General features: G+C 66.3%; 57 protein-coding genes (1 of these 57 running past the window's edge). 42 read left to right on the top strand and 15 right to left on the bottom strand.

Annotated features, from left to right (window positions below; genetic code table 11):
• The first annotated feature begins 60 nt into the window (after window positions 1-60).
• The 12 genes from OXM58_05540 to OXM58_05485 all read left to right on the top strand — a co-directional run bounded on the left by OXM58_05540 (window position 61) and on the right by OXM58_05485 (window position 10,174).
• The gene (locus OXM58_05540) at window positions 61-1,194 is read left to right on the top strand and encodes an ABC transporter substrate-binding protein (GenBank protein ID MDE0147815.1); all 1,134 of its coding nucleotides are present in this window, start codon (window positions 61-63) and stop codon (window positions 1,192-1,194) included.
• A 151-nt stretch (window positions 1,195-1,345) separates the two neighbouring features.
• The gene (locus OXM58_05535) at window positions 1,346-2,221 is read left to right on the top strand and encodes a branched-chain amino acid ABC transporter permease (protein ID MDE0147814.1); all 876 of its coding nucleotides are present in this window, start codon (window positions 1,346-1,348) and stop codon (window positions 2,219-2,221) included.
• Between the two features lie 5 nt (window positions 2,222-2,226).
• Window positions 2,227-3,252: a branched-chain amino acid ABC transporter permease gene (locus tag OXM58_05530; GenBank protein ID MDE0147813.1), complete on the top strand. Its 1,026-nt coding sequence runs from the start codon at window positions 2,227-2,229 to the stop codon at window positions 3,250-3,252.
• Between the two features lie 15 nt (window positions 3,253-3,267).
• Window positions 3,268-4,044 carry an ABC transporter ATP-binding protein gene (locus OXM58_05525; GenBank protein MDE0147812.1) on the top strand — a complete coding sequence of 259 codons (777 nt, stop codon included), beginning with the start codon at window positions 3,268-3,270 and terminating at the stop codon, window positions 4,042-4,044.
• A gap of 37 nt (window positions 4,045-4,081) precedes the next feature.
• Window positions 4,082-4,786, top strand: coding sequence for an ABC transporter ATP-binding protein (locus OXM58_05520; protein MDE0147811.1), 705 nt, complete (start codon window positions 4,082-4,084; stop codon window positions 4,784-4,786).
• A gap of 84 nt (window positions 4,787-4,870) precedes the next feature.
• A complete protein-coding gene (locus OXM58_05515; protein ID MDE0147810.1) occupies window positions 4,871-6,235 on the top strand; it encodes an MmgE/PrpD family protein in 1,365 nt (454 codons plus the stop codon).
• Between the two features lie 27 nt (window positions 6,236-6,262).
• Window positions 6,263-7,333, top strand: a complete 1,071-nt coding sequence (locus OXM58_05510) for an NADP-dependent oxidoreductase (protein MDE0147809.1) — start codon at window positions 6,263-6,265, stop codon at window positions 7,331-7,333.
• A 47-nt stretch (window positions 7,334-7,380) separates the two neighbouring features.
• On the top strand, window positions 7,381-8,046 hold the full coding sequence (locus tag OXM58_05505; protein MDE0147808.1) for a flavin reductase family protein: 666 nt from the start codon (window positions 7,381-7,383) through the stop codon (window positions 8,044-8,046).
• Between the two features lie 17 nt (window positions 8,047-8,063).
• The gene (locus OXM58_05500) at window positions 8,064-8,678 is read left to right on the top strand and encodes a cysteine hydrolase (GenBank protein MDE0147807.1); all 615 of its coding nucleotides are present in this window, start codon (window positions 8,064-8,066) and stop codon (window positions 8,676-8,678) included.
• A gap of 35 nt (window positions 8,679-8,713) precedes the next feature.
• Window positions 8,714-9,004 carry a hypothetical protein gene (locus OXM58_05495; GenBank protein MDE0147806.1) on the top strand — a complete coding sequence of 97 codons (291 nt, stop codon included), beginning with the start codon at window positions 8,714-8,716 and terminating at the stop codon, window positions 9,002-9,004.
• Between the two features lie 313 nt (window positions 9,005-9,317).
• Window positions 9,318-9,485, top strand: a complete 168-nt coding sequence (locus OXM58_05490) for a hypothetical protein (protein ID MDE0147805.1) — start codon at window positions 9,318-9,320, stop codon at window positions 9,483-9,485.
• Window positions 9,486-9,745: 260 nt separating this feature from the next.
• Complete coding sequence (locus OXM58_05485) at window positions 9,746-10,174, top strand: heme-binding protein (GenBank protein ID MDE0147804.1); 429 nt, start codon at window positions 9,746-9,748, stop codon at window positions 10,172-10,174.
• A gap of 79 nt (window positions 10,175-10,253) precedes the next feature.
• Here the strand turns inward: OXM58_05485 and OXM58_05480 are convergent, their stop codons facing one another.
• Both OXM58_05480 and OXM58_05475 read right to left on the bottom strand, forming a co-directional pair.
• Window positions 10,254-10,565, bottom strand: a complete 312-nt coding sequence (locus OXM58_05480; GenBank protein ID MDE0147803.1) for a HigA family addiction module antitoxin — start codon at window positions 10,563-10,565, stop codon at window positions 10,254-10,256.
• Window positions 10,566-10,582: 17 nt separating this feature from the next.
• A complete protein-coding gene (locus OXM58_05475) occupies window positions 10,583-10,873 on the bottom strand; it encodes a type II toxin-antitoxin system RelE/ParE family toxin (protein ID MDE0147802.1) in 291 nt (96 codons plus the stop codon).
• 317 nt (window positions 10,874-11,190) lie between these two features.
• Here OXM58_05475 and OXM58_05470 point away from each other — a divergent pair, with 317 nt between their 5' ends.
• The 8 genes from OXM58_05470 to ppk2 all read left to right on the top strand — a co-directional run bounded on the left by OXM58_05470 (window position 11,191) and on the right by ppk2 (window position 19,264).
• On the top strand, window positions 11,191-12,999 hold the full coding sequence (locus OXM58_05470; protein MDE0147801.1) for a hypothetical protein: 1,809 nt from the start codon (window positions 11,191-11,193) through the stop codon (window positions 12,997-12,999).
• A 19-nt stretch (window positions 13,000-13,018) separates the two neighbouring features.
• On the top strand, window positions 13,019-13,318 hold the full coding sequence (locus OXM58_05465) for a YciI family protein (protein MDE0147800.1): 300 nt from the start codon (window positions 13,019-13,021) through the stop codon (window positions 13,316-13,318).
• 51 nt (window positions 13,319-13,369) lie between these two features.
• Window positions 13,370-14,401 carry an aromatic ring-hydroxylating dioxygenase subunit alpha gene (locus tag OXM58_05460; protein MDE0147799.1) on the top strand — a complete coding sequence of 344 codons (1,032 nt, stop codon included), beginning with the start codon at window positions 13,370-13,372 and terminating at the stop codon, window positions 14,399-14,401.
• A 402-nt stretch (window positions 14,402-14,803) separates the two neighbouring features.
• Window positions 14,804-15,760, top strand: coding sequence for a tripartite tricarboxylate transporter substrate binding protein (locus tag OXM58_05455; GenBank protein MDE0147798.1), 957 nt, complete (start codon window positions 14,804-14,806; stop codon window positions 15,758-15,760).
• Between the two features lie 46 nt (window positions 15,761-15,806).
• Window positions 15,807-16,223: a tripartite tricarboxylate transporter TctB family protein gene (locus OXM58_05450; protein MDE0147797.1), complete on the top strand. Its 417-nt coding sequence runs from the start codon at window positions 15,807-15,809 to the stop codon at window positions 16,221-16,223.
• Between the two features lie 9 nt (window positions 16,224-16,232).
• Window positions 16,233-17,741 (top strand): tripartite tricarboxylate transporter permease, encoded by a 1,509-nt coding sequence (locus tag OXM58_05445; GenBank protein ID MDE0147796.1) that lies wholly within the window; start codon window positions 16,233-16,235, stop codon window positions 17,739-17,741.
• Between the two features lie 19 nt (window positions 17,742-17,760).
• Entirely contained in the window at window positions 17,761-18,189 is a 429-nt protein-coding gene (locus OXM58_05440) for a hypothetical protein (GenBank protein MDE0147795.1), read from the top strand.
• A 229-nt stretch (window positions 18,190-18,418) separates the two neighbouring features.
• Window positions 18,419-19,264 (top strand): polyphosphate kinase 2, encoded by an 846-nt coding sequence (ppk2, locus tag OXM58_05435; protein MDE0147794.1) that lies wholly within the window; start codon window positions 18,419-18,421, stop codon window positions 19,262-19,264.
• A 4-nt stretch (window positions 19,265-19,268) separates the two neighbouring features.
• Here the strand turns inward: ppk2 and OXM58_05430 are convergent, their stop codons facing one another.
• Window positions 19,269-21,386, bottom strand: coding sequence for a molybdopterin oxidoreductase family protein (locus OXM58_05430; GenBank protein MDE0147793.1), 2,118 nt, complete (start codon window positions 21,384-21,386; stop codon window positions 19,269-19,271).
• Between the two features lie 231 nt (window positions 21,387-21,617).
• Here OXM58_05430 and OXM58_05425 point away from each other — a divergent pair, with 231 nt between their 5' ends.
• A complete protein-coding gene (locus OXM58_05425; protein ID MDE0147792.1) occupies window positions 21,618-22,514 on the top strand; it encodes an AraC family transcriptional regulator in 897 nt (298 codons plus the stop codon).
• 224 nt (window positions 22,515-22,738) lie between these two features.
• Here the strand turns inward: OXM58_05425 and OXM58_05420 are convergent, their stop codons facing one another.
• From OXM58_05420 to OXM58_05400, 5 genes are all read right to left on the bottom strand, one after another.
• Window positions 22,739-24,217: a hypothetical protein gene (locus tag OXM58_05420; GenBank protein ID MDE0147791.1), complete on the bottom strand. Its 1,479-nt coding sequence runs from the start codon at window positions 24,215-24,217 to the stop codon at window positions 22,739-22,741.
• 9 nt (window positions 24,218-24,226) lie between these two features.
• A complete protein-coding gene (locus tag OXM58_05415) occupies window positions 24,227-24,691 on the bottom strand; it encodes an OsmC family protein (protein MDE0147790.1) in 465 nt (154 codons plus the stop codon).
• A complete protein-coding gene (locus OXM58_05410; GenBank protein ID MDE0147789.1) occupies window positions 24,688-25,266 on the bottom strand; it encodes a MarR family transcriptional regulator in 579 nt (192 codons plus the stop codon). Before OXM58_05410 ends, OXM58_05415 begins: the two co-directional genes overlap by 4 nt.
• Window positions 25,267-25,360: 94 nt before the next feature.
• Window positions 25,361-25,771 carry a hypothetical protein gene (locus OXM58_05405; protein MDE0147788.1) on the bottom strand — a complete coding sequence of 137 codons (411 nt, stop codon included), beginning with the start codon at window positions 25,769-25,771 and terminating at the stop codon, window positions 25,361-25,363.
• Between the two features lie 20 nt (window positions 25,772-25,791).
• Window positions 25,792-26,481 carry a DUF2848 domain-containing protein gene (locus OXM58_05400; protein ID MDE0147787.1) on the bottom strand — a complete coding sequence of 230 codons (690 nt, stop codon included), beginning with the start codon at window positions 26,479-26,481 and terminating at the stop codon, window positions 25,792-25,794.
• Between the two features lie 439 nt (window positions 26,482-26,920).
• Here OXM58_05400 and OXM58_05395 point away from each other — a divergent pair, with 439 nt between their 5' ends.
• Window positions 26,921-29,257: a xanthine dehydrogenase family protein molybdopterin-binding subunit gene (locus OXM58_05395; GenBank protein ID MDE0147786.1), complete on the top strand. Its 2,337-nt coding sequence runs from the start codon at window positions 26,921-26,923 to the stop codon at window positions 29,255-29,257.
• Window positions 29,258-29,275: 18 nt separating this feature from the next.
• Here OXM58_05395 and OXM58_05390 read toward each other — a convergent pair whose 3' ends face one another.
• Both OXM58_05390 and OXM58_05385 read right to left on the bottom strand, forming a co-directional pair.
• Window positions 29,276-30,475 (bottom strand): Fic family protein, encoded by a 1,200-nt coding sequence (locus tag OXM58_05390; protein ID MDE0147785.1) that lies wholly within the window; start codon window positions 30,473-30,475, stop codon window positions 29,276-29,278.
• Window positions 30,476-30,935: 460 nt separating this feature from the next.
• Window positions 30,936-31,586: a GPP34 family phosphoprotein gene (locus OXM58_05385; GenBank protein MDE0147784.1), complete on the bottom strand. Its 651-nt coding sequence runs from the start codon at window positions 31,584-31,586 to the stop codon at window positions 30,936-30,938.
• A 343-nt stretch (window positions 31,587-31,929) separates the two neighbouring features.
• On the opposite strand from OXM58_05385, the gene OXM58_05380 reads away from it, so the two are divergent.
• From OXM58_05380 to OXM58_05315, 14 genes are all read left to right on the top strand, one after another.
• A complete protein-coding gene (locus tag OXM58_05380) occupies window positions 31,930-33,006 on the top strand; it encodes a TauD/TfdA family dioxygenase (protein ID MDE0147783.1) in 1,077 nt (358 codons plus the stop codon).
• A gap of 25 nt (window positions 33,007-33,031) precedes the next feature.
• Window positions 33,032-34,507 (top strand): aldehyde dehydrogenase family protein, encoded by a 1,476-nt coding sequence (locus OXM58_05375; protein MDE0147782.1) that lies wholly within the window; start codon window positions 33,032-33,034, stop codon window positions 34,505-34,507.
• Window positions 34,508-34,511: 4 nt separating this feature from the next.
• On the top strand, window positions 34,512-35,132 hold the full coding sequence (locus OXM58_05370; protein MDE0147781.1) for a BMC domain-containing protein: 621 nt from the start codon (window positions 34,512-34,514) through the stop codon (window positions 35,130-35,132).
• 2 nt (window positions 35,133-35,134) lie between these two features.
• Window positions 35,135-35,995, top strand: a complete 861-nt coding sequence (locus OXM58_05365) for a nuclear transport factor 2 family protein (protein ID MDE0147780.1) — start codon at window positions 35,135-35,137, stop codon at window positions 35,993-35,995.
• Complete coding sequence (locus tag OXM58_05360) at window positions 35,992-36,243, top strand: hypothetical protein (protein ID MDE0147779.1); 252 nt, start codon at window positions 35,992-35,994, stop codon at window positions 36,241-36,243. Before OXM58_05365 ends, OXM58_05360 begins: the two co-directional genes overlap by 4 nt.
• 45 nt (window positions 36,244-36,288) lie before the next feature.
• Window positions 36,289-36,564 carry a BMC domain-containing protein gene (locus OXM58_05355; GenBank protein ID MDE0147778.1) on the top strand — a complete coding sequence of 92 codons (276 nt, stop codon included), beginning with the start codon at window positions 36,289-36,291 and terminating at the stop codon, window positions 36,562-36,564.
• Between the two features lie 64 nt (window positions 36,565-36,628).
• On the top strand, window positions 36,629-37,258 hold the full coding sequence (locus OXM58_05350; GenBank protein MDE0147777.1) for a hypothetical protein: 630 nt from the start codon (window positions 36,629-36,631) through the stop codon (window positions 37,256-37,258).
• Between the two features lie 126 nt (window positions 37,259-37,384).
• A complete protein-coding gene (locus OXM58_05345; GenBank protein MDE0147776.1) occupies window positions 37,385-38,443 on the top strand; it encodes a helix-turn-helix domain-containing protein in 1,059 nt (352 codons plus the stop codon).
• Between the two features lie 83 nt (window positions 38,444-38,526).
• Entirely contained in the window at window positions 38,527-39,525 is a 999-nt protein-coding gene (gene dctP, locus OXM58_05340; GenBank protein ID MDE0147775.1) for a TRAP transporter substrate-binding protein DctP, read from the top strand.
• 16 nt (window positions 39,526-39,541) lie between these two features.
• Window positions 39,542-40,045 carry a TRAP transporter small permease gene (locus OXM58_05335; GenBank protein ID MDE0147774.1) on the top strand — a complete coding sequence of 168 codons (504 nt, stop codon included), beginning with the start codon at window positions 39,542-39,544 and terminating at the stop codon, window positions 40,043-40,045.
• A 4-nt stretch (window positions 40,046-40,049) separates the two neighbouring features.
• On the top strand, window positions 40,050-41,309 hold the full coding sequence (locus tag OXM58_05330) for a TRAP transporter large permease (protein ID MDE0147773.1): 1,260 nt from the start codon (window positions 40,050-40,052) through the stop codon (window positions 41,307-41,309).
• A 234-nt stretch (window positions 41,310-41,543) separates the two neighbouring features.
• Window positions 41,544-42,287 carry a 4'-phosphopantetheinyl transferase superfamily protein gene (locus OXM58_05325; protein MDE0147772.1) on the top strand — a complete coding sequence of 248 codons (744 nt, stop codon included), beginning with the start codon at window positions 41,544-41,546 and terminating at the stop codon, window positions 42,285-42,287.
• 150 nt (window positions 42,288-42,437) lie between these two features.
• Window positions 42,438-44,207, top strand: coding sequence for a purine/pyrimidine permease (locus OXM58_05320; protein MDE0147771.1), 1,770 nt, complete (start codon window positions 42,438-42,440; stop codon window positions 44,205-44,207).
• Window positions 44,208-44,259: 52 nt separating this feature from the next.
• Complete coding sequence (locus OXM58_05315) at window positions 44,260-45,516, top strand: hypothetical protein (GenBank protein ID MDE0147770.1); 1,257 nt, start codon at window positions 44,260-44,262, stop codon at window positions 45,514-45,516.
• A gap of 40 nt (window positions 45,517-45,556) precedes the next feature.
• On the opposite strand, the gene OXM58_05310 is transcribed toward OXM58_05315, so the two are convergent.
• Entirely contained in the window at window positions 45,557-47,704 is a 2,148-nt protein-coding gene (locus tag OXM58_05310) for a DUF294 nucleotidyltransferase-like domain-containing protein (protein MDE0147769.1), read from the bottom strand.
• A gap of 15 nt (window positions 47,705-47,719) precedes the next feature.
• A complete protein-coding gene (locus tag OXM58_05305) occupies window positions 47,720-48,370 on the bottom strand; it encodes a hypothetical protein (GenBank protein ID MDE0147768.1) in 651 nt (216 codons plus the stop codon).
• A 157-nt stretch (window positions 48,371-48,527) separates the two neighbouring features.
• Here OXM58_05305 and OXM58_05300 point away from each other — a divergent pair, with 157 nt between their 5' ends.
• From OXM58_05300 to OXM58_05285, 4 genes are all read left to right on the top strand, one after another.
• Complete coding sequence (locus OXM58_05300; protein ID MDE0147767.1) at window positions 48,528-48,800, top strand: DUF4212 domain-containing protein; 273 nt, start codon at window positions 48,528-48,530, stop codon at window positions 48,798-48,800.
• An 11-nt stretch (window positions 48,801-48,811) separates the two neighbouring features.
• Window positions 48,812-50,620 (top strand): cation acetate symporter, encoded by a 1,809-nt coding sequence (locus OXM58_05295; GenBank protein MDE0147766.1) that lies wholly within the window; start codon window positions 48,812-48,814, stop codon window positions 50,618-50,620.
• A gap of 131 nt (window positions 50,621-50,751) precedes the next feature.
• Entirely contained in the window at window positions 50,752-51,108 is a 357-nt protein-coding gene (locus tag OXM58_05290) for a hypothetical protein (protein MDE0147765.1), read from the top strand.
• A gap of 126 nt (window positions 51,109-51,234) precedes the next feature.
• Window positions 51,235-52,044 (top strand): DUF169 domain-containing protein, encoded by an 810-nt coding sequence (locus tag OXM58_05285; protein MDE0147764.1) that lies wholly within the window; start codon window positions 51,235-51,237, stop codon window positions 52,042-52,044.
• Here the strand turns inward: OXM58_05285 and OXM58_05280 are convergent.
• Entirely contained in the window at window positions 52,035-52,940 is a 906-nt protein-coding gene (locus tag OXM58_05280; protein MDE0147763.1) for a DMT family transporter, read from the bottom strand. The two genes, OXM58_05285 and OXM58_05280, sit on opposite strands and share 10 nt — an antisense overlap.
• A 270-nt stretch (window positions 52,941-53,210) precedes the next feature.
• Between OXM58_05280 and OXM58_05275 the strand changes: the two genes are divergently transcribed.
• Both OXM58_05275 and OXM58_05270 read left to right on the top strand, forming a co-directional pair.
• Window positions 53,211-54,341 (top strand): OmpA family protein, encoded by a 1,131-nt coding sequence (locus tag OXM58_05275; protein ID MDE0147762.1) that lies wholly within the window; start codon window positions 53,211-53,213, stop codon window positions 54,339-54,341.
• A gap of 60 nt (window positions 54,342-54,401) precedes the next feature.
• The gene (locus tag OXM58_05270) at window positions 54,402-54,683 is read left to right on the top strand and encodes a hypothetical protein (protein MDE0147761.1); all 282 of its coding nucleotides are present in this window, start codon (window positions 54,402-54,404) and stop codon (window positions 54,681-54,683) included.
• Between the two features lie 47 nt (window positions 54,684-54,730).
• Here the strand turns inward: OXM58_05270 and thiD are convergent, their stop codons facing one another.
• Both thiD and glmM read right to left on the bottom strand, forming a co-directional pair.
• Entirely contained in the window at window positions 54,731-55,531 is an 801-nt protein-coding gene (gene thiD / locus OXM58_05265; GenBank protein ID MDE0147760.1) for a bifunctional hydroxymethylpyrimidine kinase/phosphomethylpyrimidine kinase, read from the bottom strand.
• Window positions 55,528-56,694: the 3' portion of a phosphoglucosamine mutase gene (glmM, locus tag OXM58_05260; protein ID MDE0147759.1), read on the bottom strand. The gene runs 192 nt beyond the window's last position; the window shows 1,167 of its 1,359 coding nt (coding positions 193-1,359); the start codon falls outside the window, past its right edge — the gene reads right to left on this strand; it ends in the stop codon at window positions 55,528-55,530. Before glmM ends, thiD begins: the two co-directional genes overlap by 4 nt.

The following is a 56,694-nucleotide window of genomic DNA, read 5'->3' as shown; positions in this document are numbered from 1 at the left end:
GGATTCTTGGGGAGAGCCGCGTTGATCGGTCTCTTTGCCGGAGCGCTCCCCGTGGGCGCAATGGCCGAATCCGGGGTGACCGACACGACGATCAAGATCGGCCTGTTCGGACCCCTGACAGGGCCCGCTGCGATCCACGGCCAGCCCGTGAATAACGGTCCCATATCCGTTTACATGGAGCAAAACGAGAAGGGGGGCGTGCACGGCCGCAAGTTTGTGTTCGTCCAGGAAGATTCGGCGTGCGAAGCGACCAAGGCGCTGGCGGCGGTGAAGAAGCTGATTCACCAGGACAAGGTCTTCATGATTCACGGCGGAACCTGCAGCACCGCCGTTTCGGCGACGACCGAGGAGGTCGTCAAGTCGGGCGTGCCCCATCTGTTGATGGCGGCCACCATGGATAAGCTCACGGCGCCGGTGAAGAAAAACATCTTTACGGTCCAGATGACCGGCAGCGCGGACGGCCGCGGCATGGCGCGCTTTGCGGCGTCGATACCGGGCGTGAAAAAGGTGGCGATCGTCGGCCGCAACAACGACTGGGCCGAGACCAAAATCCAGCCCATGCGCCAGTATTTCAAGGAAAAGGGCATCGAAGTGGTCGCCCGCGAGACCCTGGAGGCGAACGCATCGGACGCCACGGCCCAGGCGCTCAAGCTCAAGAAAGTCGATCCGGACGTGATCATACTCGTCAACTATCCAACCGAGTCGGCGACGCTGATCCGCGATGCGTGGAAGTACGGGCTTCGAAGCAAATCGAAGGATTCGCCGGCGGTCATCGTCTCGACGCCGGATCTGCTCGATCTTGTCGAGCGCGTCGGGAACAAGGAAGCGTTGCAGGATCTCTACGGGATCACGGTAATCGCCGGGCCATTCGGCAGCCCCGAGATGAAGAAGTGGGAGGGCATCCGCTACAAGCACTTCCCGAACGACATCAAGAAGTCAGTCGCCTACCAGGGCGTGGCCGGAGCGACAGTGGTCATCGATGCGCTGAAGAGGGTTGGCCGGGACGTGACGCGCGAAAAATTCCTCGCGGCGATGGAAGGCACCAAGGGCCTGAAGGACCATGGCGCTGCATGCTCGATCAGCTTCTCGGCGAGCAGCCATCAGGGCTGCAACGATCCGACGGTCTGGACCCTGACGCCCGCCGGCAAGGTCGTCAACCTCGGTCCCGTTTGGCGCGATCTGAGCAAGAACTGATCGTTTCCGATTAACCCGACTGAAGGCGGGCGGGCGGAGCCGGGCATGAAGTGCCGGCTCCGCCCCGGCGGTCGCCTTGCGTCCGCTTTGGAATAGCGGGCCATCGACGAAGCACGCGACAACCATCCGGCCCTAGCGAAAGCGAAGTCTCATGACGGAGTTCGTCATTCTCGTTACGGCCGGGCTCGCGAATGGAAGCCTCTATGCGCTGGTCGCCCTGGGTCTTGTGCTCATCTACAAGGCCCAGGACATGGTCCAGTTCGGCTTCGGCGAGATCTTCATGGCCGGGGCCTTCATCGGTTACTCCGCCTATTCTTTCCTGGGTCTTTCCTATCCGGCTTCCTTTCTCCTCGCGATCCTCGCCGGGGGGCTCGTCGGACTACTCATCGAGCGGGGCCTGATCCGGCCGATCGCCCACTTTCCGCACATGACGCTCGTGATGGTGACCGTGGGCCTGTCGTTCATGTTGAAGGGAATATTCCGGATTCCCTTTGCGCAGGACGTGTACACGATCCCGCCCATGTTCGGCGGCACCCCCATCATCATCTTCGACTTGGTCTTTGCGTCGCAGAACCTGCTGACGACCGCCACGTCCCTGGTCCTCACGCTGGCGCTCCTGCTTTTGTTTGCCTTCACCGACCTCGGCAAGCAGATGCGGGCGACCGCGGAGAACATGTTCGGCGCCCAGTACAGCGGCATCAACATCGGGCTCGTGTTCGCGACGACCTGGGGTCTGGCCTCCGTGATGGGCGCAGCCGCGGGGATTCTGTCGGCACCGATCACCGCCCTCTTCCCCGACATGGGGACGCGCATCCTGATCAGGGGGTTCGCCGCCGCCGTGCTCGGCGGTTTCGGCAGCGTTCCCGGCGCGATCGTCGGCGGCTATCTGATCGGTGTCATCGAAACCCTGTTCGGATTCTATGTCGCGACCGCACTCATCGATCTATCCGCCTTTCTGGTCATCATGGTGGTGCTCATTTTCTGGCCGAGGGGGCTGTTCGGCACCAAAGAGATCACGCGGGTCTGACACTGATGGAAATTCATCGCCTCTTTGCGAACCGGTTGTTCACGCCGGCTTTGTTTGTGGCGCTGTGTCTGATCAGTACGGCCACCAATCCCTATCTCCAGTACCTCCTGAACCTGATCCTGGTCTATGTGGTCGTCGCCGTTGGCCAGATGATCGTCCTCGGCTTCGCCGGACAGTTCGCATTTGCCAACGCGGCGTTCATGGGCATCGGCGCTTACACCGTCGCCCTGCTGGGGAGTCATTTCGGCATTTCGTACTGGGTGTCGCTCCCGGCCGCGGGCGTGCTGTGCGCGGTCGTCGGCTGTATCGTCGGCCTACCTGCGTTGCGGCTGCGCCGGGTCTATCTCGGGTTGATGACCATGGGGTTTGCGGAACTCTGCTACTGGTTGTTCCTCCATTGGCGGGACCTCACGCTGGGGACCGACGGGGTCAAGGTCGAGGCGCCGACGTTCTTCGGTATCCGGCTCGACACCGACAACGCAGCGTTCTTCGTGATCGTGATCGCCACTTTCGCCATGGTCCTGCTTGCCAAGGCCATACTCGCGTCCCGTTACGGACGGGCTTTCATCGCGATCCGCGAAAACGAACTCGTAGCCCGATGCAACGGCATCAATGTGCCTCTGTACAAGACCCTGGCCTTCACCTTGAGCGGATTCTACGCTGGAATCGGCGGCGGTCTCTTTGCGCTGGCCGTGCGGTTCGTCGCGCCCGACACCTTCAATCTGCTTCAGGTCGTGCTGCACTTTGCCATCGTGATGGTCGGGGGTGTGGGAACGCTCTCTGGTGCGCTACTGGGTGCCCTTTTTCTGACGATGCTTCCGGAAGTGCTGCGTGGCACCCAGGCCGCCCAGGAGATGATGTACGGCGTCCTGCTGGTCGGAGTCATCGTGTTCATGCCCAGGGGCGTTGCCGGCTACCTGATCGAGCGGCGGATTCTGCCGCCCGAGGTCCTCGTCCACGGCTGGCGCGAGGAGGTGCGCGAAAGGGACGGAATTCCCCAGGCGGACGCCAAACCGTCAACGGCCGAATAGCGAAAGGGAAGGTGGGTGGAACCGCTTCTCGAGACCCAGGATCTGACGGTGCGCTTTGGCGGCGTCGTCGCGGTCGAGGACGTTTCCCTGACGGTGCCGCCGGGCGAGATACGAGGAATCATAGGACCGAACGGCGCCGGCAAATCGACCCTCTTCAATGCCCTTTCCGGCGTGGTAAAGGCGGAAGGCCGCATCAATTTCGACGGCAGGGACATCGCGGACGTCCCCGTTCACCAGCGCGCGGGGCTGGGCCTGCGGCGGACGTTCCAGCACGTGCGGCTGATGCAGAACCGCACAGCGCTCGAAAACGTTCTCGTCGGAATGCATCTCGAGATTCCGGCGAATCCGCTGAAGTCGGTCCTCAATCTCGGCGGAGGTGTCTCGCCCGACCGGGCCGCCCGAGACCGCGCCCGGGAGGTGATGAGTTTTCTAGGAATTGACAGTCTGATCCTGCGCGAAACCGGCACGCTGACGATCGCGCAGCAACGGCTGCTCGAGCTGGCAAGGGCACTGGCGCCGGGGCCGAAGCTGCTGATGCTGGACGAACCCTGCGCCGGCTTGAGCGTGCCTGCCGTGCAGACGCTCGACGAAATCCTCCTCCGGCTGAAGGAGGAGTGGAAGTTGACGATTCTGCTCGTCGAGCATGTTGTTTCCCTCGTTATCGACGTTTCGGACAGTATCACGGTGCTCGACAAAGGCCGGGTCATCGCCGAGGGAGCGGGCGACGAGGTGATGAGCAATCCAACGGTGAAGCAGGCTTACCTGGGGACGGAGGAGGTGGACGCTGCTTGACGTTATCGACATCACCGCGGGCTACGGCAGCCTGCAGGTGCTCAACGGGATGCGCCTGGGTGTCGAGAAGGGGCGCGTCACCGCGCTTCTCGGCGGAAACGGCTGCGGCAAGTCGAGCACCCTGAAATGCGTGGTGGGCATGCTCGGGGTCACCGGCGGATCGATCCAATTCGAGGATGAGCCCATCGAAAACCTGAAATCGCACCAGATCTTCGCCCGCGGGATTGCGATGGTTCCCCAGCATCGCGAGTTATTTCCCGGTATGACGACGGCGGAGAACATCCTCATCGGCGGCATGGCCCGCTGCCCGAAGCGGGAGCGCAAGGGTCGGCTCGCGGGAATACTGGAGCACTTCCCGAGGTTACAGGACCGTGTGAGGAGCCGAGCCGGGAATCTGTCCGGCGGTGAGCAGCAGATGCTCGCTACTGCCCGCGCCCTCATGTCGGAACCGAAACTGCTGCTGATGGACGAGCCCACGGCCGGCCTGGCGCCGGTCGTCATCGACGAGATCGCCCAGATCGTCGCGGAGCTCAAGGCCCGCGGCGAGACCATCTTCATCGTCGAGCAGAATGTCCGGGTCGCGCTACGGGTTGCCGACTACGTCTATGTGGCGCGGCAGGGGCAGGTGGTGATGCAGGGCGCCGTCGACGAGTTTCGGGACGACCACCAGCTCTTCCTCGAATACATGGGCCAGGGCAAGGATGCGCTCAAATCCCAGCACGCGCACCGGTCTCACCGGTGAACCTGTCCGCCGATGCGATCGCCTGGATGGCGGCCCGAATTCCCGGTGCCGACCTGATGGGGACCCAACGGAAAGGATGATCTGATGGGCAACGACGGTCTGACCGGCTCGATCAGTCGCGCGATCGCGGATATTCGCTTCCCGGATCTGGGATCGGACGTCGTCACGGCGACGGATCGCGCGATGATGGATTCCATCGGCATCGCCCACATGGGCTATGAGTTCGTGAAAGAACCCTTTCTGCGTTTCGCCAAGCAGGTGGGAGGCGTTCCGGAAGCGACCCTTCTCGGCGATCGCGGTCGCGTCTCGGCCGGGCTCGCGGCGGGGTTCAACTCCACCATGGCCTACAACTCGAACATGATGGAAAGCGGGCCCGGCGACCATCTCTTCGACGCCCTGGCCCATACCGGCATGGCGATGGGCGAACGGCTCGGCTCCAGCGGCCGCGACGTCGTCATGGCCGTCGCCATCGCCTACGAGCTCAACGCGGTGTTCTACAAGTCGGCGCGGGCCGGGGACCGGCACGGCTATGTCAACACCAAGAAGCACACCCCGGTGTGCGTCGCGGTCTGCGCGGGAAAACTACTCGGGTTCGACGCCGATCAGCTTAACAATGCCATCGGCATCGCCTGGATGATCGAGCCGCCCGCCATGGATCTGTCGCTCAAGTTCAATGTCTTCACGGGTTTGGGGTCCATGTACAACCTGACGATCTGCCAACTCGGCACCCAGGCGGCCCTGTTGACCCAAAGCGGCGTGGAAGGCCCACGAGACACCATGGAAAAAGACGGGCTGTACGACCGCGAGAGCCTGGCGGCCTACGCTCCGGCCGAATGCCATCACGTGGCGAACGAACTTCACCTCAAGCCGTGGCTCGGATCGCGCACCAGCACGGGCGCGATCCAACTGGCGCTGGAGATCGTCGAAGAGAACCGGATTCCGGTCGACACCATCGACCAGGTGATCGTTAACGCGCACCGCTTCTATCAGAACTACCCGTTCGGGTGCCTTGAACCCCGTTCCTACTTCGAGGGCCTGTTCAGCGTTCCGTGGATCATTGCCAACGCTTTGCTGGGCCACGAGTCGGGGCCGGCGTGGGTTGTGCCGGAGGCCCTGAATGACGAAAAGCGGCATGTCCTCGCCAGAAAGGTCGTCGTCGGCGAACATCCGGAGGCGGTGGCCATGTGGGCCACAGGCCGGGCGCTCGGCAATCCGGACGTCCCGATCGAGGTCGTGATCAGGTCCGGCGACGGAGAATACCGGAAGTCGATGCTCTACCGGCAGATCCGCGGAAGTCCGGAGAACCCCATGTCCGACGGTGAGCTCGCGGCAAAGTTCCTCAGGCTCGTGGGCCGGGTCCGCGGCAGCGAAGCGGCGCACGCGCTCCTTGATGCCTCGAAGGAGATCAGCGCGGTCGAGGACGTTCGGGAGATCACGGCCCGATATTGATGGCTTCGAAGGCGGACCGCTTTGTCCATGTCCGAGATCTCGCCGCAGAACAACCAGGTGCAGCTCGTTTCCTACCCGCGCGGGCTGCCGCAGGAGAGCGATTTCCGCATCGTTCAGGTGCCTGTCCAGAGACCCCGGGACGGCGAGTTTCTTGTTCGCGGAATTTTCCTGTCTCTCGATCCGTGGCAGCGCCTTCGCATGCGCGATCCGGCGGCGTTCCGTGGCCAGTACGGTACACCTGTGCTTCTGAACTCGGTCGTTCCGGGCGCCGTCGTGGGTGAAGTCGTCGAGACCCGCAATCCGGCGTTTCGGGTGGGGGAGATCGTCGAGGCGAAACTGGGCTGGCAATGCTATGCGGTGACCGACGGCGCCGGCGACCGGAAAAACGATGCTGCGGGCCTCGTCAAGGTGGACCCGCGCCGCGCGCCCCTGTCGACCGCCCTGAGCGTCCTCGGTCGCACCGGTATGACGGCGTATTTCTCGCTCCTGGACATCGGCCGAATTCGTCCGGGCGAGACCGTCCTGGTCTCGACGGCGGCCGGCGCAACCGGGAGCGTCGCCGGGCAGATCGCCAGGATCAAGGGCTGTCGGGCCGTCGGCTTGGTCGGCACCACGGAAAAGATGCGATTCGTCGTCGACGACCTGGGTTTCGACGCCGCGATCAACTACCGGGATGAGGACGGTCTCGACCGCGCGTTGTCGGAGGCCTGTCCCCAGGGTGTCGACGTATATCTGGATTTAGTCGGCGGCGGCCTCGCTGACCGCGTGCTGCAGCACATGAACGATCGGGGCCGCTGGGTGGTGATCGGCCACATCGCCGACTACGACAAGCCCGTCGACGGCCACGTCGGGCTGCGGCCGCAAGGCTATATCCTCGGGCGGCGGTTACGCATGGAGGGGTTCGTCGTCCACGACTACGCGGCCCGGTTTTCGGAAGCGGTTTCCCGAATGAGCACCTGGATGTCGGAGGGCCGCCTGCGATATCGGGAGCATGTCACAGAGGGGCTGGAAAACGCGCCCAGCGCCTTCATCGACATGCTTTGCGGCGGGAACATCGGCAAGACGCTGGTGCGTATCGGACAGGACCCAACTCTGTGACCCGACGTCCCTCGGGCGTTACGATCGAACTAAAAGGACGTTGACCAGTGTACTATGAGACCGCAGCTAACGATCACGGACTCCCCCACGATCCTTTTCTGAGCTGTATTGTCCCGCGGCCCATCGGATGGGTGACCACCTGCGACCGGGAGGGCCGGACGAACCTTGCACCGTTCAGCTTCTTCAATGGCGTGGGCACATGCCCGCCGCAGGTCATGTTCAGCACCGTCGGCGCCCACGCGGAGGGTGGGCTCAAAGACAGTTGCGCCAACGCGGAGACGACCGGCGAGTTCGTCATAAACATGGCAACCTGGGCGCTTCGCGAGGAAATGAACCTGACTTCGGCCTATGTGTCCCGTGACGTCGACGAGGCGGCACTCGCCGGGCTCGACATGGCCCCGTCGCGAGTGGTCGCACCGCCCCGGGTGAAGCGATCTCCCATCCATCTGGAGTGCCGGTATTCGATGAGCGTGCGCCTGCCGGCGACGGACCCGGAGGCTGCGGCCACCGTCGTCTTCGGCACGGTCGTCTGCGTTCACATCCAGGACGAGGTATTGACGGACGGGCGGGTCGACGTCACCAAGATCCGGCCCATTTCCCGACTCGGCTACATGGAGTACGCGGCGATCGAACAGACGTTCACGATGGAGCGGCCGGCCGTCGGCGATAGCCCCGGCCATCACCTTAATCGGGAGCTGATGAAGCGAGCCTAGGCGAACGGGAGACAGAGATGCAAACCATCGGGACCGAACGGACCGCTCTCCTCGTGGTCGACATGCAGAACGCCTTCTGCCACCCGCAAGGCTCGCTCAACCAGATGGGCAAGGACACCGCCATGTGCGAGGCGGCCGTGACGCCTTGCCGTCAACTGGTCGATGCCGCCCACAGGTTGGAGCTGCCTGTCATCTACACCCGCAACGTCTACCGCCCGGACTATTCCGACCGCGGGATCATGCCTCATGAAATTCGGCCAGCACTCAAGAACCTCCGCGCCTGCGTCATCGGCACCTGGGACGCGGAACTCGTCGACGAGCTGGTTCCGGAGGAGCGCGACTACGTCTTCGACAAGAACCGTACCAGCGCCTTCTACAACACAGGCGTTGAGACGGTGCTGCGCAATGAAAACATCAGGACGCTCGTGGTTTGCGGCGTCACCAGCAGCATGTGCGTCGAATCGACGGTCCGCGACGCCGGCCAGCGGGACTATCGCACCTTCGTAGTTGCAGACGCGATCGGCGAGCTGGACCAGGAACGGCACGACGCAGCGCTGGTCACCATGGGGTACATGTTTGCGCATGTGGTGACGGTACAGGATGTGCTCGCGGACTGGGGCATACGGGACTAGCCAGCCGCCGGCGCGCGCCGCGCCGGCATGGTCCGGTGATCCGCCTGCTTCCCTTTGCCGGCGTCGAGGAGCCGGCGGCGGAAAAGGCGGGTGCCGGTGTTTCAACCCCGACGGACGGCGGGATCGGCCCCGAACCGCCCAAACCGGTTGTCGAACCTCCGCCTGCCAAATTGCTGCCGAAACGCTTCTTCGCCACCCTCGCCATTGATCTCGATATGGCCGGTCTGAAAGTCGCGCACACTATGGACGGTTTCTTGGTGGAACTCACCAGAACCAAGGGGCCGGGACTTCGAGTGACCTTGGAACTGGAGAGATCGTCGGCCTAGCAGGGCTATCCCGAAGACGTGGCCGACATCGTCAAAGCCAACGTCCGCGACCTCAAGCTAAAGGACGGATTATTCAGGTTCGAGGAGCGAGCCCCCCACGTTGGGGCAATCACAGCGCCGGTTCCATCCAAAACTGCGGCTCCCCGCGCGAAGGCCGAAAGAGGGCTGTCGTGATACACAGGACCCTTCCGCGTGCCGAGCCGTCGATCGGACACCCCCTGGGGCCCCGCCGTCCCGCCGGTCCCATGCCGCATGTTCGACAACATTGCTCCGGATTGAATCCGGTGAAACCGTATCGGAAAACCGATCCGCGATGCCGTCGAGTAGCGAGATTGCGATTTCGGCGGACGCGGTCGTGTCGATGCGCTTCGGCGCCGTGGGCGGCCAGGCGGGTTGGGAGACGATCTTCAACGATGTCATGGGTGTCGCCGCGCACGATTCGGCATATCTGCGGGCACGGTTCGCAGCTTTTCCGCTATGAGAGCTCACCCAAACGACCATGCAGATTGTAGCGTAAAATTGGGGGTGCGCCCTGCCGATATTCTCTTTAATCAAGAAAAATCAAACGGTTATCAGAGTTGTAGGGCGGAAGCCCTCCGCCAGATTGCTTCTCCGGTCGATCAGAAAATTTGAACCAGGTTCCGGCTTCTGCCGCCGTTTCCGGGAGTTGCCCCCACCTCCCCGCTGGCGCCGTCCGCCCCCCTTCCGCTACACTCGCCGCAACAGACCGGGGAGGGACCCATGACATTGTCGCTCGAACAGGCGCGCACGATCATCCGGACGGCGCTGGAGACGCGGGTCGAGATGGGACTGCGGCCGCTCGCCGTAGCTGTGCTCGACGAGCGCGGCGCGCTGGTCGCCTACGAGCAGGAGGACGGCTCGACCCTGCTGCGCGAGCGGGTCGCCCGCGGCAAGGCGATGGGCGCGCTCGGCATGGGCATGAGCTCGCGCCGGCTCGGCGAGATGGGCAACGAGCGGCCGATGTTCATGCAGGCATTGATCGACGCCTCGGGCGGGCAGCTCGTGCCGGTGCCCGGCGGCGTGGTGGTCAAGACGCCGGACGGCCATCTCTACGGCGCGGTCGGCGTTTCGGGCGACACCTCGGACAAGGACGAGGCGGTCGCCGTCGCCGGCATCGAGGCGGCCGGCCTGGTGGCGAAGGTGGATTAGCGCCGGTCCTCTGCGGAAGGCCGGCATGGCGCGGCCCGAAGCGGGCAATGCTTCTCCCCGCCGGGCGCCCGGCTTGCGCTCAGGCGGCCCGCCCCGCAAACGGAACGACCTCGATGGCGTCTTCCCGCCTGCGGGTCCGCGCGATGTCGAAACTGGTCTGCATCCGCATCAGCGTCTCCATGGACACGCCGAATGCCTTCTCGATCCTGAGCGCCATTTCCGGCGAAAGATTCGCACGCTCGTTGAGCAGCGCGGACAGCGCCGGCCGCGTGACCCCCAGCACCCGCGCGGCGTCGGTCACCGACAGGCCCGAAGCCTCTACGATCTCGCTTTTCACGAACCCGCCCGGATGCGCGGGGTTTTTCATCCGGATGCCCTGCGTCGTATCCATCGGCACCTCCCAATGTCCTAATGATAGTCTTCGTAGTCCAGGTCGACGATCTGCCTTCCCGCCGGGTCGATCCGAAACGTAATGCGCCAGTTCTTCGTGACCGACAGGCTCCACACGCCCTTGCGGTCGCCGGCAAGCCGGTGCGCCCGCCAGCCCGGAACCGTGTACAGTTCCTCCTCCCGCTCCATGTCCTGAAGGAACGAAAGCATCCGTCGCAGCCTCGGTACGACCGCGGGCTGAAGCCCGGCGGCATCGTCCTGCTCGATGAACCGGCGGAGCCCCTTGTGAGAGACGTTGCGAATCTTCATCGCCCTGCTTACCGGGTCGATTCGTTTAGTGTCAAGCGACGCATTACGAACACGCTGCCGAAAGGACCGCTCCGGAACAGCCGTCTTGCCGCCCGCAGCCCGGCCGGACTACTTTCCGGTATGCTGCGCTCCGCCGGCATCGAGGCGGCCGGCCTGGTGGCGAAGGTGGACTGAACGGACTCCCGGGGCTGTGTGGCCGCCCCGGGAACGGCACGACATCCAGGCCACCCCGCGCCCCGGGCAAAAAGGCGAACGGGCAAACGGGATGGCGGGCGGCGGCCTGCGCCGCCTTCCGTTCCGGCGAGAGGGAAAGCGGCATGGCATCCGGAAGTTCCGACCGGGATTCGGCCGATCTCCGCCGCCCCGACGCGAAAATCCCGACGCCGCTCGCCACCGGGCTGGCGCTCCAGATCGCAGCGCTCAACCTGCCCGGCGCGGTGCTGATCGCGACCGTCGTGTTCCAGGCGGCCGGCCAGCCCGAGAAGGTTCTGCTCTGGGCGGTGTTCGCCTCGGTCGCGGCGTGCGGCGCGACGACGATGCTCCAGGCGTTCCGGGCCGGCCGGTTCGGCGCCGGCCATATCCTCGCCATCGGAACGCCCGGGGCCGCGATCGCCGTGAGCGTCGCCGCCCTTGCCGCCGGCGGGCCGGGCCTGCTCGTCACGCTGGTGATCGCCCTGGCGCTCTTCCAGTTCGCCTTCTCGGCCCGGCTTTCGCTGTTCCGCCGCGTCCTGACCCCGACCGTCACCGGGACGGTCATGATGCTGACGCCGGTCACGGTCATGCCGGTCATGTTCCAGCAGCTGGAGAATGTGCCGGCCGGCACGCCGGCGGTCGCGGCGCCGCTCTGCGCGCTGACGACCCTGCTCGTCATTGCCGGCCTGGTGCTGAAGGCACGGCAGGGGCTGCGCCTCTGGGCGCCGGTGATCGGCATCGTCGCCGGCTCGGCCGTCGCCGCGATATTCGGTCTATACGATTTCGGGCGCATCGGCCGGGCTGCGTGGATCGGCATTCCGGCGGTCGAATGGCCGGCCCCGGACCTCGGCTTCGGGCCCGAGTTCTGGACGTTGCTGCCGGGGTTCCTGTTCATCGGCCTGGTCTGCACGATCCAGACGGTCAGCGGCGCCGTCGCGATCCAGCGGGTCTGCTGGGGCGGCTCCCGGGCGGTCGATTTCCGGGCGGTCCAGGGCGCGGTCGCGGCCGACGGGGCCGGCAACCTGCTGTCCGGGTTCGCCGGCACGATGCCACTCGGCTTCCGTCCGATGGGCGCGACGATGGTCGAGATCACGGGGATCGGTTCCCGCCGAATCGGGATTGCGCTCGGCGCGGCGACGATCGCCCTGGCCTTCCTGCCCAAGGCGCTGGCCGCAATCCTGGCGATCCCCGGCCCGGTCGCCGCGGCATTCATCACCGTCACCATGGCGGCGATCTTCGTCATCGGCATGAAGATGGTCGTCCAGGACGGTCTCGATTACCGCAAGGGCCTGGTCGCCGGCGTCGGCTTCTGGATCGGCGCGGGTTTCGAAAGCGGCGCGGTTTTCCCGGAGATGGTATCCGGATTTGCCGGCGGATTCCTGCAGAACGGGATGATCGCCGGCGGCGTCGCGGCGATTGCCATGACCCTGTTCGTCGAGCTGGCCAAACCGCGGCGCAGCCGGCTCGAGCTGGCGTTCGATCGCTCGGCCCTGCAGGAGATCCGCGCCTTCGTCGGCGCGTTCGCGGCGCGCAACGGCTGGGCCGGGGATATGGCGGATCGCCTCGACGCGGCGAGCGAAGAGACCGTGCTGACCCTGCTGGACCGGGACGAGGCCGGGGAAGAAGCCGGGGAGGAAGCCGGCGAAGACGCCGAGCCCCGGCGGCTGCTGCTGACCGCCCACCGGGACGGCGCCGCCGCGGTCCTCGAATTCGTGGCTGCGAAGGGCGAGGAGAACCTGCAGGACCGGATCGCGCTGCTCGGCGAGGCCGGCGCCGCCGATTCGATCGAGCGGGAAGTCTCGCTCCGGCTGCTGCGCCATCTTGCATCCTCGGTCCGGCACCAGCAATATTACGACGCCGATATTTTGACCGTGCGGGTCGATCCGGCCCTCGATCCATCCGGGCCGGACGGCGCGCCGGGACAGTCGCAATAACCTTTTCGGGGAGGTACCCATGTATTTTGCAGTTTTTGCCACGGACAATCCGGGCGTTTCACAGCAGCGGAGCGATCTCCAGCCCGATTTCATCGCCTACCTGCGCGATCACCCGGATCATCCGGACGTGACCGTTCACAACGGCGGCCCGACGCTCGCCGAGGACGGCGAGTCGATCATCGGCCTGCTGCTCACGGTCGAGGCTCCGTCGCGCGAGGCGGTCCGGGCCTTCATGGCGGACAGCCCGTTCGGCAGGGCGGGCGTGATCGCCGACCTGGAAGTCCGGCAGTGGGATTGGATGACCGGGCGGCCCGGATAAGTCATCCCCGCGTCCACCGGGCGCGTTCGGCGGCCGGAGGAAAAGCGCGGGATGTTTCCGAAGAACTGCTGGTACGTCGCCGCCTGGGCCCGTGAGGTCCAGCGGCTGCACCCGATGCGCCGGCTGCTGCTCGGCGAACCGGTGGTGCTGTACCGGGCGTCCGACGGCGCGCCCGTCGCGCTGGAAGACCGCTGCTGCCACCGTCACGCCCAGCTTTCCCGCGGCCGGGTGCGCGGCGACCTGATCGAGTGCGCCTATCACGGCCTGCGCTTCGCGCCCGACGGCGCCTGCGTCCACATCCCGAGCCAGGAGCAGATCCCGCCGTCGGCCCGGGTGCGCAGCTATCCGGTCGCCGAAAAACACCACTGGATCTGGATCTGGCCGGGCGATCCGGCGCTGGCCGACGAGAGCCGGATTCCCGATTTCGGCATCATGGACCATCCGGACTGGACCTGGCGCGGCGAGACCCTGGCGGTCGCCGGCAACGCCCTGCTGGTCGTCGAGAACCTGATGGACCTGAGCCATCTGCTCGCGCTGCACCGGACGACGCTCGCCGACACGGCGATTCCCGAGACCGACATCCCGGTCGAGTACCGCATCGACGGCGACAGGATCGAGGTCGACCGCTGGGCGATGGATACGCCGGTGCCGCCCTATTTCCGGCTGCTCGCCGGTTTCGCGCCGGATGCGCGCGTCGACCGCTGGATGAACACGATCTACACGCCGCCGTCCTTCGTGCGCATCGATATCGGCGCCGCCGAGGCCGGCTCCGGCGCCCGCGAGGGCGACCGCAGCAAGGCCGTGACGACCTGGAACCTCAACGCGGTCACGCCGGAGACCGATAGCAGCGCGCACTATTTCTGGGCCCAGGCGCAGGATTTCGCCGGCGGCGACCCGAGCCTCAGCGAGCTCGATTTCGCCCTGGTCCACAAGGCGTTCGAGGAGGACCTCGCGGTCATCGCCGGCCAACAGGAAAATCTCGACCTCGATCCCGCCGCGCCGCGCCTCGACCTCGCCGCCGACCGCGCCGGCCTCCAGGCCCGCCGCATCGTCGAGCGGATGGCGCGGGAGGAAACCGGATAGCGGCGCGGGCAGTGGCGCGAAGACGCTCGTTTCTCCCCGTCGCTTCGACACTTATCTCCCGTCATTTCGACCGAAGCGGCGCAGCCGCGTAGTGGAGAAATCTTTCAGCTACAGTGCCTTGGACCCGGCTCTGCGGGTGAAGGATTTCTCCGCTTCGCCCCGGACAAGTCCTGGGCTTCGGTCGAAATGACGGATCGGGGCGAGGCGGGCGGCCGACGCTGAAATCCGGACCGGGTCGCTGCCGTATCCCGCGATTCGTTGAAGGCGGAACCGCGATGGGATATGACGCGTCGGGCGCGGGCCTCGACCTGGGAAGGACCGGGCGGCGACCCGGCGGAAGACGTGCCGGGCCAGCGCGCTGCACCGACCGGACAACGCCGGCGGAATCATGGAGGGAATTCAATGCGTAAGTTGACCAGAATTGCGGCTTCGGCCGCCGTGCTCGCCGCGCTTGCCGCTGCCCCGGCGCAGGGCGCCGGCTGGAAACCGGCCGGCCCGGTCACGCTTTCGGTCGCCTTCGGCGCCGGCGGCATCACCGACACGCTCGCCCGACTTCTCGCCGACCAGATGGAGAAGGACACCGGCTGGAACATCGTGGTCAAGAACCGGCCCGGCGGCGGCGGCGTCGCCATGCTTTCCGGCCTGTCCCGCGCCAAGCCGGACGGCCTGAATATCGGCATCGCCGTGAACATGCCGATCGTCATGCAGCTCATCGTCCGGCCGGCCAAAATTCCGTTCCGGATCAAGGATTTCGACTATCTCGGCACGGTGGTCTGGGCCCAGTTGGCGATTGTCGCGCTCAAGGACGCGCCCTACAGCGACATGAAAAGCCTCATCGCGTACGCCAAGAAATCCGGCAAGCCGCTGACCGTCGCCCACGACACCAAGCCGCAATCGATGATCATGAACGCCATCGCGCGGTCCGCGGGTATCAAGGTGAAGATGGTGCCGCACAAGAGCGGCGCCGAACAGATGCAGTCCCTGCTGGGCGGCCATGTCGACCTCGCGTTCGGCGGCGGCGCGCATATCCCGTACTACAATGCCGGCAAGATCACCGTCCTCGCCTCGGGCAACCAGAGGCGTCACGGCTATGCGCCGGACATGAAGACGCTGATCGAGCAGGGCCTGAACTACTATGTCGATCCCTTCTTCTATATTTCCGCGCCGAAAGGCCTGAAGCCCGAAACGCGAGCGGCGTTGGCCAAGGCGATCAAAGCGGCGGTCAATTCGGAGAAGATGACCAAGTTCCTGGCGAACACGATGAAGACCGCGCCGACGGACCTCGGCCCCGCCGACACCGAAAAAATGATGTACGGCACCCGCAAGACCATCAAGATTCTGCTGGAGTCGACCAAGTAACCCGGCCGATGGTCAGCCCGGCCGGCAGCCGGCCCGGCCGGCGCCCATGCCGTCGCTCAACCGCCTGACGGGAGTCGCCTGCGCCCTTGCTGGCCTTTGCCTCCTGCTGGTCGTTATCCCGGACCAGGTGGAAGCGATCGAAGACAGCGGGGTGCAGCCGGCCACCGTCCCCACGGCGGTCGCCTGGGTCCTGATGGCGGCCGGCGCCTTTCATGCGCTGTTTCCGACCGGCGACACGCCCTTCGACGGCCCGGAGGCCCTGCGGGCCGGCCTGTTCCTGGCGATCGTCGGGGGCGGCGTCTACCTGATGTCCGAAATCGGCTTCCTGTATGTTGCGCCCGGTCTCGTGCTGGCGATCATGCTGGCGATGGGCGAGCGGCGCTGGTTCGTCCTGTGGATTGCGGCCCTGCCGGTCGGCATCTGGGCGATTCTCGAGTTCTGGCTCAACCGGCCCCTGCCGTGACGCCGCCGGATGTTTGACATCGCAACCATACTGGCCGGCCTCGGCGACGCCGTTACGCCCGTCAACATCCTGTTCGTGGTCCTCGGCGTTGCCGTCGGCCAGTTCGTCGGCGCGGTGCCCGGCATCGGCCCGGTCATCACCATCGCGCTCGCGATCCCCTTTACCTTCGCGCTCAGCCCGCTGTCCGGCATCGCCTTCCTGGTCGGGATCAACAAGGGCGGCCTGGTCGGCGGGGCGATCCCGGCCATCCTGATCAATACGCCGGGGACGCCAGACGCCGCGGCGACCGCGCTCGACGGCTATCCGCTCGCCCGGCAGGGCCGGCCGCTCAAGGCGGCGAAGATGGCGCTCTATTCGTCGGTCACCGGCGACACGTTCAGCGACATCGTGCTGATCACGGTGTCGCCGCCGCTGGCCGTGATCGCCCTGATGATGGGGCCGATCGAGATCGCCTGCCTGCTCATCTTCGCCTTCGCCGTGATCGCGGGGCTGATCGGCAAGTCCCTGGCGAAAGGGATCGTCGCGGCGGCGCTCGGCCTGCTCTGCGCCGCCATCGGACTGGATCCCGAGCATTCGAGCCCGCGGTTCATCTTCGGCGTGCCGGACCTGTTCGACGGCCTGCCGATCGCGTCGGTCGCCATCGGCATGCTGGCTGCCGCGGAAATCTTCCGCCGGCTTGCCGCCAAGCGGAAGAAGATCACGGCCGCAATCACCTTCGACCGGAACCAGCCGCGCGAGGACAGGCGGGTCAGCTGGGCGGAATACTGGGGCTGCCGCTTCACCATCGCCCGGGGCGCGGTGATCGGCACGCTGCTGGGCGCAGCGCCCGGCATCGGCACGACGGCGGCCTCCTTCATGAGCTATGCCTCGGCCAAGCAGACCAGCCGGGAGCCGGAGACCTTCGGCAAGGGCAACATCCATGGCATCGCAGCGACCGAATCGGCCAATTCCGCCGTCATGGGTGCCAACATGATCCCGATGCTGACGCTCGGCATTCCCGGCAGCGTCTCCGCGGCGCTCATCATCGGCGCCCTGATCATCCACGGCATCCAGCCCGGCCCGCTGCTCTTCGAACAGCAGGCGCGGCTGATCTACGGCCTGTTCGGCGCCATGATCATGGCCAATTTCTGCAATTTCTGGATCGGCCTGATCGGCCTGCGCTTGTGGGCCTTCGTGATCCGGGCGCCGGAATCGGCGATCTTCTCGTCCGCCATCGCGCTGTGCATCGTCGGCGTCTATCTCTCGACCGGCACCCTGTTCGGGGTCGCCGTCATGCTGGTCTTCGCCGCGATCGGCTACGCGATGACGTCGCTGGGCTTTTCGGTCGTGATCTTCATCATCGCCTTTTTTCTCGGCAACCGGTTCGAACTGTCGCTCAACCAGTCGCTGACCCTGATCGACGGGGATTTCTCGGTCATGCTCGACCATCCGGTGGCGATCGCCCTGCTGGTTCTCGCCGTCCTGACCGCCTGGTGGCTGGCACGGAAACGGAAACCGGCGCCCGATGCGCCTGACTGACTATCCGGGGGGTATTGAAATGAAACGAACCTACGACGGCGCCTGCCACTGCGGGAAGGTCCGCTTCGAGGTCACCGCCGACATCGACCATGTCCGGGTCTGCGACTGTTCGATCTGCCGGGTGCGCGGCGCGCTCATCCACCGCATGCCGGCGGAGGCGGTGAAAATCCACACGCCGCTCTCCGAGCTGACCCTGTATCAATGGGGGTCCTATACGGGGCGGGACTATTTCTGCCCGGTCTGCGGGATCCTGCCGTTCCGCCGGACCAGCATGCCGACGCAAGGCGAGGTCGACACGGGGTCGGTCCCGTTCGACGGCTGGGCGGTCAACACCCGCTGCCTCAAGGATTTCGACATCTTCGCCGTGCCGCAGAAGCGGATTTACCGCTCGCTGCCCGATGTCGCCGATATCCTGCCGGACAACCGCAACCTGCCGGAATTGGAGTAAGCCTCCGGCGCGCCGGCGACGAGTCAGTTGCCGATTGTGTAGGGGAGGGTTTGAAACCCTTCCCTACGGGCCGCGGGGAACCTCCGGCCAGCGGGAATGGAAGAGGAAGCGCGCCGCAGAAAGGTGTAGCACCGCCTTCCGGTTTGCTGCATGAGTCGCGGAGATCGAACCGGCCCGTCCAGCTGCGTTTCGGGGCAGCATTTTGGGGACCGCGTTCCGGGAGGAAGACATGGACAAGCCGAAGAAGACGGCCGGGAACGGCGGCGCAGAAGCGCAGGCCCGCCCCCGGAAAATCGGGAACAAGCGCTACGAGCAGGAGCTGTTCCGGCTCCAGCTCGAACTCGTGAAGATGCTCGAATGGATCAAGCACGAGGGGCTCAAGGTCGTGGTCGTCTTCGAGGGGCGGGACGCGGCCGGCAAGGGCGGCGTCATCAAGCGCATCACGCAGCATCTGAGTCCGCGCATCTGCCGGGTCGTCGCCCTGCCCGCGCCGACCGAGCGCGAGCAGACCCAGTGGTACTTCCAGCGCTATGTGCCCCACCTGCCCGCCGCCGGCGAGATGGTCCTGTTCGACCGGAGCTGGTACAACCGGGCCGGCGTCGAGCGGGTGATGGGCTTCTGCACCGAAGAGGAGCATCGGGAGTTCCTGCGCTCCTGCCCGGAATTTGAGCGTATGCTCGTGCGCTCCGGCATCATCCTTATCAAGTACTGGTTCTCCGTCTCCGACGAAGAGCAGGAAAAGCGGTTCCAGAGCCGGCTCGAACAGGATCACAAGCGCTGGAAGCTCAGCCCGATGGACCTGGAGTCGCGGCGCCGGTGGGTCGAGTATTCCAGGGCGAAGGACGAGAATTTCGCGCATACGGATATCAAGCAGGCGCCGTGGTACGTAGTCGATGCCGACGTGAAGAAGCACGCGCGGCTGAACTGCATCAGCCACCTCTTGAGCATGATCCCCTACGAAGACCTGACGCCGGAGCCGATCGAGCTGCCGGAGCGCGCGGAGGCCGGCGCCTATGTCCGGCCGCCCTTCTCCGACCAGACGCTGGTCCCGCCGGTCTACCCCGGCGAAGAGTAGCGCCTCACGCCGCCGCAACCTCGACCAGCGTATCGGAGAAGGTCGGGGCGTTGCCGTAGTCGGCGAAGGCCGGTGGGTTGATCGCGTTCACCGTGTAGCCGTTGCGGCTGCCCTTCACCCAGTAGCCCATGGGCACGACGACGACGCCGGGCCGGGCGTCCTCGCTGACCTCGGCCACGGCGTGGAAATCGCCGCGGTCGTTGAACACCCGGACCTCGCTGCCGCCGGCAATTCCCCGTGCCTCGGCGTCCGCCGGGTGGACGATCACCGTCTGCTCGCCGGCGTGATGCAGTTGCGTGCGCAGGTTGCCGTAGGACGAGTTCAGGAAGGCGTGGCTCTTGGGCGAGACCATGTTGAGGGGATAGCGCCCGGCGAGCGCCGGGTTGGTATCGGCTGACTCGTTCTGGGGCACGAAATCCGGCAGCGGATCGAGGGGTTCGCCGGGCTGATGGGCCAGATAGCCCTGGCGGAACAGCGGCAGCACCATGTTGCCGCCCGCCGCCATGGAAGACTTGAACTCGACCTTACCCGAAGGGGTCGGGAAATTGCCTTCGCGGTGGGGCACGAAATCGTCGGGCGTGCCGACCTTGAGGCGCGCGTAGCCGGTCTTGCGCAGGCCGTCGAGGTCGATGCCTTCGAGCACCGGATTGCTCCAGTCCAGCGCGTCGACGGCCATCTCCTCGTCGCTGCGCTGCCAGTAGGGATCGTCGAAGCCCATGGCGCGGGCGAGGCGCCGGAACAGCTCGGTGTTCGGCACCGCCTCGCCGCGCGGCGCGATCGCCGGCTCGTTGAGCGTCAGATAGAGGTGGCCCCAGGAGAACATGATGTCGAACTGTTCGAGCTGGGTCGTTGCCGGCAGGACGATATCGGCATAGCGCGCGGTATCGGTGATGAAATGCTCGCTGACCACGGTGAACAGGTCTTCGCGCGCCAGGCCGCGCAGCACCTTGTCCTGCTCCGGCGCGACCACCGCGGGGTTGGAATTGTAGACGAACAGCGAACTGATCTTCCGGTCCATCTCGCCGGTCAGCGCCGGGCCGAGGCGCCACTGGTTGAGCACCGGCGTGCCTTCGGGAATGAGATCGGGCCGGCTGATATCGTCCCACTTCATCGGGAAGGCCCAGATCGGCATGTGCAGGATGCCGCCGCCGCAGTGGCGCCACGAGCCGACCAGCCCGGGCAGGCACGACAGGGCGCGCACGGCGTTGCCGCCCGACGCGTTGCGCTCGATGGCGACGCCCATGCGGATGACCGACGGCTGCACGGTGGCGAACTCGCGGGCGAGCGTCCGGATGTCGTCTTCGGCGATACCGGTGATCGCGGCGACCCGGTCCGGCGGGAAGCCGGCCGCGCGGGTTTTCAGCTCCTCGTAGCCGACCGTGTATTTCGCGACATAATCGTGGTCGACCAGGTCCTCGGCGATGATGACGTTGATCATGCCGAGCGCCAGGGCGGCATCCGTGCCCGGTTTGATCGGCAGGTGCCAGTCGGCCTGCTTGGCGGTCCGCGTGGCCACGGGATCGATGACCACGACCTTGGCGCCGCGGCGCTGCGCCTCGGCGATGAACGGCCAGTGGTGCAAATTGTTGCTGATCGTGTTGATCGCCCACAGGACGATGTAGCGGGAGTGGACGAAGCTTTCCGGGTCGACCGCGGCGGTCGGGCCGCAGGTCATGAAGAAGGCGGTGATGGCGGCGGAATCGCAGAAGGTACGCTCGGACACCGTCGCGCCCAGCTTGTTGAAAAAGGCGTCGCCGACATTCAGCCCGTTCAGGATGCCCTCGGTCCCGAGATAGCTGTAGGGCAGGATGGCGGCCGGCCCGTCGGCGGCGACGATCTCCTTCCAGCGGCCGGAGATTTCGTCCAGCGCCTCGTCCCAGCTTATCCGCTCGAATTTCCCGTCGCCCTTGGCGCCGGTGCGGCGCAGCGGGGTGAGCACCCGGTTCTCGCTGTAGACCCGGTTCTCGTAGTCGTTGACCTTGACGCACAGGCCGCCCTGGGTGAACGGGTGGTCCGGGTTGCCGCGGACGTTGACGACCTCGCCGTCGCTGACCGTGGTCAGCATCGCGCAGGTGTCGGGGCAATCGTGCGGACAGGCGCTGAATACCGTCTTTTCGGCCATCGGACTTCTCCATAACCCGGGCGCGAAACGAATGTTTCGCAACAATGCAAACGCCGGATGCTATCGCGCCGCGGCGCCTGCCGGCATTACGGCGCTTTGCTGTCCCGTTACATCGTCTTGCTCATTTTCCGCTGCACATCGGCAATTTTCTTGACCGGCTTTTCGGGGCGGTGCCAAGCTTTGCCGCGAACCTGTGCGTCATCGCATCGAACCGCTGCGAGAGGGGGCGGCGTGGTTGGATTGGCCGGACACGGCCGGGCGAAATACACCACCGGAACGCTGCTCGGATCGAGCCGCGACCGGGGATGGGGCGGGCTGCTCGCCGAACGCTGGAGCCATTCGGAAGGCGATCTCGGCGAGGTCCGGCCGCGCGAGACCGAAATCGTCGTCATGCTGGAAGGCGCCGTTCATGTCCGGCGGCGCGGCGATGGCCGGCTGCAGCACCACGATGCGGTGCCCGGCACGGTCTGGCTGTGCCCGGCCGGGATTCGCGAAGACATGATCCGCATCTATGGCGATATCCCGGAGACCGTTCACATGTACCTGCCGGCGTCGCCGCTGGCCGCGACGGCGCTTCGGGAGCTCGATCTCGACCCCGACAATGTCGGACTGCACTATGACGGCGGTTTTCGCGATCCCCTGATCGAGCATATTGCGCGGGCGGTCCAGACGGAGATGGTCGATCCGGCGCCGGGCGGAAAGATGCTGGCCGAGACCCTGGCCGCCGCGCTGGGCGTTCAGATCCTGCGGCATCATTCGAACCTGGAGCCGTCCGCGGTTACGCTGCCCAGCGTCCGTGGCGCGCTCGATCCGCGGCGCCTCCGGCGCGTCGTCGAATTTGTCGAGGCCCATCTCCGCGAAGACCTGACGATCGAGGCGCTCGCGGGCGTGGCCTGCCTCAGCCCGTTCCATTTCGCCCGCGCCTTCAAGGCCGCGACCGGCTCGGCGCCGCGGCGCTACGTCATTGACCGCCGTATCGGGCGCGCCAGGGCGCTGCTGGCCGAGAGCCGGATGCCGCTCGCCGATATCGCGGAAATCTGCGGGTTTTCCTCCCAGCCGCACTTCACCTACTGGTTCAAGCGCCTCGTCGGCACCACGCCGGGGGCGTATCGGGAGGGGTGCGGGTAGGCCGCTCTCGCCGGTCGTTGGATCGGCCGACGTAGTTCAAACACCCTGATCCGTCATATCGACCGGAGCCGTCCACCGGGCGGCGGAGTGGAGATATCTTTCAGCTACCGTGTTCCGGACCGGGCGCCGCGGGTGGAAGATTTCTCCGCTGCGCGGCTGCGCCGCTCCGGTCGAAATGACGGATTGGGAGACCGCGGTCGGCCGGAACGGCGGGTCGGCGGCGCCTATTCGGCAGCTTCGGCCACCGCCGCCTCCGGCACCTCGTAGCTGTCCATCAGCCGGTCGACGACGGCGCCGAAGTCGTCCCAGGGCGCTTCGCGGTAGTTGTGGTTGCGGATGATGAAGGAGGCGCCGGCGTAGAATTTCTCGTATTGCTGCTGGCGCCCGGCGAATTCGCTGCCCACCATGTCCCACACCAGCTTGAACAGCTTCATCCGGTCGAGCGCCGGCAGCTGCGGGGTTTGCCAGAAGGTCTCGAACTGTTCGCGGATCTCCGGGTTGTTCATCACGGTGGCGCTCGCCGGCATCTGGAACACGCCGCCGCCGGACAGCTCGCGCAGCTGGTCGATGATCGCGGAGTATCCCTCCGTGCACCAGTTGAGCGCGGCATACATCATCCGCCGGTTGAAGGTGACGTAGCCGTCCGGCCATTGCTCGGCTGCCTCGATCTGGCCGTGGATCATGCCGGAGAGGGTGGCCTCCAGCGCCACCATGCGGCCCAGCACTTCGAGGACCGCCGGCACCTCGATCGCCCCGGTCGCCTGCGCCACCTTCGAGCACAGGCCGACGATCAGCTCCATCTTCGACCAGTAGCGCACGTTGGACTGGTGGTTGCCGTAGCAGTGCGCCGGCGTCTCGATATAGATGCTGCGCGCCTTGATGGCGTCGTCCATGACGAACACCTTCTCCCACGGCACGAAGACGTTTTCGCACATCACCATGGAATCGGTTTCGTCGAAGCGCCAGGCGAGCGGGCCGTCGAACTCGTTGGAGGTGTTGAGGTTGAGCGGCTGGCGCGACCACAGGGTCAGCCCCGGCGCGCCCACCGGCACGGCGCAGGTCACCGCCTGCTTGACCTGGCTGGGCGCGAGCGGCAGCAGGTTGCCGATCCAGATGTCGTCGCAGAACACCGCGCTGGTCGCCAGCATCTTCATGCCGCTGATCACGATGCCGTCGTCGCGCTCGTCGATTACCGAGAGCGTCGGCACCGGCAGGTTCTGGCGCGTGTAGAATTCCGGGTTGCGCGCCGCCTGGGGCGGCAGCACGGCATAGGTCGCGTAGACATCGTTCCGGCGGCAGTGCTCGTAATAGGCGACCAGGTTGGCGCCGAATTTCCAGTCTTCGGTATCGAAGGCCGACGGCAGGGTCGACATGCCGGTGACGAAGCCGGAGACGTGGTCGGGCGAACGGCCGAACATGCCGTAGGTCATGTCGGCGATGCCCTTGTGGCATTTCAGGCGCTTGCGCAGGTCGTCCTTCGATTTCGCGCGCAGATACCAGGTCGAATAGCGCTCGCCGCCTTCCTCGAAGGAGTAGGTGTCGAGATTTTCCGGCGCCCGCTTGGCGTCGTACATGTCGGCGACGGTCTGCGCCGCCGCGGCAAAGGCCGGATGAGTCGTGACATCGTCGACCTTCTCGCCGCCGAGATAGACCGTCCGGCCGTCGCGCAGCCCCTCCAGATGCTCCCTGCCGGTCTTCAGCATGTCGGCCTCCTAAGTCTTTGTGACGTGCCAGGTTTCGTTGAGTTGCGTGCCCGATTGGCGAAGCACCGTCGATAGCGGACAGAATTTCCCGAGATCGGTCTTCAGCCGCTCGACCAGCGCGTCGCCGCCGCCGGTCGTGAGACGAATCTCGACATCGACCTGAGGAAACGGCACCCGCACCGCCTCTTCCATCATCACTCCGCGCCGGTCGAACCGGGCGGCGACATCGACCGACAGATCGTCGATCCCGAGGCCGATCGCGCCGGCGATCCGGTGCGAAACCACGTTGATGCAGCCGGCTAGCGCGACCATCAGCGTCTCGGTCGGGGTCGCTCCACGGTTGGTGCCGCCGCGCGCTGCTGGTTCATCGACGATGACGTTCAGATCGCGCACGCTCACCTCGGTGCGCGTATGGGTGGCCGCCCTGGCAGACAGCTTCTGCGTGACAACGGATTTCGGTGTAACGGCGATCATGGATGTTTTCCCTCCTCTTCAGCCGCCTTGCGGAAATTCTCGTGTAGCGCGACCTCGTGCTGCGCCCGCGCCGTAGTTCGGGCAAAGCGGTGCAGGAAGCCATGCAGCTGGCCGAATTCCTCGCGCGAGAACCCGTCGAACAGAATATCGTTGATGCGCTGGCGCAACGGCGCCAGCCGGTCGAGCGCCGCCATGCCCGCAGGCGTCAACGTGATCAGCACACGCCGCCGGTCTTGGGGATTCGGGCGCTTCGCGATCAGGCCCTTGGCGATCAGCTTGCCCACCTCGACGGTGACGTGGGAGGCGGCGACGCCCAGATGATCGGCAATGCTCCGGATGCCGATGCCGCCGCGAGCGTGCCCGCGGGCGATCGCCATCAGAATGAAATATTGCGGGCCGCTTGCGCCGATCTCCCTCCCGAAGGCCTCGCGCACCGATTGGAACCCGTTCGCAGTCATGAACAGCGTATAGATCGCCTCGCGAAACCGGTCGTCGGCCAGCCCGTTCGGGCTGTCGTCCAGCAGTTCGGGCCGGCTCACACTCAGCGGCGGCGCGTATCGGTTGGCGAAATCCATGCAGATCAGCAATTTGGTAGGTTACTTAATTATGTAGCATAGTAAAATTTATAGTGTCCACCCCTTTGCCGCTGAACCCCCAATTCGGAAATTCCTACAGTTGCAGATCGCCGTCGAAGGGGCTGGTTTCGTCGTAATAGTGGATTTCGTAGAGCAGGCAGCCGCCCTCGCTCTTGAACGGGCCGTGGTAGATGCCGGGCGGCCGGCAAGCGTAGGTCGGCGCCAGAAAATTCTCGCCGCCCTCACCCTTCTCGTCGTTGCCGACCGTCAGATCGCCATGGACCAGATACACCTCTTCCCAGTGATCGTGAACGAAGGGCACGGTGCTGAAGGCGCCCGGATCGAAGCGCAGGAACCGGGTCCGGCTGCCGGTCTTGCTGTCCTCGTCGATGTCGCTGGCGAGGATTTTCTGTTGCACGCCGTCGTCGGTATAGCCGGGCGGCCGCTCCCAGCCGCTGTCCATGTCGAGCGCGAAGAATTCCATATGGGGCTTGTTGAACGGCATCCTTCCCTCCCCGATCCCGTCTAGCCTTCGACGGGCAGCGGCAGGATCGTGTAACGGTGGCGCAGGCGGCGGCCCAGCACCGGATCTTCCAGTTCCATCTCGAACGCGGCGGACGTGCGGATCTCGCCGTGCACCGCGAGCGTGCCGCCGAACATGGCCGCGCCCTCGGCCAGGCCGCCATAGAGGTCCTGCAATTCCGCGGGCGGGCGCATCGCGGCGGCCGTGCCTTCCTGATACAGGCTGCGCCCGCCGTCTTCCTCGATCCACGAGCGCAGGACCAGATCGTCCCAATGGCCGGCGACGTCCTCGTAGGGCCAGACCGTCGCGCCGATCGGCTTGGCGCACATCTGCTTGGACAGGGACACGCCGACGGTCTCCGCCTGCCGGTCGGTATGGTCGGACCCGACGGCGACATAGTGGCGCCCGCCGAGATTGAGGATAACCGTTTCCGCCTCGCCGCTGGAATGGGGCCCCGAGACCTGGATTTCCGCCGCCGTCGTGAGCAGGCCCGCCGCGACCCGGTAGAACATCGGCACAGTCTTCGGCCTTGCGATGCCGATCGCCTCCAGCTCCGCGATATGGGCTTCCATCGCCTCGCGGTTGCGGCCGGTCCAGCCGGCGATGACCAGTTCGCCGACGCCGCCGGTGAACGGTTCCTCGCCGTCCTGCGTCTGCACCGTCAGATTGAGTTGTGCGGCGCTCTCGCCCATGCGGCCCTCCGGATGCGGTTGTTTCCGTCCGGCGCGGCCGGCGGACGCCCATCCTAGCGCGGATTTCCCGCCCCGGTCACGGCTTGCGTCACGGGCTGTGTCGCGGCCCGTGTCGCCTGCCGTGCATACACTCCTCCCGTCATTTCGACCGGAGCGGTTCGGAGAACCGCGAAGTGGAGAAATCTTTTCGGCACGGCGCATTGACCGTCGCACCGGGAGTAAAGGATTTCTCCGCTCCGCGGCTGCGCCGCTCCGGTCGAAATGACGGGAATGGATGTGCGCAGCCGTCGATTTTCCGAAGCGCACCCATTCCGGTCGGCTTGCCGGCATCGTTCCGATCGCAGAGAGTGCGCGCCGAGATCCGCCGCCGCTCATGCCGTGAAAGGACGCCCATCGATGAGAACGCCCTGTCCGCCTGTGAGAAGGAAGCCCGCCGGATATGGCCGCTGAAAGCGCCGCAACCGGCAATGGCCGCGTCGAAGATGCGCGCCTGCTGACGGGCCGGGCGCGGTTCGTCGACGACCGGGCGCTCGACCGCATGGCGCACGCCGTCTTCGTGCGCAGCCCGGTCGCCCATGCTGAAATCGCCGGCATCGAGACCGGAGAAGCGCGCGCGGCCGGGGCGCCGCTGGTGCTGACGGCCAACGATCTGCCCTTCATCGAACAGACGCTGGTAACGCGCTACGGCCATCCGGACCTGCGGCCCGCCATGATGCCCTTTCTGGCGCGGGGCCGCGTCCGTTTCGTCGGTGAGCCGGTCGCCCTCGTGGTGGCCGGCAGCCGCTACGAGGCCGAGGACCTGGCGGCGCTGGTCGCGGTCGATTACCGGCCGCTGCCCGTCGTCGCTTCCGCTTCGGCCGCGCTGGCCGAGGGCGCGCCGGCGCTGCACGCTGCCTGGCCGGGCAATATCGCAGCGACGTTCATGCACGAGACCGGCGACGCCGGGGCGGCACTGGGCCGGTGTGCCGGCCGGATTGCGCGGCGGTTCGCGTTCGCGCGGCAGGCCCCCGTACCGCTCGAGACGCGCGGCTGCGTCGCCGACTTCGACCCCGGCAGGGCCGCGCTGACCCTGCATATCTCGACCCAGACGCACTATGCCGTGCGCGAGAACCTGGCCGCGATCCTGGACCTTCCGGAAGACGGCGTGCGCGTGGTCGCCGAGGATGTCGGCGGCGGCTTCGGCTCCAAGTCCCGGCCCTATGTCGAGGAAGTCGTTATCGGTCACGCCAGCCGGGTGCTCGGCCGGCCGGTGAAATGGATCGAGGACCGCCTCGAGCATTTCCAGGCGACGACCCATTCGCGCGCAACCGAGACCGACCTGGAAATCGGCTACGATCGCGACGGGCGCATTCTGGCGATGAAGGGCCGGCTTACGGTCGACATCGGCGCCTATGCCTTTACCAGCGGCATCATCACGGCCATGGTCGCATCCGGCCACTGCGCCGGCCCGTACAAGATTCCGAACGTGTCTCTGGAGGTCGTCTGCGTCGGCACCAACAAGACGCCGCTGGCGACCTATCGCGGCGCCGGACAGCCCGAAGCGACCTTCCCCCTCGAAGCCTTGCTCGACATGGCCGCTAGGGACCTCGGGCTGTCCGCCGTCGAAATCAGGGCGCGCAACCTGGTGACGCCGGCCGACATGCCCTACGCGCCGCATATCCCGTACGGCGGCGCCAAGTGCCGCTTCGAAAGCGGCGATTTTCCGGCGCTGCTTCACCGTGCCGCCGCCGGCAGCGGCTATAACGAAACGGTCGAAACCGCCGGGCCGCACGAACGCGCCGCTTGGGGCCTCGCCTGCGGCATCGAGAGCACCGGCTTCGTCGGCTTCGAATCGGCGGATGTCCGGATCGACGGCGCCGGCAACGTCACCGTCCTTTCCGGCATGTCGAGCCAGGGCCAGGGCCAGGCGACGGCCTACGCCGGTGTGTGCGCCGAAACCCTCGGCGTCGATGCCGGCCGCGTGAGCGTCCGCATGGGCGATACCGGGCTCCTGCCGTTCGGCCGCGGCGCCTTCGCCAGCCGCGGCGCGGTCGTCGGCGCCAACGCGGTTGCCGGCGCCGCGCAACGCCTGCGCGAAAAGGTGCTGGGCCATGCCGGCGTGCTGTTGCAGGAAAATCCCGAGAGCCTGTTCCTGGACGCAGGCGAGATCGTCCGTTCCGACGGCGAACGGACCGGGCTGCATCTGGGCGATATCGCGCGGGCGGCGGCTCCCGGCGGTCCGCTGTACGACGGCGATCCGGCGCTGTCTTCGCATTTCGTCTTCGATACGGAAGGGACGCTGACCTTCGCGCTCGCGGTCCACGCAACGAAAGTTGCCGTCGACATGCAGACCGGCCGCTGCCGGATCCTGGACTATTTCATCGTCCACGATGCGGGCCGGCTTCTCGACCGGGCCATCGTCGACGGCCAGATCGTCGGCGGTGCGGTCGACGGGATCGGCGGCGCGATGCTTTCGGAACTGGTCTACGATGGGGACGGCCAGTTGCTGACCGGGACCCTGGCCGACTATGCGGTCATCGCGGCCCCGGACGCGCCGCCCGTGCGGCTGGAGCATCTCCACACGCTTCCGACGACCAATCCGCTCGGCGTGCGCGGCGTCGGCGAAGGCGGCGTCATCCCGGTCGCGCCGGCCATAATGAACGCCGTTTCCCGGGCAATCGACCCCGCCGGCAACGGTCACGCCGCGCCGCTTTGCCGGATTCCGCTGCGGCCGGAGGCCGTGTTGCAGGTGATTCGCCGCGTCCGTTCCAGCCGGTCGGCGTCCCGCGGACAATGATTGCCGCGAGACGGCCGACTAATTGCGCCACGCCTCCTGCCAGGCGGCAAATTCCGACCGCGTGATGCGATAGCGCGCGAAATTGCCGTCGTGCAGGCTGAGAAGTTCCCGTTCGGCGATTTTGCGAAACCTTCCGCGTTCGGCGTCTTCGATGTGCCGGACGGCCCACGCCTCGACTTCGGCAGCGGCCTGCTTCTTGTCCATGCAGGCGCGGATCACGGCTCCGACAAGGTCGCGCAGCGCCGTCCTGTGGCGCATCCGGAAGGGGTCGGGCTCGCCGATGGACTGGCGCACCGCAGCATATCGGATGGCGGAACGCCCGTAGGCCCAGAGAAACAGGTCGCGCAGCAGTTCGGTGCGCTGCAGTTCGTACACGCCGAGTATCGCTTGAATGTACAGGTCCCTCGAAACATCGTCGAACGACAGCGGCGAGAGGTTCGCCTTGATGAGCGGAATGTTGGCGGCAAGCCGCGACACCCGCTTGTTGACGTCGTCGAAGGGTTGCAGATACGGGAAATGCACCATTGCGAAGAAGGCCTGTTCGAACGGGTCTTCAATCGCCGCAGCAGTGACGAGAACCCGATCGAAGCACTCTTCGATCGACTGCGGCAGTTCAAGCGGGTGGAAAACCGAACCGCCGATGCCGACAGCGGCGTATCGAAGGCGGCCGGGCGCATCCTGATCCGGCAGCAGATCGTCCGCCAGGGCCGCGTGGAGATTGAAAATCGTATAGCGGTCGAAGCCGATATCGTCCGCCGCGTCGACGAGGAATTCGATGGCGGCCTTGTGGTTCAGGATCATCAGGGCTTCGCGCGCGTCCCTGCCATCCGCTTCCTGGCCGGCTTCGATCAGGCGTACCGTGTCAAGGAGCGAGTAGGTGTTGCCTTCGAGCCGGCTCGAATTCCACGAAAGGTCGATCAGCAGCCGGCTCAATATCCGCTTGGCATAGGTGCCGGCGGCCTGTTCTACGACTCCGGACCTGCCGGTTTCGGCCAGTTGCGCACGCTCCTCTTCGGAGAGATAGAAGCTCCGGTTCGGCCGGTAGGAGTCGAGGAAAGACCGGTCATAGCCGACCGGTGTCCGCGCTTCGGGCGGCTGACGGACATAGTCCCGGATTTCGGCTCCAGCATCGGAAAGTCGCGGCTCCGCGTCTGGCCGGAAACTGACTGCAGGAGATCCGGAAACTGCCTCGAAGGAGGCCAATATGTCTTTCGGCATTCGATATCGCGCCCGGCGGCCTGAACCCTCTCTCGTCAGGCGATCGGCGTCTACAAGAGCCTTCAGGCGGTGTTGCAAGGTCCGGTGCGGCGGGGCGTCGTACAATACCTGGGCGATCTCCCGCGCGGTCAAACCTTCCCGCTCTCGCCGTACGACGTCTTCGATTGCCCGCAGGTCTGATTCCCGATTTCGCTTCAACGGATGGCGCCTTTGCCGGATTTCGCGGATTTCCGCGCAATATACCAATGATCGCGCAATATAATACCTTTTTGCGCAAATTACAGTTTTATGCGCAATTAAAATTGCGCAAAGAAGCTCTTTATTGCGCGTAAAGCGACGGACCCTGGGCAGGGTCTCTCAACCGATGCTGCGCCGGCAGGGCTTGCAGCGCCCGCGTGGCGGCGGTCGTGTCCGGCCGTGTCCGGCCGTGTCCGGCAGGCCGTTGCCGGAACGAACGGCCTCAGTGCATCGGGACGAAGGCCATGGCGAGCGACGTCTCGATCTCCGTTACCGCCTTCGCGACCTCGCGCCCGATCAGGTCCATCCGGCGGACCTGTTCGATACGCGGCGCCGCCGCCTTCAATTCGCGGCTCGATATCAGGCCCTCGAAGATGCGGCAGACGTCCGCCAGCGAGATGATGATGATGTCGCGCGCGTCCGGAATCTCATCGCTCAGGATCACGCCCATGATGCGGAGTTTCACCTCCTGCACCGTCTTGTAGTCGTCGATCGGGTAGCGCCGCGTCCGCAGCACCCACATGAACCGGTCCTCTTCGCGGTGCAGGATGCCGCGTTCGACGAGCCGGGCGAGGGATCCCTCGCGGATGTTCTCGGCATCGGCCACGGTCTGTTTGATCCAGTACGCCGCGTCGAACGTCTCCTCCGACTCGACAATTCGGGCGAGAGTCGGATCGAGCAGGTCGTCGCCGAGCGGGCTCGGGTCGATCACGAAGAGTTGCTCCGGATCGGTATCGATCCGCCCCTCCATTGCCAGGTCCATAAGCACCGCTCCGGCGAGCGCATATTCGAGCGATAGCGTGGGAACGTCGATGAACCTTCCGCCCTTGTCGTCCAGCAAGAGCAGCATGATCTCTTCCGAGAATCTCAGCATACGGGGGAACTCCTGAGTCGGGATGTGGGCAATCGCGGTGGCTTTGCGGTCGGCCCACCATAGCGCGCCGTTTGCGGCTTGCACAATTCCGTTATACGTCCGTTACACTTTCGACCTTTTCGATATGCCGGAACCGGCCCGGAACGGGAACGCGGGCGCTGCGGTGGCCCGATTGCCCCCGGCCCGGTTTCGCAACCCTGCGCCCCGATCGCCGAAACGTGCGACTCTCGCGGCAAATTCTGTCTCGCCTATCTGGCCCGGCAGCCACTTGAGAAGGCGATCGGGACGAACGACACTCGACCGAAGAATCGCCGGACCTAAGCGCCTTCGGGAGGGCGCCGCCATGAGCTATGCCCATATTTCGGTCGAGCCGATGACGCCGAATATCGGCGCCATGGTCTCGAACGTCGATCTCAATGCCGTGCGGAGCGACGCCGTCTACGAAGAGATCAAGGCGGCGCTGTGGCAATACCACGTCCTGTTCTTCCGCAACCAGCCGATCGAGCCGGAGCCCTATATCCGCTTGGGCGGCCAGTTCGGCGAACTGGAGGAGCACGAGTTCTTCCCGCACATCGAGGGCTATCCCCAGATCCAGACCATCGCCCACGAGGGCTACGACCAGCCGGAAACCGACCGCTGGCACACCGACGTGACGTTCCGCGCCCGGCCGAGCAGCGTCAACCTGCTGCGCGCGGTGAAGCTGCCGCCGTCCGGCGGCGACACCGTCTGGTCGTCGACCGCCGCGGCGTTCGATGCGCTGCCCGACCAGGTCAAGACCATGCTGCTCGGCCTCAAGGCGGATCACGACCTGCCGCACCACCAGCGCCGGATCGATTTCTACCGCCGGGTCGAGGAAGGCCGGATCGGCGGCCAGTCGATGATGAATTCGATGGCGAACGAGCACGAGTTCCGGCTGATCGAGCAGAACCCGATCGTGACCCACCCCGCCGTCATCAACCATCCGGTCACCGGGCGGCTGACCCTGTTCGTCAATTCGATCTGGACCAAAAAGTTCTTCGGCATCCATCTCGATATCAGCGATGCGCTGCTCGCCATGCTCTTCGAATGGGTCAAGAAGCCGGAGTTCCTGGTGCGCTTCCGCTGGGAGACGGATTCGCTGGTGATCTGGGACAATTTCGCGACCCAGCACTACGCGGTGTTCGACTACGCGCCCCACTACCGGGGCATGCACCGGATGACCGCCGGATCGGCCGAGCCGCGCCTCGACATGGCGACGGTTCCGGCGCATCTGCGGCCGCCCGCGGCATCCGCCGGCAACGGCGCCGGGCCGCGCTCGATTATCGACAGCGACAGGCTGGCCGCCGCACCCGCCGCCGAACGGGCCGCGGTCCACGCTGTGTTCAACGCCCTGGACGGCGTCGATCTCGATGCCATCGGCGCGCGCGCAGCCGGCATCTGACCCGCGACGAGCCGGGCCGAAGCCGATGGACAAGGATCTGGAAGCGCTGCAAAGCAGCCGGGACCTGCTGCGCCGCGCCCGCGCCGCGGCGGAGGCGTTCCGGCGCATGCCGCCGGCCCAGGCGATGGCGATTGCCGGCACCGTGGCCAAGGCGGCGGCCGGGCGCGCGCGCCACTATGCCGAATGGGCAGTCCGGGAAACCGGCTTCGGCAAGGTCGAGGACAAGATCGACAAGAACCTCGCCGGCAGCATCCGGATCTACGAGGCGTATTGCGACACCCCGATCGGCGGCATCCGGCAGGACCGGGCGCGCAACGTCGTCGAGATCGGCCGCCCGGCCGGCGTCATCGTCGGCCTGTCCAATTCGACCTCGCCGGTCGGCACCGTCTATTTCAAGGCAATGCTGGCGCTGATGACGCGCAACGCCATCGTGTTCAGCCCGCATCCGGCGGCGCTCGCCTGCACCGCCGACGCGGCGCGTTTTCTCGAAAAGACGGCCCGGCTCGCCGGCGCGCCTGCCGACGCGATCCAGATTCTCGCCGAGCCGACGCTCAAGGCGACCAACGCGCTGATGCAATCCGACGAAACCGACCTGGTGATCGCGACCGGCGGTGCCGCCATGGTGCGCGCGGCCTACAGTTCGGGCAATCCGGCGCTCGGCGTCGGTCCCGGCAACACGCCGGTCTATGTCGACCGGTCGGCCGATCTCGCTTCAGCCGCCGAAAAGATCGTCACCGGCAAGGAATACGATTACGGCACGCCCTGTTCGGCGCCGTCGGTCGTGCTGGCCGACCGGCCGGTGGGGCGCGAACTGCGCGGCCTGCTCGAACAGCAGGGCGCATATTTCTGCTCGGACGAGGAACTGGCGACGCTCGAGGCGGCCGCCTTTCCCGGCGGCCGGCTCAACCCGGCGATCATCGGCCAGCCGGCCGGCCGGGTGGCGCAGATTGCCGGCCTGTCGCTGCCGCCGGAGACCCGTGCCATCGTCGGATTGTTTGAGGATGCCGCTGCCGCCCAGGACTCCGGGAGCGTGCCGCCGATGGCGCGCGAAAAGCTCTCCGTCCTGCTCGGCGCGGCGGCGGTCGACGGGGTTGAGGGCGCCATCGCCGTCGCGCGCTGCATGCTGCGCTCGGCCGGCGCCGGCCACACCGCCGCGATCTTCACCGGCGACCCGGAGCAGGCCGTGCTGTTCGGCGCGGCGCTCGACTATTACCGCATCGTGGTCAACGGCGATCCGACCAACGGCGCGGTCGGCCGCGGCACGGCCCTGCCGGTCACCTTCACCATCGGTACCGGCTTCGCCGGCAAGAGCTCGATCGATCATAACCTCGGCCCCGAAGACCTGATCGACTGGAAGCGGGTCGCATTTCCCGCGGGCGACTCACCGGCCGCGAAGCCCGTCGACGAGCGGACCGAACCGGCCCGCAGCACCGACGCAACGGTGCAGGCGCTGAAGGAAGAAATCCGGCGCATCGTCGCCGAGGAACTGGCGCGGAGCTGAGCCGATGCCGACCCTGCGCTCCTACATCTTCCTCGACCAGCTGCAGCCGCAGACCATGTGCTACATCGGCTCGACGATGCGCGGCTTCCTGCCCCGGCAGCGCGACGCGGCGATGATCGTCGAGGTTGCGCCGGGCATGGATATCGAGTGGCTGACAGACATCGCGCTCAAGCACGACGCGATCCGGCCGGGCAATCTCGTCGTCGAGCGCCAGTTCGGCTATCTGGAGTTTCACGCGAGCGATCCGGCTTCGGTCCGCTCGGCCGGCGCGGCGATCCTGGAGGCGGCCGGCGTTTCGGCGGCCGACGCCATGCCGCCGGAGGTCCTGGCGTCGCGGATCGTCGACCGGATCGACCCCTATCACTCCTTCCTGGTCAACCGGAACAAGCAGGGCAGCATGCTCCTGCCCGGCGACACCCTGTTCATCTTCGAAATGACGCCCTCGGCCAACGCACTGCTGGCCGCCAACGAAGCCGAGAAGGCGGCCGACGTGAAGCTGGTCGACTGCCGGTTCATGGGCGCGGCCGGGCGGCTCTACATGGCCGGCACGGCGTCCGACGTGCGCACCGCCGCCGACGCTGCCAGGTCGGCGCTCGGTGCGGCCCCGGGTGCGGGAGTAGCATAGCGATGGCGGAGCAGACGGACGCGATCCGCAAGCTGGTGCGGGAGGCGATCGCGGAAGCGCAGGGCGCGGAGGCGCCGCCGCCCTCGGCCGCCGGGCAGGGCGTGCCGGTACGCATTCCCGTCGTCATCCGCGACAGCGCCGATGCCGGCCGCCTGGCGCAACTGGCGGGCGCCATCGCCGCTTCGCCCGAACTCGGGCCGCGCCTGAAGAGCGGCGGCATCGCCTTCGATGCGCGGCTGGAAGCGGGCGCAGACGGCCCGGCTGAGGCCGAGGGCCGGGCGGCGTTCGACCGCTTCTTCGCGGCCTTCAACACCGGCGATTTCGACCGGGTGTGGGAGACCGTGACCGACGATTTCGAATGGCGCCTGCCGGGCGGCCCCGATGCGCCCTACACGTCGGCGAAGGGCAAGGCCGCCTTCCGCGATGCCTATACGAAACGCTGGGATTTCCTCAAGCATTTCACCGCGGTCAACGAGGTCATCTTCGTCAGCGGCGACCGGGTCTACCAGCACTACCGGGTCACCGGCACGGGCCCCGACGGCAAGTTCCACGATTTCACCGGCCTCGATTTCTACATCGTGCGCGGCGGCAAGATCGCGCTCAAGGACGCCTACAACAAATCCGTCCCGCCCGGCGGCCGGTCGGGCGCCCCAAAGCGGACCGCGAAACGTCCCGCCACGGGCGGCGCGCGCGCGGCTGCGCCGTCGCTCGATATCGCCGACGGCGTGATTACCGAGTGCAAGGTCGTCGAGGCGGCCCGGCTCGGCACAAGGCTGGCCATCGGCCGGCGCGCCGTCGTCACACCGCTCGCCCGCGACCGCGCCAGGGCCCTCGGCCTGACCATCGAGAGGAGCGACCCATGAAAACCGGCACCGTGGTCGGCCGCGTCTGGGCGACCAAGCGTATCGACCGGCTCCCGGCCGGCGCCCTGCTCGAAATCGAACTGGACGGCCGCGCCAAGGAGCGGGTCATCGCCTTCGATCCGCTCGGCTCCGGCGACGGCGAACGCGTGCTCGTCACCTTCGGCCGTGCCGCAACCAACTGGTTCCCCGAAGGCAAGGCCGTCGTGGACGCCCTGATCGTCGGCTCGCTCGACGAAAACGGCGGTTGAAACATCAAGTTATCCCGAAAACCACCCATCGGAACGGAGGATGGAATGTCTCAGGCTGTAGGAATGATCGAAACGGTCGGCTACGTCGCCGCCTATGCGGCGGCCGATGCCATGGTCAAGGCCGCGAACGTGACCATCGCGGGCCGGGAGCAGGTCGGCGGCGGGCTGGTGGCGGTCAGCGTCACCGGCGATGTCGGCGCGGTCAAGGCGGCGACCGAGGCCGGCGCCGAGGCGGCTTCCCAGGTCGGCGAGGTCAAGTCGGTCCACGTCATCCCGCGCCCGCACGCCGACGTGCAGAAGGCGTTCGCCGGTGGCAAATGAGGGCGGCAAATGACGGCGGCATTTTGCACCGCGGGGGCTACGGCCCGGCGGGTGAGCGGGCGCCATGCCTGAGCTGCGCGTCTACCTGACGCTGAACGGGCTGCAACGCCAGTTCGCGGCCTATCTCAGTTCGCCGGTGCCGGCGCGCGGCTACGTTCCGCTCGAGGGCATGCATTCGCTGATCATCGAGATCGCACCCGGTCTCGTGATCGAGCGGGTGATCGATCTCGCGCTCAAGTCGGTGCCGTCGCTCGAACCGGGCATTCTCGCGGTCGAGCGCCAGTTCGGCGTGCTCGAACTGCACAGCGAGGACCGGCGGGCGCTCGGCCGGGGCGGGCGGGCGATTCTCAAATGGCTCAAGGCCAAACCGGAGGACCAGCTCAAGCCGCGCATCCTGTTCTCCGACATCATCGAGGATGTGACCGACCAGCACGCCGTCATCATCAACCGCTCGAAACAGGCCAACATGATCCTGACCGGCCAGAGCCTGCTGCTGATCGAGTGCGTACCGGCCCTGTTCGGCGCCTTCGTCGCCAACGAGGCCGAACGGGTACAGCCCGGCATAAGCCTGGTCGAATGCCGCATGATCGGCGCCAGCGGCCGGGTCTACATGGCGGGCGATGCGGGCACGCTGCGCGAAGCGCTGGCGCATGTGTCCGAAGCGCTCGCGGCCATCCCCGGCAGAGCGGACTGAGCGCCGCCATGTCCGGCCGAACCCTCACGGTTTGCGTCGCGTCCGCCGATGGTCTTTTATCGGCGCCACGCGTCGACGGAGGGATGCGCCGGGCGGATTGGGGTGTCGGACCCGAAACCAACGACGGTGGCGATCGTGGCCGCCGAGGGAGTCATGTCCTCGGCGATCGCCGGGCCGTTCGATATCCTGTCCAGCGCGGGGTATATCTGGCAGGTGCTGAACGAGGATCCGGCCACGGCCCGGCGTTTCGACGTATCGGTGCTGGCGCGCGAACAGGGGCCGCTGCGCTGCTTTCAGGGCCTGACGGCCCACGCGGACAAGGCGCTGGAGGATATGCCGGCGCCGGACATCGCCTTCGTGCCGACGGTCTTCCTGCCGGCGCTGTTCGAGGAACCGATCGGGATTCCCGACGCCTGGCGGCCGGTCGTCGACTGGCTGGGCGCCGCCTACCGCCGCGGCAGCCTCGTCTGCTCGAACTCGTCCGGGGCGATTTTGCTTGCCGAAGCCGGCCTGCTCGACGGCCGCGCGGCGACCACCCACTGGACGCTGGCGGAGCGCGCGCAGCGGAAATATCCCGCCGTCAGTTTCCAGCCCCATCGGGTGCTGATTCCGGCCGGGCCGCACGACCGTATCGTCACGGCCGGCGGCGGCACCTGCTGGCAGGACCTGGCGCTCTACCTGATCGCGCGCTTCGCCGGGTCGGTGACCGCGGCGCAGACCGCCAAGTCCTTCACGATCTTTCGCAAGGTGCGCGGCCAGCAGCCCTACGCCGAATGGTTCCCGCCGCGCAATCACGGCGATGCCGCGGTCGCACGCGCGCAAGAGGCGCTGCACAGCGGATTTCCGGATGCCGGCGTGATGTCCGCAGCCCTGGCGGCGTCCGGCCTTTCGTCACGCACCTTCAAGCGGCGCTTCAAGGCCGCGACCGGACAGTCCGCGACCGACTACATCCAACACCTGCGGGTCAAGGAGGCCCGCTTTCGCCTGGAGACCACCAACACCAGCATCGAGGACATCGGCGCGCGGATCGGCTATCGGGATGTCGCGTTTTTCCGGACGCTGTTCCGGCGGCTGGTCGGGCTGACGCCCGGCCAGTATCGCGAACAGTTCGGCCTGCTGGAATACCCGGGGGCCGATCCGTTCGATTCCGCCGCCGAACCCTTTGACGCCGAAGCGGCATCGTAGGATGTTCGGCAACTTCGACCGCAAGTCAGGCTCATAATCTTCAGGTTCATCATCACAGGTTCATCATCACCGGGAGGAAACAGATGAAATTCCGTTCGACGATTCTGGCGCTCGGCGCTGCGGCGCTGCTGGCCGCACCGGCCGCACAGGCCCTGGAGCTCAAGCTTTCGATTTCGCCGCCGCCGCAAACGCCGTGGGGCAAATTCGTCATTCGAATTGCCGAGAAGGTCAAGAAGGCCTCGGGCGGCACGTTGACGATCAAGAACTATTTCAACGACCAGCTCGCCGGCAACGAGCAGAACACGATCCGTCAGATCGTACGCGGTCGGGTCGATCTCGGCGCGCACTCCAACACGGGCATTTCGCTGGTCGCTCCAGAATTCGGTCTGCTCGCCACGCCCTTCCTCTGGAAGGACCTGGCGGAAGCCGATTGCGTGGCCGACAAGCATCTGCTGCCGGTCTACGAAGGGCTGCTGCGCAAGGGCGGCGTGGTGCCGCTGACCTGGATGGAGGTCGGCAACCAGATCGTGTTCGCCAAAAAGCAGATCAAGACGCCGGCCGACCTCGCCGGCCTCAAGCTGCGCACGGCGCCGACGCCGACCGATACGATTTACATGAAGGTCGCCGGGGCCAATTCGATACCGATCGGCACGGCAGAGAGCATGCCCGCGCTCAAGACCGGCGTCGTCCAGGCCGCGACCTGGCCTGCCGTTTACGGTATCGCCGTCGGCTATCACAAGGTCGCGCCGTTTGTGACGGTGACCAACCATTCGCACCAGCTCGGCGGGGTCGTTATCAGCAAGAAGGTCTGGGACGGGCTGAACAAGCAGCAGCAGGGATGGCTGCTGACCGCCCACGAGTCGGTCGGTTTCCTGCGTAAGGCAGTGCGGGGCGCAGAAGCCGCATTGCTCGGCAAGATCGCCAAGGGCGGCGCGACGGTCTACCGGCCGAACGCGGCGGAAATGAAGGCCTGGCGCGCCAAGGCGCCGGCCGCCCAAGAGCAGATCATCAAGGATTTCGGCGGCCAGTCGGCCGAGGTCTGGAAGCGTCTGCAGGCTGCCCGCAAGGCCTGCGCCGCTTGACCGGCGATACGACCGCATGCGCAGCGGCCTAGCCCGCGCGCTGCGCACGCTCTACTGGTTCGAGGCAGGGCTCGCCACCGCCGCCTATGCGGGGGTGGCGGGCCTGCTTCTTGCCGATGTCCTGTCGCGGGAATTTCTCGGCGAAGCGATCTGGGGCGCCCAGAAGATCGCCGTTTTCGGCGCGATCGTCGCCGGCTTCCTCGGCCTGGTGCTCTCGACCGCGTCGAACAGCCATCTGCGTCCGCAATTCGCCGACGGCTGGTTCCCGCGTGCCTGGAGCCCGGGCGTCAGCCGCATCGGAGATGTTTTCTCCGGCGTGCTCTATGTCGGGTTCGCCATCGTCGCGGTCGGCTATGTCGAGGAAAGCATCGCCGCCAGGGAACGCGCTGCGGTGCTGTATACGCCGCTGTGGCCGATCCAGATCGTCCTGCCCTACGCCTTCTTCTCTTCGGCGGTGCGGCATTTCTCTTTTGCCGCCTTTCCGGAGCTAAAGCCCGAGGCGCGGCCCGAAGGGGCCTGACTCCGTGGAGGCGCTCGGCCTGATCGGCCTCGTCCTGCTGCTCCTGGCATTCCGGCAGAACGTCATCCTGATCCTGCTGACGGCGACCGCCTACGTCCATCTGGTCTGGGGCGACGGCCGGATCTCCTATCTCGTCGACGACATGTGGGGCAGCCTCAACAACGAGGTTCTGCTCGCGATTCCCATGTTCATCGCCGCGGGCAACGTCATGACGCGCGGTTCGATTGCCGAGCGGCTGATCGAGGTCATGCGGGTCCTGACCCAATGGCTGCCCGGCGGGCTGGCGGTCGCGACGATCCTGTCCTGCGCCGTCTTCGCCGCCATCTCCGGCTCGTCGCCGGTCACATTGCTGGCGGTCGGCACCATCCTCTATCCCGCCCTGCTGCGCGAAGGCTATTCCCGGAGTTTCTCGCTCGGCGCGCTGACCTCGGGCGGCACGCTCGGCATCATCATCCCGCCGTCAATCCCGCTCATCCTCTACGGCATCGTCACCGAGAAATCGATTTCCGACCTGTTCACGGCCGGCATCGTGCCCGGCATCCTGCTGACCGCGGTGCTCGGCGTCTATGCCTTGTGGATGAACCGTCACCTGCCTTCGAAGCCCTGGGAATTCCACGCGATCGCTGTGGCGCTGCGCAGGGGCATTTGGGCGCTGCTGCTGCCGGTCGTTTTGCTCGGCGGCATCTACACCGGCTATTTCTCGGCGACCGAGGCTGCAGCGGTCGCATTGGGCTACGCCCTGTTCATCGAAATCTTCGTGCACCGCGAAATGCGGGTCCGGGATTTCTTCAACACGTCGGTCGAGACGGCGAAGCTGCTCGGCACGCTGTTCCCCATCGTCGCGGTCGCGCTCAGCATCAAGTCGCTGCTTACCGTCGAGCAGGTGCCCCACGCGCTGGCCGAATGGATCGGCACAATCGTCAGCGACCCGGTCACCTTCCTGCTGGCGATGAATGTGCTGCTGCTGCTCGTCGGCTGCTTCATCGACGTGATCTCGGCGATCCTGATCCTCGGCCCTCTGATGCTCGGCATCGCGGGAACCTACGGCATCGATCCGATCCACCTCGGCATCATCATGGTGATCAACCTGGAGGTCGGCTTCCTGACGCCGCCGGTCGGGCTCAACCTGATCGTCGCCACGACCGCCTTCCGTGAATCCTTCCTGCTGGTCTGCCGGGCCGTCCTGCCCTTCATCGCGCTGATCCTGGCGGTGCTGATGGTCGTGACCTTCGTGCCCGAACTGTCGCTGTTCCTGATCCGGTAGCCGCGCCGATACCGGCGTGAATTCGCACCTTCGCGGGGATTGGCGAATTCGCGGCCGCCGGGCCGCTCGCGACTTGTTTCAGGGTTTCAAGGCTCGCCGGCGCGGACGACTCAAGCAGCGTTCCGGCGTCCGCTACCAAAATCCGCAACGCGTTCCGTTTCGGGGGCGGTTCCGGCATACTGGCCGCCGGGCTCGACCGTTTCGCCCGTCCCGCGCAAATCATATGCTCGACCGATGCAGGTAACGCCTGAGGCCGCTTCCGCCCTGTGGCGTCCATTCCGCAAAGTGGACGGCGCAAGGGTCTTTCATGTCGATCTGACGGCCGACATCGCGCGCGAATCCGAAGCGCTCGATTGGCTCGACGAAGCGGAGCGGTCGCGCCGGCTCCGGTTCCTGTACCCCCGGCCGCGCCGCGAGTTCACCCTGTGCCGCGCCGCGCTCCGGGCGCTCCTCTGCCGGGAACTCGGCTGCAACAACGGCGATCTTTCGTTTGAAAAGGCAAGATTCGGCAAGCCATTCGCCCGAATCTGCGGGGTTCCGGCCCGCGTGGCCTTCAACGTCAGCCATAGCGGCCGGCACGGCCTGATCGCACTGGCCGCCGGGGGGCGAATCGGGGTCGATGTGGAAGAGCGCTCCACCCGCCGCGAGCTGGACGGTTACATCCGGCTCCTGTTCGCGCCGCAGGAGCGCGCGGAACTGGAGGAAGCGAACGGCGACGGCAAGGTCGAACTGTTCTATCGCCTCTGGACCCTGAAAGAGGCGCTGGTCAAGGCTGTCGGCGCGGGCCTGTCGCTGGATACCGCGAAGTTCGAGATTCCGCCGGCCATGGTTCGGGGCGCGCCGGTGAGCCTGTTCAGCTTCCCCGAAACGCCGTCGGTCCGATGGCGTCTCGACTATATCGGCGATATCCGGTTTGCCGCCGCGATCGCCCGGGAGTCGGTCGATCCTTGCGATCCGCTCCGTTATGTGGAGCATTGAACGCGGCGGCGCAGGTTTCTGTACGGATGAGCCGTCCGTAATCGCCAACAGGGGTCAGGACGCGGTGAGCTTGCACATATCGTTCTGCTTTCGGTCGTTCCGTTTTCGGTCGTTCCGTTTTCGGGGCCTTTGCCCGGGTTCCGCACCGCCATGAGCAGGAAGCAGGCGCCCGACGGTCAGGGTCTTCGCTTCGAGGCAGACGAACCTGCACCGGCCGCGCTCACCTTCGGGCTCGGACTGCAGCTTGCCGTCCTGACCGTCACGGTCCCGATCGTCATTCCGACGGCCGTGATGCGCATCGGCGGCGCCGGAGACGCCTACCTGGCGTGGGCGGTGTTCGCCGCCGTCGCGATCAGCGGCATCGCGACGGCGCTCCAGGCTTTTCGCTTCGGCAGGATCGGCGGCGGCCACATGCTCGTGATGGGCAGTTCGGCGGCGTTCATCGGAGTCAGCATCACGGCTGTCGAGAAAGGCGGCCCGGCGATGCTCGCAACCCTCGTCGTCATCGGAGGGCTTTTCCAGCTCCTGCTCTCCGCCCGCCTCGCGGTGTTCCGGAAGATCCTGACCCCGGCGGTTTCCGGCACCGTGATCATGCTCATTCCGGTCACGGTCATGCCGATCCTGTTCCGGATGCTGGACGACGTTCCGCAGGGCAGCCCGGACCATGCGGCGCCATCGATCGCGCTCGTCACGATTCTCGCAATTCTCGGCGTTTCGCTGAAGGGAACGGCGATGCTCCGGCTGTGGGCGCCCATCGTCGGCGTCGTCGCCGGTACCGCGGTCGCGGCATTCTTCGGCCTCTACGATCTGGACCGTATCGCCGCGGCATCCTGGATCGGGCTGCCGAGCGCCGAAATGCCGGGCCTGGATCTGGATTTCGGACCCGTCTTCTGGGCCTTGCTTCCGGCCTTCCTGCTGACTGCCGTGATCGGCACGATCCGGGCGATGAGCAGCAATGCGGCGCTCCAGCAGGTTTCCTGGCGTCGGAAACGGCCGGTGGATTTCCGCGCGGTGCAAGGCACGGTCACCGTCGACGGAATGAGCAACCTATTGTGCGGCCTCGCCGGAACCGTCCCGAACACGACCTATTCGCTCGCCGCCCCGCTCATTGAGATCACCGGGGTCGCGGCGCGGGTCGTCGCGGTCGCCACGGGGGCGGTCTTCCTTGTGCTGGCATTCCTGCCCAAGGCGCTGGCGGTCGTGCTGGCGATACCGGGCCCGGTCGTCGCCGCCTATCTCCTCGTCCTTGTTGCGATGCTGTTCATGGTCGGCATCGGAATGGTGATGCAGGACGGCATGGACTACCGCAAGGGCATGGTGGTCGGGGTGTCCTTCTGGCTCGGAGTCGGATTCCAGAACGGCGCGATCTACCCCGAACTGGTATCCGAATTCGCCGGCGGAATATTCTCGAACGGGATCACTTCCGGCGGTCTCGTCGCGATCGTCATGACCTGGATCGTGGATTTTCTCGGACCCCGCCCGGTTCGCACGGAAACAGAGTTTGGCATTGCCGCCTTGCCGAAAATCCGCGATTTCCTCGCCGGTTTTGCGGCGCGCAACCGCTGGGAGAACGCCATGGCAGACCGGCTCGACGCCGTTGGCGAGGAGACGCTGTTGACGCTTCTCGGGCCGGAAGACCGATCCGGGGCGCCCGGCCGGGCGCGGCGCCTGCGGCTGTCCGCGTCGAAGGGCGAAGACGGCGCGCTGCTTGAATTTGTCGTCGCGCCGAGAGGGGAAAATGTGCAGGAGCGACTCGCCGTGCTCGACGCCCGGGGCGAAGAAACGCCGGTCGAGCAGGAGGTCTCGCTTCGTCTGTTGCGCCACCTGGCCTCGTCGGTGCGCCACCAGCAATACCACGACACGGATATCGTGACCGTCCAGGTGAAATACCCGGCGCTCGGAAGTAGCAGAGTAAAGTAGCGGCCGGGCAGACTTCATGTAGACTGCACGGCGGGAAGCGGGGGTGCGGATCGTGAGCGAAATCTACAACGCCATCGGGCTGCAGACCGATACGGTCGACTGCAAGTTCCGGGTCGCGGACGCGCCGGATTACGAGCGCAACCTGCGCCATCTCGATCACATGATCGACATGGCGGTCCTCCATTCGATGGAATACCGCCCGCGCCTGCTGGCCCTCTGCGAAGGCGCGATCCAGGGCTTCCCGGACGAATTCCATGACTGGGAATCGGCGGACTACGCGCGCAGCGGCGCCATCGACATCCCCGGCCCGGTCACCGACCGCCTGGCGGAAAAGGCGGTCAAGTGGGGTCTCTACCTGATCGGCCAGGCCAAGGCGCGGATGGCGGAGTTTCCCGACCGGTTCTTCAACACCGCTTTCATCATCGATCCGTCCGGTGCCGTCGTTCACGTCCATCGCAAGAATGTCGTGTTCACCATCGAGCACACGACGACGCCCCACGATGTCTGGGACCAGTGGGTTGCGATGTTCGGCGACGGGCTCGACGCCTTCTTCCCGGTCGCGCAGACGCCGATCGGCAATATCGGCTGCCTGATCTGCATGGAGGGCAACTATCCGGAACTGGCGCGCGGCCTGATGATGAACGGCGCCGAAATCGTTTACCGGCCGAGTTCCATCGAGAACAAGATCTCGACCGGCGTCTGGCAGGTCCAGAACCAGGCGCGGGCGCTGGACAACAACTGCTATGTCATCGCGCCCAACACCGGCTACCACACCGTCGATGCGGCGGGCACCCGCGGCTTCGTGACCGGCGGCCATCCCATGATCGTCGATTATCGCGGCCAGATCGCGCACGAAATCCGCACCCAGGGCGACGCCTTCGTCGCCGCGCCGGTCAATATCGAGGGGCTGCGCCAGCACCGCGCCAACGCGCGCCAGAACAACTGGGCGCCGCACATGAAGACCGAGCTCTACCGGCTGGTCTACGACAAGGTGGTCTGGCCGAAGAACCTGGCGGCGCACCGGCCGCCGCAGCGCCGCGAGGCGACCGACGAAATCTATTTCCAGACCATCCGGCGCCTGCAGGAAACCGGCGTGCAGGTGCCGCCGGCGGCGGTTTCGGGCCAGTCGGATACCGGCGGCGCAGCGGCCGGGTCGTCGCTCCGCGAGCACATTCTCGGGCGGGTATCCGAGATGGGAGAGAGCGAGCGAACCGGGCCGCCGGTTCCGAAGCTGCGGGTGGTGGGCAGCGACGAAGTGGCCGGCGGGCCGAAGGAAACCGCAATCGTCCCCGACCAGGCCGCGGAATAGTAGACTTCGCGAAAAGGCCGCCGGCCGGCGGCAGCCCGGATCACCGGCCGAGGGCCGGCACGCCGAGCAGGTTCGAGACCAGCGGCACCTGTGCCAGCGCCCATTTCATTTCCTGCTTCTCGAACCCGTTGAGCTCCGACGGCGCGACTTTGTTGGACAGCGCCTCACCGGCGTCGATATCGCGCAACTGCTGCCCGAGAATCAGGCTCAGCAGGATACGGTGCGCCCCGACGAGATCGTCGACGTCCTTTCCCGACACCGTCTCGATCCCGCGTGCGGCAGCGAGCCGCTTCGGCGTCGTGCGCGCCTCGACGCCGTGCATCAACGCGATCACCCGCGCGGCCGAGAAGATCGGCATGATCCCGCCGATCTTGAGATCGACCCGGCCGGCTTCCGTCCTGAACCGTCCGAACATGCCGACCGGCGTATCGAAATTCCCGGCCGAGATGGCGAGGAACTTGTGGAAATTCCTGGCCTGCCGGGCCAGTTCGAGCGCTTCGGCGCGCAGGCTGTCGGCCATGTCCCTCGCGCCGAGCACGGCCTGGGCGTCGAAGAAGATATCGCAGTTGAGCAGGTCCTCGGCGCGCGACCGACCGATCCAGGACCGGACGGTCTCCCGCCAGACGCCGAGCGGCTTACGCCAGGCGGCGTTGGAAGCCATGATGCCGCCGGGACAGTAGATCACGCCGGTCTCGTCGAGGATGTCGGCGGTCCGCCGGCCCAGTTGCTCGAACCATTCGTCGGCGCCGTCCGGGGCGTCGTCGGCATAGATGAGCGCGTTGTCCTGATCCATCGCCAGCAGACTCTCGCCGCGGCCGCCGGAGCCGAGTACGAGCAGGGCGTAGGGCGCCGGCGCTTCGCCCAGACCGGCTTCGGCCATTTCCGCCGCCGCCAGCTCGCATGCCCGTGCGGTCAGGGCCCGCAATTCGCGCGAGATCATCGAGGCGATGCTCCGCGCGTCGACCTCCTCGAACACCAGGGCGCGGGCGACCGCCGTGAGCTGCGACCAGACCCGGCCCAGTTCGAAGCGCGACCGGGCCGATTCGATGCTGTCGCCCAGGGCGACCGCGTCGCCGGCCCGCTGGCGCAGCAGGTCCCGCGCGCTCAGCGCGCCGCACAGCGCGCCGCTTTCGTCCACGACGCCGAGATGCCGGAAGCCGCCGCCCGACATCCGGGCGATCGCCCGGTAGACGAATTCATCCTTGTGGATCGTCACCAGCGGGCGCTGGCCGAGATTGCCGACCGGTGCGTCGAGCGCCGCCGGACCGTCCCGGTCGATCGCCCGCATGATGTCCCGCTCGGTCACGATACCGTCCCCGCTTCCGTTCGGGCCGTCGGCGGTTTCCGGCGGCAGGAACAGGGAACTGACCTTCCTTTCCATCATCGCGGCGAGCGCCGCCCTGACCGGCCGGTCGTTGTCGACCGTGAGCGGCGGTGTCTTCATCAGGTCGGCGACGCGGTGGCGGTAGGCGAAGCTGTCGATCCGGACGTATTCGGCGATCCGGCTCCCGTCGCGCGCGTCGCCGCTCTGTCCCATGTCGTGCCAGCCGGATTGCGCTTCTTCCGTCATCCGGGCCGAGAGCGCGCGGACGGCCCGCTCGGCCTGGGCCAGCGTCACGATCCCCTTTTCCCGCAGTTTCGGCACGACGGCGCGGTAGATTTCCGCAGCGGCCCGGGCATCGCCCAGCGCGCGGTGCCGCCCGGACAGCTCCACGCCCAGCCAGCCCGCCGCCGTTTCGAGCGACTTCTCGGGCAGGGCAGGAGCCACCAGATCGACCAGATGCCCGACGTCGAGGGACCGCGGCGGCTGCCACGGCAGGCCATGGCGTTCGTGCTCGGCCTTCAACACCGCCAGATCGAAACCGACGGAATAGCCGATCACGACCGTCGGCCCGGCCCATGCCGCAAATTCGGCCATGCGCTCCGGAAACGAGGGCGCACCGGCGACATCGGCATCGGCGATACCGTGGATTCCGGTCGAGGAGGCCGGGATCGGAATGCCGGGATCGACCAGTTCGGAAAAAACGCGCTGCGCGCCCGGCGCGCAGGTTTCCAGGCCGACCGCGCCGATCTCGACGATCCGGACTTTCCCGACATCGAGGCCGGTGGTTTCCGTATCGATGGCGACGGCCGGAATGCTGGCAAGCGGCATGCCGGAGAGTCCGCCCGATGTGGCCCGAAAGCTCATATGCGGCCTCGAACGCTACAGCCCGGCGCCGCTCCGCCAGTCGATCGCGATCCTGTCGGGAACCGCGCGGTCCCGAAAGGCGGTGCGGACCTCGCGCCATTTGTTGCCGATCGACGTGGCGACGATCTTTCGGTCGAGCTTCTTGAAATCGTCGATGACCGGCGCGAAGCGCGTCAGGTCGACCGGACTGAGGGAAAAAGCCACGTCACTGGCCGTCGCGGTGGCCCAGTCCGTTTCGCGCAGCCGCTGTTCGAACCGTTCGTAGGCGTCGGCCGGAACCATTTTGCCGTCGACGTCCGCCAGGCCGCCGCGCATCCCGAGGTCGAAGCATTGCCGCGCCATGGCTTCGGCTTCCGTCCGGGTCAGGCGGCCCGACTCCGCGACGTTCGCAACGACGTAGACCGTCAGGTCCGACAGGCAGGAGACAAACACTTTTACCGACGAAGCCTGTATCGACTGAGCAAATATTTCATCAGTGAAATATTCGCGAAATTGTGTGCCCATACGGGCTTTCAGGTATCCGAACAGTGATGTTTGCGCCACGAACGAAGCGCGTGTCCGGGCAAAAAGATACAAATTCTCGACCGATTCTATCGGTGTGCGGTCGAATCGCTCGGCGATACTCTTTATAGGGCCGGACAGTGTTTGAAGAAGAGAGAGGATCATCGCAGAAATTTAATCTACGACTTAATGTGTGAGAATCATGGTACCTTGACACATTTCTTTGTCACCGTATAAATTTCCCGCTCCGTGTGCCCGGTCCGGAGATTGCCGGGATACACCACGGAATCGCTTTCGAACATATCTCAGAGGATGGTGCCGCATGTCCGATTCGTCAGGCCAGCGGACGCGCCATTGGGAGAGGACCAGAACCCTTACGATCATCGTCCTGATCATATGGTTCATTTTCTCCCTTCTGGTGCATTGGTTCGCTAAGAGCCTAAACGGGGTTTCCTTCATCGGATTCCCGTTGGGCTACTATCTCGCAGTCCAGGGCTCGCTGATCATTTTCGTGCTGCTGATCTTCTACCAGAACTGGCAGCAGGACAAGATCGACGCTGATGCGGGTCTCTCCGGCGACGAAACCGAAGGGTAGGGGAGACCGTCATGTTCAAAGGGAACTTCATCGAGAACCTGCCGAAAATTTACGGCATGTACACCGGCGGCTTCGTCGTCTTCATCATTCTGATGGCGATCCTGGAGCAGGCGGGCCTGGGCGCCGACACCATCGGCATCCTGTTCGTCATCTTCACGGTCGTCATCTACGCCGCGATCGGCTGGCTGTCGCGCACCATGCAGGTGTCGGCCTACTATGTCGCCGGCCGCGAAGTGCCGCCCGTGTTCAACGGGATGGCGACGGCGGCGGACTGGATGTCCGGCGCGTCCTTCGTGGCGCTGGCCGGCGGCATCTATTTCGGCGGACACGGTTACCTCGCCTTCGTCGTCGGCTGGACCGGCGGCTATGTGCTGGTGAACGCGCTGCTCGCGCCGTATCTGCGCAAGTTCGGCTGCTACACGGTGCCCGACTTCATCGGAACCCGTTACGGCGGCAACACGGCGCGGTTCGTGGCCGTTATCATCCTGGTTGTGACGTCCTTCACTTATGTGACGGCGCAGATCAACGCCACCGGAACGATCGCGGCGCGCGCGCTGCACATCCCGTTCGAGGTCGGCGTCTGGTTCGGCCTGCTGGGTATCCTGCTCTGCTCGATGCTCGGCGGCATGCGCGCAGTGACCTGGACGCAGGTGGCGCAGTATATCGTGCTGATCATCGCCTACCTCGTGCCGGTCATCTGGATGTCCAACGCGCAGGGCTTCGGCATCATTCCGCACTTCACCTACGGCGAAGCCGTGGCGCGGATCACGGAGCTTGAGCCGACGCTGAATGTCGGCGCCGCTGCCGTCGAAAAGGTGCCGGGGGTGAGAATTCTCACCAGCCTGCACAACGCACCCGGTGACGCTGCGCACAGCTGGCAGTTCGTGACCCTGGCACTCTGCATGATGGCAGGGACCGCGTCGCTGCCGCACATCCTGATGCGCTACTTCACGACGCCGACCGTTCGCGCGGCGCGGCGTTCCGTGTCCTTCTCGCTGTTCTTCATCTTCCTGCTGTACTTCACGGCGCCGGCCCTGGCCACGCTGACCAAGCTGCAGCTGTTCGATCCCAACCTCGCGACCAGCATCATCGGCAAATCCGTTGCGGATGTGAGCAATCTCGAATGGGTCAAGAACTGGGTCGACGTGAAGATGCTGGCGATAACGGATGGCAACAAGGATGGCATCCTGCAGGTCAACGAGTTCTTCATGCGGCCCGACATCGTCGTGCTGGCCACGCCGGAAATCGCGGGGCTGCCGTATGTGATCTCGGGCCTGGTCGCGGCAGGCGGCATGGCGGCCGCCATGTCGACGGCGGACGGGCTGCTGCTCGCCATCGCCAACGCGCTGAGCCACGATCTGTACTACAAGATCATCGATCCGAAGGCCGACACCGCGCGGCGCCTGATCGTCGCCCGCGTGTTGCTGATCGTGATCGGTGCGCTCGGCGCTATCGTCGCCAGTTTCCAGCTAACCGGTATTCTGGGGGCGGTCGCCTGGGCCTTCTGCTTCGCCTGCTCGGGCCTGTTCTTCCCGCTCGTCCTGGGTGTCTGGTGGAAACGGGCAACGACGGCGGGCGCGATTGCGGGCATGGTCCTCGGCTTCGGGGCCGGGTCGGTCTACCTCTGGTGGACCTACACCACCGGTCAAACGCTGTTCGAGCTGAACCATCTCCGGTTCGGCATCATCGGCATGCCGGTCAGCCTGGTGGCGATGGTCGTCGTCAGCCTGATGACCCCGGCGCCGAGCGACGAGGTTCAGCAGATGGTGGACAATACCCGCGATCCAAGCGGGTCCGCGATCCTCGAAGCTTCGCACTGACGCCAACCAACCGAAACTGCACCGGGGGCGGAACCCAGTTCCGCCCCCGAATTTTTTGCGCGCGCTCGGAACCTTGTTCCGCTCCCGAAAATTCCTATGCTGCCGGCGCAGCGCGAAACGAGAGATGGAATATGCCTGCAGGAATCCCGATCTGGGCGATAGGCCTGGACTATGTCCTGGGCGCGATCATGTGGACGCTGATCGGCCGCTTCGGCATGAACATCTTCCTGCCGACGAATTCTCCCTTCTTTTTTATGAAGGCCTTCGTGAAGATCACGGACCCGTTCCTCCGGGTCTTCAAGCCGATCACGCCCGGCTTCATCATCGAGCCGATGATCCCGCTCTACGTCGCCTGGTTCTTCTATATGATCCGCTTCTTCCTGATGCCGTGGCTGCTGGGCTATTCGGTCCTGGGCATGCTGTCCTTCCCGCTGGAGGACGATTTCGCCGGCTGGCTCTACCGCACCTTCGGGCCGTTGATGCCGTAGCCCGGTCGAAAGGCGGTACCGCCATGGCAATTTCCTGCCGGCGGTTCGGCACCGGGGCGGGGATGCTGTTGGGTCCCGGCCTGTCCCTGTGGTTGAATGCGCCAACACCGTTCCTGGAGACCCGCCATGCTGCCCTCATCCCCGTCCGAATCGTCCGTGGGCGACGATGCGCGCCCGGCCTACGACTATGCGGGCCTCGTCGCGGGCCTGAACCGCTATCTGCGCTTGCGCACGACGCCCATCGGCATGAAGCTGTTCGAAACGGTCGAGGCCATGGAGGCGGTGCCGCGCATCCGGCGGCCCGGGGGCACGATCCACACGACCGACCAGATCGTCGCCCAGGCCTGCCGTCTCAACTGGACGGTCGGCATCACCCAGGAGGATCTGGTCGGCGCCCAGTGCGGCGCGGTGATCGGCCTGCATCCGCAGAACCCGGAATGGCTTTCCGGCGAGCATATGGCCGGCGTGTGGTTCGAGACATCGGCCGATGCTGCCGCCCACCAGGAAGCGATGGATGTGGTCCCGCACGGAACCTACGCCGCAATGGCGGTTTCGCCGCTCGCCGCCGGCCGGCTCGATCCGCCGGACATCTGCCTGATCTACGGCACGCCGGCCCAGATGATTCTGTTCATCAACGGGCTGCAATGGACCGGCTACAGGAAACTCGAATGGGGCTGCGTCGGCGAGAGCGCCTGCGCCGACAGCTGGGGCCGCGCGCTCAAGACCGGCGAGCCCAGCCTGTCGATCCCGTGCTTTGCCGAACGGCGTTATGGCGGCGTGCTGGAGGATGAGCTGCTGATGGCGATTCCGCCGTCCTACCTGCCGGGCGTGATCGACGGTCTGGCCGCCCTGTCGAAGAACGGCCTGCGCTACCCGATCCCGCAATTCGGCATCCAGGGCGATGCCCGGGCCGGGCTGGCGGCGAGCTACGGCTGACCGTTTCGGCCCCTCATACCCGCCGGAAGGGGCACGACGGCCGACGCCAGCGCCGCCAGAATCAGCGAACCTGCGATGACTTCGCGGGTGAGCACCGGATCGCCGAGCCAGATCCAGCCGACGAGCAGCGCCACGACCAGTTCGAACGCGCCGGCAATCGCCGTCAGGCCGGCGCCGGCGTGGCGGGAACCCGCGGTGTAGAGCAGCTGCGGAATCACGGTGGTCGCGGCGGCGAAGACGATGAGCGTGGCTGCGGCCTGCGGCGCGGCCGGCAGCAGCGGCCCGGCTTCGAACAGGAGAAATCCGGGCGCGAGGCCGGCCAGTGCGCCGGTCAGGCCGATGCTGGCGCGCGGCAGGAGGGGGATCGGCGTCAGCGTGCGCGACAGGGCAACGATCAGGATGGCGAATCCGACCGGTGCGGCGAAGGCCAGCAGGATGATTTCCGCCTTTCCGCCACTCAGCTTTGCGGCAGGCACGACGACAACCGCGGCGGCGACGATCAACAACGAGGCGGCGATCGCCCGGCGGCGGATGCGTTCGCCGAACAGGAGACGGTCGAGCAGGATCGTGAACAGCGGGTAGGTGAAATAGATCACCGAAACGGTCGCGACGCTGAGATGGCGCAGGGCGGTGAAGTAGGCGACCATGCCGAGCGCGGCGATCGCGCCCACCGCCAGCCCCACGAAGGCGAGCCGGCCATGCGCGAAGGCGCGCGGCAGGAACGGTGACAGGACCAGCACCGGAATCACGAAACGCCACGCCGTCGTTGTGAGCGGCGACAGGCCGTTGTCGGCGGCGAACTGCCCGAGGGCCGGACCCAGCCCGAAACACGCCGAGGCGACCAGCACCAGGGCGAAGCCGATCCTGTAATCCGGTTCGGGCACTTTTCCTCTCATGGCGCCGCCCTATCATCGAAACTTGGCGGGAAAAAGCCCCGATCTCCGGGCGCACCGTTTCGGACCTTCGCGGGATGTCGGGGTCGACGGTCCCCGGCACGAAAACCGGCAAGAAAACCGGCAAAACAGGTTCGCAAAGCCCTATAATCCGATCCGGCTGCGGGCGGCGCCTACCGGCGCGCTGTTGCGAAGACACAGGTCGGCAACGACGGCCGGACGCGACGGCCCGATCGGTGCGGTTGCGCTTGCCGGGAGCCGGAGCGGCGGAGCATGGGCAGGTTTCTCGGGATTCTCACCGCAGGTCTGGCGGCCGTGCTGATCGTCGGTGCGGTCGCGATCTACGGCCTGGACAGTGCCCGGAAAATCGAGGCCGATCTCCAGCGCGCCGCCGACGGGAAGCTCGACGAAACCGGACCGCCCTGGGCTTCGGTCGAGGTCCGCGGGCGCGACGCCATTCTCGAGGGCGAGGCCTTGTTGCCGTCGGAGCGCCGGCAGGCGGCGGAAAAGGCCGCCCCGGCAATCGACACCATCCCCGGAATTCGCGAGGTGCGCGACAATACGACGGCGCGTTTCAGGTCCATGGCCGAAATCGAAGCGATGCTCTTCGACATCTGCAAGCGTGCGGTGTCCGGCTTGCCGGCGGCCTGGATGAAATGCGCGGTCAAGGGGCAGACCGTGACGCTCGGCGGGATCGCCCTGACCCACACGGCGCGCCGCATCGCCGTCGAAAAGGTCTTTACCGCCGTCGAGTCGCTGAATGCCCGGGAAACGGTCCGCGACACGACAAGGGCGCACTATCAATCGTCCAGCGAGATGCGGCGGATTCTTGGCGCCGCCTGCGAGTCCGCCGTCGCAGGATTCACGCTCAACTGGCTGAAATGTGTCGTGGAGGGGCGCAGCTTCACCCTGTCCGGGGCCGCGCCCGTCGAAGCCGAGCGTAAGGCGAGGGTCGCCGCGGCAAGGGCTTCGCTCGAATCCGTCAAGGGTGTTGCGGGCATAGCAGACCAAACGACCGTTTTGCCGGCCCTGTCGTCGGCGCAGGCCTGCCGCGCGGCGTTCGACCGGCTGAAGCGGGACACGCCGATCGGATTTGCGCCAGAGACGGCGACGATCGCGCCGGAAAGCAAAGCCCTGCTCGATGCGCTGACGATGGCGGCCAAGCGGTGCGTCGGCGTCAGGATCGAGGTTCGGGGCCACACCGACGACACCGGCGATGCCGAACGCGACCGGAAACTGAGCGCGGCGAGATCGCAAGCGGTCGCCGCCCACATGACCGGCCTCGGCGTTCCTCCTGACCGGGTGTCCGCCCGGGGTTTCGGCGGGACGCAGCCCCTCGTCGCCAACGATACGGAAGCGGGCAGGGCGAAGAACCGGCGGATCGAATTCGCCATGTCGGAATAGCCGGCCGGAGTCGGGTGCGCCGGCCCTCGTCCGCGGCCGGCGCCAAGCGGGGAGAGCATCATGGGATACCTGATCGGCGAGATCTGGCTCTGGCTGGTCATCGCCTACGCTATCGGCCTGGTCGCCGGCTGGCTGATCTGGGGCCTTCGCCGGAAAGGCGCGCAAGACCGGATCGGCGACCTGGAACGGCCGGTTGCGGAGGCCGGGGCGCAGGCCCTTGAAAGCGAGGCCGAGAGGTCGGAACTGGCGGCGGCTGCGGCTGCCGCAGAGGCCGAGATTACCCGGTTGAACGCCCGGATCGCCGACCTTGTCAAGGAGCGGCGCAGTGCCGGCGGCGGCTGAAATCGATCGCCGCGAGCCGCTGCCGCGGGGCGAGCCCCGGCCCCGCCCTATCCGGGTTCGATCGGGTGGGCGTGGTTGAGCGGCCCGTGCCCGGCGCCGTAGCCGGGCGCTGTCAGGATCGCGCCGCGCACATAATCCCGCGCCCGGGATACTGCCGCCTCCAGGGCCAGGCCCTGCGCCAGCCCGGCTGCGACGGCCGAAGCCAGGGTGCAGCCCGTGCCGTGGGTGTGCGGCGTGTCGATCTTTTTCTCGGTCCAACGCACCGGCGCCGCCTCGCCGGCTGCCAGCAGGTCGACGATGTCGTCGCTCTCGAGGTGGCCGCCCTTGAGCAGGACGGCCCCCGGCCCGAGCGCAAGCAGGGCAGCGGCGGCGTCCGCCATTCCGTCCATATCGGGCGGGTCGCGGTCCAGCAGGACGCCGGCCTCGGGCAGGTTCGGCGTGATGATCGTCGCCATGGGCAGCAGCGTGTCGCGCAGGATGTCGACGGCCCCGGACGCCAGCAAGGGCGCGCCGCCCTTCGCGACCATCACCGGATCGACCACCAGCGGAACTCCGGGCGCGAGACTCCGGATCGCGCCGGACACCGCCTCGATGACCGGGCTGCTGTGCAGCATGCCGGTCTTGATCGCATCGACGCCGAGATCGCCGATCACGACCTCGATCTGTTGCCGGATGAATTTCGGCTCGACCCCGACGACGCCATGCACGCCGAGGGAATTCTGGGCCGTGAGCGCCGTCACCGCCGTCATGGCGAAGCCGCCCAGCACCGTAACCGTCTTGATGTCGGCCTGTATGCCTGCGCCGCCGCCGGAATCGGATCCGGCGACGATCAGCACGCGGCCGTTCACCGGGCCGCCGCCTCGATGGAGGCGCATACCGACTCGACCACGGCTGCGACGAGGCTTTCGTCGTCGCCTTCCGCCATGACGCGGATCACCGGTTCGGTGCCCGACCTGCGGATGACAAGGCGGCCGCCTTTGCCCAGCCGGTTCTCCCCATCGGCGATCGCCTGCTTTACCGGGCCGGCGTCGAGCGGGGCCGCCCCGTCGCCGGCCTCGAATTCCACATTCTTGAGCAGCTGGGGTGCCGGCTCGAACAGATGCATGACGTCGCTCGCCGGCTTGCCGGTGCGGACCAGCTCCGCCAGCACCTGAAGCGCCGTCACCAGGCCGTCGCCCGTGGCGATATGGTCGCTGAGCACGATATGGCCGGATTGCTCGCCGCCGACGTTCATACCGTGCCTGCGCATGTCCTCAACGACATACCGGTCGCCGACACGGGCGCGGACCAGGGCCATATCCATGCTGCGGAGATAGCGCTCAAGACCGAGGTTCGACATCACGGTGGAGACGATACCGCCGCCGCGCAGCTTGCCGGCGCGGCGCCAGGCGCGGGCGATCAGGGCCATGATCTGGTCGCCGTCGACGATGCGCCCGGTCTCGTCGACCATGCGGACCCGGTCGCCGTCGCCGTCCAGCGCGATTCCGACATGGGCATTGTGGGCAACGACCGCCGTTGCCAGGGTTTCCGGCGCCGTGGCGCCGCAATCCCGGTTGATGTTGAATCCGTCGGGCGAAACGGCGACCGGCACGACTTCGGCGCCCAGTTCGAACAGCACGGTCGGCGCGGCCCTGTAGGCGGCGCCGTTGGCGCAATCGACCGCGATCTTGAGGCCGTCGAGGCGCAGCTCCGCCGGGAACGTGGCCTTGGCGAATTCCATATAGCGGCCGGGCGCATCGTCGAGCCGCTGGGCGCGGCCCAGGTCGCGCGGGCCGGCGAGCTCCCGCTCCGCGGTCCCGGCTTCCATCCGCCGTTCTATCTCCAGTTCGATGTCATCGGACAGCTTGTTGCCGTCCGGCCCGAACAGCTTGATGCCGTTGTCCTGAAAGGCGTTGTGCGACGCCGAGATCATGACCCCGAGATCGGCGCGCAGGGACGGGGTCAGCATGGCGATCGCGGGCGTCGGCATCGGGCCGACCAGAATCACGTCCATCCCCATGGAGATGAAACC

This window comes from Rhodospirillaceae bacterium (assembly GCA_028819475.1).
Classification (GTDB): domain Bacteria; phylum Pseudomonadota; class Alphaproteobacteria; order Bin65; family Bin65; genus Bin65.
This window is presented reverse-complemented; position numbering and strand designations above follow the sequence as displayed.

Coding starts and splice junctions, on each gene's coding strand:
- OXM58_05540 (MDE0147815.1), top strand. CDS start 61: ATGGCCGAATCCGGGGTGACCGACACGACGATCAAGATCGGCCTGTTC.
- OXM58_05535 (MDE0147814.1), top strand. CDS start 1,346: ATGACGGAGTTCGTCATTCTCGTTACGGCCGGGCTCGCGAATGGAAGC.
- OXM58_05530 (MDE0147813.1), top strand. CDS start 2,227: ATGGAAATTCATCGCCTCTTTGCGAACCGGTTGTTCACGCCGGCTTTG.
- OXM58_05515 (MDE0147810.1), top strand. CDS start 4,871: ATGGGCAACGACGGTCTGACCGGCTCGATCAGTCGCGCGATCGCGGAT.
- OXM58_05510 (MDE0147809.1), top strand. CDS start 6,263: ATGTCCGAGATCTCGCCGCAGAACAACCAGGTGCAGCTCGTTTCCTAC.
- OXM58_05500 (MDE0147807.1), top strand. CDS start 8,064: ATGCAAACCATCGGGACCGAACGGACCGCTCTCCTCGTGGTCGACATG.
- OXM58_05490 (MDE0147805.1), top strand. CDS start 9,318: ATGCCGTCGAGTAGCGAGATTGCGATTTCGGCGGACGCGGTCGTGTCG.
- OXM58_05485 (MDE0147804.1), top strand. CDS start 9,746: ATGACATTGTCGCTCGAACAGGCGCGCACGATCATCCGGACGGCGCTG.
- OXM58_05480 (MDE0147803.1), bottom strand. CDS start 10,565: ATGGATACGACGCAGGGCATCCGGATGAAAAACCCCGCGCATCCGGGC.
- OXM58_05475 (MDE0147802.1), bottom strand. CDS start 10,873: ATGAAGATTCGCAACGTCTCTCACAAGGGGCTCCGCCGGTTCATCGAG.
- OXM58_05470 (MDE0147801.1), top strand. CDS start 11,191: ATGGCATCCGGAAGTTCCGACCGGGATTCGGCCGATCTCCGCCGCCCC.
- OXM58_05465 (MDE0147800.1), top strand. CDS start 13,019: ATGTATTTTGCAGTTTTTGCCACGGACAATCCGGGCGTTTCACAGCAG.
- OXM58_05460 (MDE0147799.1), top strand. CDS start 13,370: ATGTTTCCGAAGAACTGCTGGTACGTCGCCGCCTGGGCCCGTGAGGTC.
- OXM58_05455 (MDE0147798.1), top strand. CDS start 14,804: ATGCGTAAGTTGACCAGAATTGCGGCTTCGGCCGCCGTGCTCGCCGCG.
- OXM58_05450 (MDE0147797.1), top strand. CDS start 15,807: ATGCCGTCGCTCAACCGCCTGACGGGAGTCGCCTGCGCCCTTGCTGGC.
- OXM58_05445 (MDE0147796.1), top strand. CDS start 16,233: ATGTTTGACATCGCAACCATACTGGCCGGCCTCGGCGACGCCGTTACG.
- OXM58_05440 (MDE0147795.1), top strand. CDS start 17,761: ATGAAACGAACCTACGACGGCGCCTGCCACTGCGGGAAGGTCCGCTTC.
- ppk2 (MDE0147794.1), top strand. CDS start 18,419: ATGGACAAGCCGAAGAAGACGGCCGGGAACGGCGGCGCAGAAGCGCAG.
- OXM58_05430 (MDE0147793.1), bottom strand. CDS start 21,386: ATGGCCGAAAAGACGGTATTCAGCGCCTGTCCGCACGATTGCCCCGAC.
- OXM58_05420 (MDE0147791.1), bottom strand. CDS start 24,217: ATGCTGAAGACCGGCAGGGAGCATCTGGAGGGGCTGCGCGACGGCCGG.
- OXM58_05415 (MDE0147790.1), bottom strand. CDS start 24,691: ATGATCGCCGTTACACCGAAATCCGTTGTCACGCAGAAGCTGTCTGCC.
- OXM58_05410 (MDE0147789.1), bottom strand. CDS start 25,266: ATGGATTTCGCCAACCGATACGCGCCGCCGCTGAGTGTGAGCCGGCCC.
- OXM58_05405 (MDE0147788.1), bottom strand. CDS start 25,771: ATGCCGTTCAACAAGCCCCATATGGAATTCTTCGCGCTCGACATGGAC.
- OXM58_05400 (MDE0147787.1), bottom strand. CDS start 26,481: ATGGGCGAGAGCGCCGCACAACTCAATCTGACGGTGCAGACGCAGGAC.
- OXM58_05395 (MDE0147786.1), top strand. CDS start 26,921: ATGGCCGCTGAAAGCGCCGCAACCGGCAATGGCCGCGTCGAAGATGCG.
- OXM58_05390 (MDE0147785.1), bottom strand. CDS start 30,475: ATGCCGAAAGACATATTGGCCTCCTTCGAGGCAGTTTCCGGATCTCCT.
- OXM58_05385 (MDE0147784.1), bottom strand. CDS start 31,586: ATGCTGAGATTCTCGGAAGAGATCATGCTGCTCTTGCTGGACGACAAG.
- OXM58_05380 (MDE0147783.1), top strand. CDS start 31,930: ATGAGCTATGCCCATATTTCGGTCGAGCCGATGACGCCGAATATCGGC.
- OXM58_05375 (MDE0147782.1), top strand. CDS start 33,032: ATGGACAAGGATCTGGAAGCGCTGCAAAGCAGCCGGGACCTGCTGCGC.
- OXM58_05370 (MDE0147781.1), top strand. CDS start 34,512: ATGCCGACCCTGCGCTCCTACATCTTCCTCGACCAGCTGCAGCCGCAG.
- OXM58_05365 (MDE0147780.1), top strand. CDS start 35,135: ATGGCGGAGCAGACGGACGCGATCCGCAAGCTGGTGCGGGAGGCGATC.
- OXM58_05360 (MDE0147779.1), top strand. CDS start 35,992: ATGAAAACCGGCACCGTGGTCGGCCGCGTCTGGGCGACCAAGCGTATC.
- OXM58_05355 (MDE0147778.1), top strand. CDS start 36,289: ATGTCTCAGGCTGTAGGAATGATCGAAACGGTCGGCTACGTCGCCGCC.
- OXM58_05350 (MDE0147777.1), top strand. CDS start 36,629: ATGCCTGAGCTGCGCGTCTACCTGACGCTGAACGGGCTGCAACGCCAG.
- dctP (MDE0147775.1), top strand. CDS start 38,527: ATGAAATTCCGTTCGACGATTCTGGCGCTCGGCGCTGCGGCGCTGCTG.
- OXM58_05335 (MDE0147774.1), top strand. CDS start 39,542: ATGCGCAGCGGCCTAGCCCGCGCGCTGCGCACGCTCTACTGGTTCGAG.
- OXM58_05325 (MDE0147772.1), top strand. CDS start 41,544: ATGCAGGTAACGCCTGAGGCCGCTTCCGCCCTGTGGCGTCCATTCCGC.
- OXM58_05320 (MDE0147771.1), top strand. CDS start 42,438: ATGAGCAGGAAGCAGGCGCCCGACGGTCAGGGTCTTCGCTTCGAGGCA.
- OXM58_05310 (MDE0147769.1), bottom strand. CDS start 47,704: ATGAGCTTTCGGGCCACATCGGGCGGACTCTCCGGCATGCCGCTTGCC.
- OXM58_05305 (MDE0147768.1), bottom strand. CDS start 48,370: ATGATCCTCTCTCTTCTTCAAACACTGTCCGGCCCTATAAAGAGTATC.
- OXM58_05300 (MDE0147767.1), top strand. CDS start 48,528: ATGTCCGATTCGTCAGGCCAGCGGACGCGCCATTGGGAGAGGACCAGA.
- OXM58_05295 (MDE0147766.1), top strand. CDS start 48,812: ATGTTCAAAGGGAACTTCATCGAGAACCTGCCGAAAATTTACGGCATG.
- OXM58_05290 (MDE0147765.1), top strand. CDS start 50,752: ATGCCTGCAGGAATCCCGATCTGGGCGATAGGCCTGGACTATGTCCTG.
- OXM58_05285 (MDE0147764.1), top strand. CDS start 51,235: ATGCTGCCCTCATCCCCGTCCGAATCGTCCGTGGGCGACGATGCGCGC.
- OXM58_05280 (MDE0147763.1), bottom strand. CDS start 52,940: ATGAGAGGAAAAGTGCCCGAACCGGATTACAGGATCGGCTTCGCCCTG.
- OXM58_05275 (MDE0147762.1), top strand. CDS start 53,211: ATGGGCAGGTTTCTCGGGATTCTCACCGCAGGTCTGGCGGCCGTGCTG.
- OXM58_05270 (MDE0147761.1), top strand. CDS start 54,402: ATGGGATACCTGATCGGCGAGATCTGGCTCTGGCTGGTCATCGCCTAC.